Genomic DNA, 57,671 nt, shown 5'->3' with positions numbered 1-57,671 from the left:
TGTAGGCGGCGTCCGGATCGTAGGTCTGCGACTGCGACGCCGGATTGAAGATGCGGTACGGCGGCTGGGCGTCCGCGCCGGTCGAAGCCACCCACTGCCAGTTGCCGTTGTTCGAGGCCTGGTCGTAGTCGTTCAGCTGCAAGGCGAAATAGGCTTCGCCCTCGCGCCAGTCGACGCCCAGCGTCTTGACCAGGAAGGAACCCGCAACCAGGCGCGCGCGGTTGTGCATGGCGCCGGTGGTGTTCAGCTGCGTCATCGCCGCGTCGACGATCGGGTAGCCGGTGGCGGCGTTCTTCCACGCTGCCAGGCGCTGCTCGCCCAGCTTGCCCTTGACCCAATCCAGCTGCGCGTATTTTTCCAGGTAGGGTCCGTCGGCGACGCGCGGCACGTGGTACAGCAGCTGCGAAAAGTACTCGCGCCAGCACACTTCGCGGATCCAGCCGCCCACGCTGGCGTTGTGGGTGTCCTTGCGCTTGCCGAGTTCGCGGAAGATCGCGCGGATCGACATGGTGCCGAAGCGCAGGTGGATGTCCAGGCCCGAGGTGCCGGCCACCGCCAGCGTATTGCGCCGGGCCATGTAGTCGTCGACCTTGCCGGTGAACTCGTCGAACACGCGGCGCGCGCCGCTGGCGCCGGGATACAGGCTCAGGGCTTCCAGGTCGATCTCGTCGAAGCCGAGCTTGTCCAGTGAAATGTTCGACGGGCCCTGCACCGACGCGTCGAAACGCGCCTTCAGGGGCGCCGGGTCGTAGTCGCTCAATATGTTGCGGTCCTGGCCGAGCCGCTGCAGCCAGGCGTTGTAGTACGGCGTGAAGCGGGTATAGGGCGTGCCCGCCTTGCTCAGCACTTCCTCCTTGTGCAGCAGCACCTGGTCCTTCGACAGCACCAGTTCGCGCCCGTCGCGCGCCAGGGCTTCGGCGATCGCCGCGTCGCGCCGCCGTGCCGACGGCTCGTAGTCGTCGTTGGCGAATACCCGGCCGGCGTCGTGGCGGCGCGCCAGTGCCGGAATGAGCTCGGCCGGATCGCCTTCCAGCGCCAGCAGCTTGCCGCCCAGTTTGGCAATGTCGGCGCCGGCTTCGGCCACGCTGGCATGGATGAAGGCGACGCGCCGGTCGTGGCGCGGCAGCGCGTCGAGGATGGTGCGGTCGTACACGAATACGCAGACGACCCGGTCGGACGCGGACAGCGCCGCGTGCAGGGCCACGTTGTCGTGCGCGCGCAGGTCGCGGCGCATCCAGAAAATCGATCGTCGTTCGGTCATGCCGGCGCATCCCGCGGAGTTGAGGTCATGGCATTCTAGGCAAGCATGCGCCGGGCCGGCGCACCGCTGCGGCCAGCAGGAATGCGCGCGGCCGCGTTACCATGGCGGGTTCCGTCACCCCGTCAAATGACTGCAGCATGTCCCCTCCCCTCCGCCGCAAGCGCAGCGCGCGCTTCACCGAGATCGCGCTCGAAGCGAACGTCAGCGTGTCCACCGTGGACCGCGTCCTCAACGAGCGCGGCAGCGTATCCGACGACGCGCGCCGGCGCGTCATCGAGGCCGCGCGCACGCTGGCGATCCCGCGCGTGCTGCCCGAGACGCGCCACGGCCTGGTGCACATCGACATCCTGGTCAGCGACCACGGCACGCCCTTCGTGCAGCGGCTGGAGCAGGCGGTGCGCCAGGCCGTGGCCCTGCTGCCGGGCCACATCGTGGTGCACCAGCAGATGATCGGGCTGGAGGACGAGGACGCGTTCGAGCGCGCCATCCTGGCCCCGCCCTACGCGCGCGCCGGCCTGGTCGCGCTGGCGCCGCGCACGCCGCGCATCCTGGCGGCGCTGGCCGCGGCGATCGGGCGCGGCGAAGCCTTGTCGACCATGGTCAACGACTTGCCGGAGCTGCCGCCGCACCACTTCGCCGGCATCGACAACGTGCGCGCCGGGCGCACCGCCGGCTACTGGCTGGGACGCCTGGCGCGGCGCCGGGGCAGCGTGCTGGTCCTGCCCGGCCTGCGCACGGTGCCCGCGCACGAAGACCGCATGCGCGGCTGCGCCGACGCGCTGCGCGAATTTTTTCCCACCATGCAGGTGCTGGTGTCGCCGGAAACGCGCGAGGATCCCGACCTGTGCTACCGCTACGTGAGCAGCGCGCTGAAGGGCGAGATGCCGGGCCAGCGCGCGCCGCTGGTGGGCGTCTACGACACCGCCTACGGCTCGACCGGCATCGAGCCGGCGCTGCGCGGCGCCGGCATGGCGGGCAAGGTCGCCTGGATCGGGCACGAGATGCTCGACCGCCACCGCCAGTACCTGGCCGAGCGCTCGCTCGACATGGTGATCGACCAGAACCCGGACGGCCAGGTACGCTCGGCGCTGCAGCACGTGCTGTTCCGCTGCGGCCTGATCGACAGCGCGCCGCGCCCCGGCCTGCACGCCTTCGAGCTGTTCACGCTGCCGAACATGCGCATGGAGCCCTACCTGGACCCTTGACGATTTATCGTCAAATATCAGGATGCCAACGCAAGCGTGCGCGGGTATGATCCCGTTGTGCGCCGCAACACCAACCAGGCGCCTGCCGGCCCGTCCCATCGCGACGCAGCGCCGGCATCCCGACCGACGGCCATTCTGGCCGCCCAGGCACGGCGCCGCCCCAACCGGCGCCGGCCGTTTTCCCGATCGTACGCGCCGGCGTCGCCGACGCCGCGTACGGCGCTGCAAGCCACGCCATGACAGCAGCCATCCGGCCGGCGCGGCCTTGCATTGCCTGTTTTATTTTTAGGAGGATATCGTTCATGTCTTCACCCTCAGCTCCGGGCGCCGCGACGACGGCGCCCGCCACCCGGGAACAGCGTTTCGTCGCCAGGGTCGCCATCGTCGCCACCATGGGTGCGCTGGCCTTCGGCTACGATACCGGCGTCATCTCGGGCGCCCTGCCCTTCATGAGCGCACCCGTGGCGCACCACGGCCTCGGCCTGACCCCGCTCACCGAAGGCATCGTCACCTCGGCGCTGGTGTTCGGCGCCGCCTTCGGCTCGCTGGCGGCCGGCACGCTGGCCGACCGCTTCGGACGCCGCGTCACCCTGATCGGCCTGTCGCTGGTATTCCTGCTGGGCGTGCTCGGCACCGCGCTGGCGCCGTCGGTGACGGTCATGGCGGTGATGCGCTTCGTGCTCGGCCTGGCCGTCGGCGGCGCCTCGGCCACGGTGCCGGTGTTCATCGCCGAAATGGCCGGCCCAAGCCGGCGCGCACGGCTGGTCAGCCAGAACGAACTGATGATCGTCGGCGGCCAGCTGGCGGCCTACGTGCTGAACGCCCTGCTGGCGCACTATTCGACGTCGCCACACGTGTGGCGCACCATGCTGGCGATCGCCGCGCTGCCCGCCGTCCTGCTGGGCATCGGCATGCTGTTCGTGCCGGCCTCGCCGCGCTGGCTGGCCAGCCGCAAGCGCCTGCCCGAAGCGCGCGCCGTGCTGCGCAAGATCCGCTCCAGCGAACGGCAAGTGGAGGCCGAGATGGCCGAGATGACCCGGCTGAACGCCGCCGAACACCACCAGGCCGGCTGGGCGGCGGTGTTCGCCACGCCCTGGATCCGCAAGCTGCTGTGGATCGGCATCGGCCTCGGTTTCATGGCCCAGTTCACCGGCGTCAACGCCTTCATGTACTTCACGCCGATCATCCTGCAGTCGACCGGCTTGGGCACCGGCGCCGCCCTCACCGCGACCATCGGCAACGGCGTGGTGGCGCTGCTGGCCACCTTCATCGGCATCTGGCTGATCGGCCGGCACGGACGCCGTCCGATGCTGCTGGCCGGCCTTTGCTGCGTCATCCTCAGCCAGGCGCTGCTGGGCGCCACGCTGCTGTGGATGCCGGACGGAGTGCTTAAGAGTTACGTGGCGCTGGCCTGCATCCTGTTCTTCCTGCTGTTCATGCAGATGCTGATCGCGCCGGTGTACTGGCTGCTGATGTCGGAACTGTTCCCGCTGCGCCTGCGCGGCGTACTGACCGGCACCGCGGTGGCCTGCCAGTGGCTGTTCAACGGCGTGGTGGCGCTGCTGTTCCCGCTGGCGCTGGCGCAGTTCGGCAGTGCGACCTTCTTCGTGTTCGCCGCGGTGAACGTGGCGTCGCTGGCCTTCGTCGCCGCCTGCGTGCCCGAGACCAGGGGCAAGTCGCTGGAACAGCTGGAAAGCTACCTGGAAAGGACGCTGGGCGGCAGCGCCGTGCATGCCGGCCCGGAGCGGCGCGCGCTGGCGCGCGGCGCCTGAACGCTGCGCAAAGCGCCGCGCCGCCGCCGCTTCCCCGGACGCGTGCAGGCCAGCGGCGCCGCAGCGCTCAGGTTTTTGCGGGAAGCGCGTCGGGGTGGCCGGGATCGCCGTCCCAGCCGCCGCCGAGCGCCTTGTACAGCGACACCGTCGCCTGCAGGCGCTTCAGCTTCAGCATGCCCATGTCGTTCTGCACGTCCGACAGCGCGCGCTGCGTGTCGAGCACCGTCATCAAGTCCTCGGCGCCTGATTTGTAACGGATTTCTGACAGGTCGTAGGCCTGGCGCGCCTGCTCCAGTTCGGCCATCTTGAGGCGCTGCTGGTCGTCCAGGCTGCGGATCTGGCCGAGCGCCGTGTCCACCTCCGCCAACGCGGACAGCACGGTGGCGCGATACGCATCGATCAGTTCCTGCTTGCGGGCGATGGCGCGCTCGCGCTCGCGCTTCAGGCGCCCGCCATCGAAGATCGGCGCCACCAGCGAGGCGCCGACATTGGCCAGCACGTTCGGCGCATTCAGCAGCGACATCAGGGCGCTGCTCTGCGCGCCCAGCGCCCCGGTGAGGCTGATGCTGGGGAACAGGTTGGCGCGCGCGACGGCGACGTCGGCATCGGCGGCGGCCAGGCTGGCCTCGGCGCGGCGGATGTCGGGCCGGCGCACCAGCAGCTCGGACGGCAAGCCCGGCGCCACCTGCGGCAAGACGATCGTATCCAGCCCCAGCGGGCCGACGGAAAACGTCTGCGGCGTCTTGCCGAGCAGGATGGCCAGCGCCGCCTGCGCCTCGCGCTCCTGCTGCGCCAGGTCGGGTAGATCGGCGCGTTGGCGCGCCACGGCGGAACGCTGGCGCGCCAAGTCCAGCGACGAGGCCGCGCCCGCGCTCTTCTGCGCCTCCACCAGGGTCAGCACATGCTCGGCATTCGCGACGTGCTCGCGCGCCACGGCCAGCCGGTCGTGCAGCGACAACACCTGCAGGTAGGTCGAGACGATGCCGCTGGTGACCGTCAACGCGACGGTCTGGCGGTCGAAGCGGTTGGCCTCGAGCGACGCCTGCGCGGACGCCGCGCTCGCCCGGTTCTTGCCCCAGAAATCGACTTCGTAGGAGACCTGCAGCGTGCCGTCGGCGGACGTGCTGGTGCTGCCGCTGCGGATCGGCACGGCGCGGTTGGCGCCGCCGTAGAAGTTCACGGCGGGCAGCAGCGCCACGCCGGCGATGCGCGCCCCGGCCTCCGCCTGTTTCACGCGTGCGAGCGCACCCGCGAGTTCCAGGTTGCCGGCCTGGCCCTCGTCGACCAGCCGCGTCAGTTCGGGGCTGCCGAAGCGCTGCCACCAATCCTTGTCGGGCCACTCCTGGGGGCTCGACGTTCCCGCGGCCGTCCAGCCGGCCGGCAGGTCGACCTTGGGCGGCGCCGCCGCGGTGGGGGCGCGGCTGGCGCATCCGGCCAGCACGGCGCATGCCAGCGCAGAGAGGAGAAACGATGCCGCCGGTTTGCCCAGGCGCCGCGGTGTGAAGACGTGTCGCGTCATCGGCATGCCTCAGGAGCCCGCCGGCGCGGGCGACCTGGTGCCGGCATCCGACACGGCCGGTGCCGGCGCCGCCAGCGCGGCGGGCACCGGGCCGACCAGCACCCTGTCGCCCGCGCTCAAGCCGGAAAGTACCTGCGCCTGCTGCGCGTTGCGCACGCCGAGCTTGACCTTGCGGGCGCTGACGTGGCGGCCGTCGTCGAGCACGTTGACGTCGTACAGGCCATCCTTGTCCGGCGCGCCGAGGCCCTGCGCCGGCAACAGCAGCGCGTCGCGCGCCTGCGCGACCACGAACTGCACCTGCACGCTCATGCCGCTCATGAGCGCGTGATCCCGGTTCTTCACTTCGAACAGCACGATATAAAAGGCTTGCTTGCCCTGCTCGCCGGTGCCGTCGGCCGGAATCGGCACCACCTGGCGCAGCTTGCCTGTCCAGTGTTTTCCGGGATAACCGGGCGTGGTGAAACGCGCCGCCATGCCGGGGCGCAGGCGCGTCACGTCGTCTTCCGCGACGCGCGCGGCCACCGTCATGTCGGACAGGTCGGCAATCCGCAGCAGCGCCACGGCAGGCTGCGCGGCACTGACCAGTTGGCCCGGACGCGCCGCCAGCGCCACCACGGTGCCGGCGATCGGCGCCTTGACCAGCGTTTTCTGGCGCGCCTCCTCGTCGATCCTGAGGGTCGCCTCGAGTTCGTTGATCTGCGCGGTGATCGCATCCACGCGCGCACTGGCGGACGAGGCGCCCATGCGCGCCGATTCGAAGGCTTCCTCGCGGGTCGCATTCTGCGCCTTCAGCTGGGTCTGGCGCTTGAACTGCAGCTGGGCGAATTCGAGCTGCGCGTGCTGGTCGGCGAGGTCCGCCTGCAGGCGGGCCATCTGGGCGCGGTTGCTTTCGGCCTTGGTCGCCTGCAGGGCCGGCGCGATCTTCAGCAAGGGCTGGTCGGCCTCGACCGTGTCGCCGATGGCGACCAGCACCTCCTTGACCTGGCCGCCGATGTCGGCGTAGGTGTCGGCCCATTTGTGCAGCTGCAGCTTGCCGGCGGCGTCGACGGTGTCCTGGATGTCGCCCTGGTGGGCGGTGACGGTGTCGAGCTTGGGCAGCGCGGCAGGGGTTGCGGCTGCTGCTGGCGACGGCGTGGCTGCCTGCACCGAGGCGTGGTTGGCGCCCAGCGCGGCGGAGAGCGCCAGCAGGGCTGCCGCCACGCCGCGCAGACGCATGCGCTGTAGACGGCTGGCCAGCGTGGAAGTTCTGTATTGTCGATCGGCAGGCATGGGATCGGATCGGAAATATGCCGAGTATACACATATTTCGCGGGGGATCCCGGGCGGCGAGAAACCAGCGCTGCGCGCAGCGGCATCGCTGATGGCTGCCGGGTCCCGAACGCCGGAAGGCGACCTTCCGGATGTGCTGCCGACACCGGCCGAGGCCTGCTCGCTGCGGCGTTGCGTCTGCCGCAGGCGGCGCAGTGCGGATTTACGGCTTGACGAACCTGAGCGTCATGCGGTCGCTCTCGCCGATCGCCTGGTATTTTTCGCGGTCCTGGTCGCGGTTGGCCAGGGTCGGCGGCAGCGCCCACACGCCGCCCTTGTGGTCGGCCTTGTCCTTCGGGTTGGCGTTGATGTCGGATTTCGCCGCCAGCTTGAAGCCGGCGCTTTCCGCCAGCTTGATCACGTAGGACTCGTGCACATAGCCGCTCGACGTCTTCGCATCCTGCGGCATCGCTTCGGGCAAGCGGTGTTCCTCGATGCCCAGCACGCCGCCGCGCTTGAGGCTGGTGTAGGCCGCCTTGAATACGCCCTTGAGCTCTTCGTCGCCGCCGGCGTCGATCCAGTTGTGCAGGTTGCGGAAGGTGAGCACCATGTCGGCGCTGCCGGGCGCTGCGAAATTGTAGGTCGACGGCGGCTCGAACACGCCCTGCACCACCTTGCCGAAGGCCGCCGGATTGGCGTCGAGTTTCTGCTTGAAGGCCACGGTGGAGCGCTTGGCCGGGTTGAAGGCCGCTCCCGCGGCGATCAGCTTGCCGTTGTCGCGCAGGTAGGGCGCCAGGATCTCGGTGTACCAGCCGCCGCCCGGCGACAGCTCCACCACGGTCATGTCCGGCTTGATGCCGAAGAACGTCAGGGTTTCATAGGGATGGCGCCAGTTGTCGCGCGCCGCGTTGGCAGCGCTTCGGTGGCTGCCCGCAATCGCCGCGCGCAGTTGGGCATCGTCGGCAGCCTGCACCGGACCGGTCAGGCCGGTCAGGCCGCCCGCCAGCACGGCAGCGGCAAGGATACATCGTTTCATTGTGTCGTCTCCAGATCGGTGATGGCGGCGTCATGCCGCGCAACCGGGGCAATCATCGACCACGCTCTGCTTGTCGTCAAGTCAATCATTCGAAAGCCGACGCGAGAAAACAAAGCGGGGCCCGACCGGGACCCGCATGTTGATTATCCGGAGGCGGGGACGGATGTCACCCGCTGAACCCACGCCGCGCCGATGCGCATGCATTACCCCCAGCGGCCCCGGCGGTCTGGGTGTGTCAATGCGATGGAACCTGTGCTTGCGCCTCGTGCAACAGCGCGGCACGTATGACGGCCAGCACGGCCTCACGTGCGTCGTTGATGAAGAAGTGGTCGCCCTCGAACCATTCGATGCGGCACGGGCCCAGGGTCTCGCGCTGCCACTGCGTGCGCGACGCCGGTCCAGTGGCGTCGTCAGACCGCCCCGCCAGCACCGTCAGCGGTAGCGCCAGCAAGGGTGCCTCCTGGTAGCGGTAGGTCTCCACCAGCGCGAAATCGGCGCGGATGGTCGGCAGGAGCAGATCCATCAGTTCACGATGGGCCAGGATCTCGTGCGGCGTACCATTGTACTCGCGCAAGGTTTCAATCAATGCGTCTGCCGGCAGCAGGTGCAGTTGGCGCGGCGGCTTGCGATGGCGCGGCGCGGCGCACCCGGACACGATCAGGTGTTCCGGTTGCGCCAGGCCCAGGCCTTGCAAGCGCCGCGCGAGTTCGAACGCTACCATCGCCCCCAGGCTGTGGCCGAAAAAGGCGAACGGCAGCTCGTCCAGTGCCCCGACGACGGGCATCAGCGCGCGCATCAGGGATTCCATGCAGCTGAACGGCGCTTCGCCGGTGCGTGCGCCGCGCCCGGGCAACTGGACCGCGCACACTTCGATATCGAGCCCGAGCCCGGCCTGCCAAGGCAGGTAGGCGATCGCGTTGCCGCCGGCGTAGCAAAAGCAAAACAGGCGCAGGCGCGGCGTGCGCATGGGGTGACGCAGGATCCAAGGGAGGGTGTTCATGACGCTGTCCCATCGAATGAAATGCTACGGCGGCGACCCGTAAGGGTCAGCACGCCGCAGCACGAGGGTGGCAAGTAGATCACAGGGCGGTGTCGCCACGCAGTGACTGCACCGGCCACTGGCCGATGATTCTGCGTACCGGGAGATAGCAGGCCACCGACACCGTGCACAGTACCAGCACCACCGTTACCAGGATGGGGGTGGCCCCGACCTGGGGATATTGCGCGACATGCTGGCGGACATAGGAGTAGATCAGCATGCCGGCCAGGCCGCTGACGGCCAGGCCTGCCGCCACCGGTATGATGCTGTCCCGGTACACCAAGGCGAGGATGGTGCGCGGCGCCGCGCCGATGGCCATGCGGATGCCCAGCTCGTGGCGGCGCAGCTTGATGCTGTAGGCCAGCACCCCGTACACGCCCAGGCCCGCCAGGAACAGTGCTAGCACGGCCAGGAGCAACGTGATGCTGGCCGTGGTGACGTCGCGCGTCAGCAACTTACCGTAGGCTTCCTTGATCGAAGTCAGCTTGACGACGCGCAGGGTCGGGTTGACCTCGGCGATCGCCGCCACCAGCGCGGCCTTGTCCATGTCCTGGCCCGGTTTCATACGCACGACCATGTTCATGTTGGTCGGACCCGGGATGTAGAGGCGCCCGACCGGTTCGACCGTAGGCAGGAACACGTCCTTGACCACGCCGACCACACGATAGGGTTCGGTCTTCTTGTTCCAGAACAGGTTGACGCCGACGGCGCTGCCGGACGGGTTGATGGCGCGCGCCAGGGTCTCGTTGACGATGATGACCTGGGCCCTGTCATTCGACTCGGCGGCACTGAAGTCGCGTCCGTCCACCATGGGCAAGCCGATCAGCTTGAAGTAGCGCTCGTCCACCTGGTTGGTATTCGGGTTGAACTTGTCGCTCCCGCCCAGTTCGCGGTGCAGGGTACTGGCCCACACGGCCGTCGAGGTCGGGCCATCGCCGACGAAGCTGACGCCACTCACGCCCGGCCAGGCCGATAGTTTGGCGTCGATCACCATCATCTGCTGCCTCGTCTGCTCGGGGGACAGCTTCTGTTCGCCGGCCGACAGGTCGATTTCGTAGAGGCCTTGCGTGGCGAACCCGGCCGGCTGCGCCAGGACCTCGCCGGATTCCTTCAGCAGCGTAAAGTTACCGACCAGCAAGGCGGCGGCGATCGCGATCTGGCTGGCGATCAGCACCTTGCGAGTGGTCTGGGAAATCTGCATGCCGGAACCCTTGCCGCCGCTTTGCAGGAAGGCGGCCAGGGCGCGGTAGTTGACCATGCGGATGCTAAGTGCGGCGAAGACCAGCGCCAGCAACGCACCGACCAGCAGCACGAATAGCACTGCCAGCGGGTCGAGCGCCAGTTCCTGTACCCGCGGGATCTTGCCATGGGCGAAACGGCGCAGCAGCGCGAAGCCGGCGATGGCGACGACCAGCGCTACGCCGGACGCAGCCGTCATCACCAGGCAGGCTTCGGCGAACATGCTGCGGAACAGGTGGCCACGGTGGGCGCCCAGCGACGCCTGAATCGATAGCTGGCGCTGTTTCTGGGCGGTGCGGGCCAGGAACAGGTTCGACACATTGGCGCTCGCGATCAGCAGCAACGCACACACGCCGGCCAGCAGCATCAGCGCGACCGTGTTACTGTCACCGTTGATGACGCGGGCGAACGACTGCAGGCCGATGTCGACCGTCACTGTACTGAAGGCGGCGATGCCGGCGGTCTGGGCGCGGAAGCGTTCGTTCAGCGGGCCGGCCAGCGCAGCGTTGGCCTGGGCCACCGACACGCCGTCCTTCAAGCGGCCGACGATGAGGATGTTGCTGTCGAAATTCTCCCAGTCCTGTCGGGCGTGCTGGTCGCGCGGGTTCGATTCCCAAGGAATGAAGATGTCGGTGGAATGCTCGAGCGAATGCAGTTGCGGTTCGACGTAATCGTCGGCCAGCACGCCGACCACGGTGAAGCTGGCACCATCCAGCGCCACCTTTTTACCGACGATATCAGGATCGCCGCCGAAATTGGCGCGCCAGGCCTGGTGGCTGATCAGCGCGACCGGATTGGCCTTGCCGACCTCTTCGCCTTGCTGGAAGGCGCGCCCGAGTCCGACGCGGGCGCCGGTCAAGTCGAACAAGCCGGCGCTGGCGTAGGTAACGTTCAGGCGCGGTTGGGTCGGGTCACTGGTCAGGAACTTCTTCTGGAAGTCGATCAGCGCGGCGCGCTCGAACACGCCCGGCTGGTTATACAGCTGGGTGAGCGCCGGGTAGGTATGCAGGCCCTTGTAGGCCACTTCGCCCTTGTCCAGCACCACGCCCTGGGCCACATATAGACGCTCCTGCTGCGGATAAGGCAAGGGCTCGAGGAACAGCAGGCGGTTGACGCCGGCGATGCAGACCAGGGCGCCCAGCGTGATGCCGAGCGTCACCGCGACCGTCAGCAAGAAGCCGGGCGTACGCCGCAAGCTGGCCAGCGCCAGCTTGACCTCATGTAGGAATGCGCTCATGCCGCCACCTGCTCAACCCGGTCATAGGCACCCAGCTGGGAAACTTGGCTGTAGGCGATTTCCGGCTCGGCTTGCGTGCGCACCATCTTGCCGTCCATCAGGTGCAGCTTGGTGGTGGCCATGTCGGCATAGCGCTGGTCGTGGGTAACCATGCACAGGGTAGTGCCTTCGCGGTTGAGCTGGGCCAGCATCTCCATGACGATATCGCCGTTGGTCGAATCCAGGTTACCGGTCGGTTCGTCGACCAGCAGGATCGCCGGTTCGCCGACCAAGGCACGCGCGATCGCCACCCGCTGTTGCTGGCCGCCCGACAGCTGGCTGGGGCGGTGGCGCGCGCGGTGCCCCATTTCCACCTTGTCCAGCCACTTCGCGACGCGCGCATCGATCTCCGATTGGCTCAGTGTCTTGTTGCGGTAACGCAGCGGCAAGGCAATGTTGTCGTACACCGACAATTCGTCGATCAGGTTGAAGGCCTGGAACACGAAGCCGATCTTCTCGTTGCGGATGGACGCGCTCTGGGCCAGCGACATGCCGGCCACGTCCTTTCCTTCGATGAGATACTGGCCCGACGTGGGCGTGTCCAGCAAGCCCAGGATAGCCAACAGGGTCGACTTGCCGCAGCCGGAAGGTCCGGCAATGGACACGTAGTCGCCGGCCCGGATCGACAGGTCGATACCGCGCAGTGCGTGGGTCTCCATCTCGTCGGTGGCAAACATCTTGGTGATATCTTTCAGCTGAATTTTGATGTCCTGCATCATGCTCTCCATATCTTGTGCTGTTTGATCGGTGGGTTTGCTACATACGGTTGGGCAGGGACTCAGTCGGCGAGTGCGACATGCGTCTGCTTCAGGTATTTGGACATGTCCGATACGATCACCGTGTCGTTGGGCTTGACGCCAGCGACGACCTGGATATAGCGCCCGGCCTCGGTGCCGAAGCGGATCTCGGCGCGGTCGGCGCCGCCGCCGTCGGCGCTGACCCGGAATACCGGCGTGGTGGCGTTCGCACGCGCATTCACCGGGCGTTCGACATACATGACGTTATTCAGCTTGTTGGTGAAGATGGTGGCGTCGACATTCAGCTCGAGGCGCGCGCTCGGCGGCGGTGCTTCGGCAAAGGCCACTTCGACCATGACGGTGCCGTTTTCCACGGCGGGATTCACGCGTAACACTTTTCCTGGAACTTTTTCCTGGCGGGTGTCGATCAGCGCTGCCTGGCCGGGTTTGACCTGTTCGGCTGCGGCCTGCGGCACCTTGACCATGGCGATCAAGTCTTCATTGCTGCCGATCAGCGCAAGCTTCTGGCCAGGACCGAAGCTCTGACCGAGTTCCACGGACAGCCCCTGCAGCACGCCCTCCATGCCGGCACGCACGTTCAGCATCGCGTGCTGGGCCTTGACGATCTCGTAGCGGTTGGCCTGGGTGGCAATACGCTCGTTCTGGATGCGCAACACTTCCGAATGCACCAGCTTGAGCTGCTCGAGACGGCTTTTTTCCGCCTCGATGTTTTGTCCAAGCACAGTTGCACGCAGTTCGGTAGCGCGAAACGACAGTTTGGAAACCACTCCCATCTTGGCCCATTCCTCCTGCTCTTCGCGGGTGGTCTTGGCGGAAAGATAGTTGGTCTGGATTTCTTCCAGCTTGGCATTTTCGGCCAGCAGCTCGAGGGTCTGGTTGAGCTTTGTCTGACGCAGGCTGACCTGTTCCTGCACCAGCTTCTGCTGCTCGTCGAGCAGCTGCTTTTCCAGTTCCGGATTGCTCAGGCGCAGGATGATGCTGTCGGCCTTCACCACGGCGCCGGGCTTGAGCAGAATTTCCTCGACGGTACCGCTGGTCGTGGTCGTCAGCAACTTCTGCTTGTCCGAGCGCAAGGTGCCATAACCATCGACCTGCACGTTCAGTTCGCCATAGCGCACCTTGCCGAACAGGGCGCTCGAACGTGTCAATTTCTCATCGGCAGCTGAGCTGCTCAGCTGATAGCCCGTCAGCAGCAGGACCGCCGCTCCCACCCCGAACATCCCGCGCTTCGAGCGCAGGAGACTCGTCGTTGCTTTTTTCTTGATCACATCCATGATTTATCTCGACAGGCAGTATTGGAACGCTTCCCGCGCTGGCACAGCCGGCGCCCGGCGGCGCGAAGACTCGTCGGTTGCCGCGCAATCAGCGTGCGCCCTTGCTGGCCAAGTAGTTCTTAATGTCGCCCGAAGCCGCCTGGTTGAGTGGCGTACGCCATTCCGGCTGAGCATTGTCGGCATCGGTGCCCAGGTTGACGTCGGCGCCGGCATTCACCAACACCTTGACCAGTTCCAGCTTGCCGCTGCGCGCGGCGTTGATCAGCGCGGTCTCGTCACCGGGCATGACCTGGTTGACGCGGGCGCCGGCCTTCAGCAACTGGCGCGTGATCACCACGTCGCCATTGGCAGCGGCGGCAATCAGCGGAGTGCCGTCGCCGGCGACGCCCCGGTTGACGTCGGCGCCCAGGCGCAGCAGTTCGGTCACCATGGTGGCGTCGCCCAGCTTGGCGGCCGAGATCAACGCGCTGCCCTCCCCGTTCAGGGTGGCGTTAACGTCGATCCCGCTCTTGACCAGCATGGCGACCACTTCCGGACGACCCGCTTTCACTGCCTCCATCAGGATGGCCGCATCCCCCGAAGCGGAGGCGTGGGCGGCAGGCGCCAGTGCACAGGCAAGCGCCAGGGACAGCGCGACACGGCACAGTGACAGGCGTGGATCGACATTGGTTTTCATGATGTTCCTCGTAGGGTGAGCGTCCAGACACAAAGCGGAAAGGCAGGGGTGCCGATAATTTGCATGGATGTATTAGACCCGATCGCAACGGACGGTATAACTGTCAATGTTCGCAGGCGCAGTTCAGGCCGGCAGGGCCAGCGCGGTGAACACGGTCGCCTGGTCGGGCAGCGCGTAGTGGGCCAGGTGCACCGAGCCGGCCTCCAGGCCCGGCCCCAGTGTCCCGGTGCAGCGCAGCGCGATCGTGCACCCGGCCTGGTCGATGGCCAGGACCTCGGCCGCGTCGAAGTCGAAATACGCGCCGACACGGCCAAAGGCAGCCTTGAAAAAACTCTCCTTGGCCGAGAAGGCTAGCGTCAGCAGCCGGTCGGCGGAGCCGCCGCCGGCAAGCCCGAGCAAGTAGTCGTGCTCGTGCGGGCTGACCGCCAATGCGGCCACGGCAGCCAGCGCATCGGGGTTTGCGACGGTTTCGAGGTCGATCCCGATGCCGCCCAACCGGTCGACCGGACAGGCCACGGCGGCGGCATGGCTGGCGTTGTGGGTGATGCTGCCGGTCATGCCGGACGGCCACAGCGGCTCGCGGTGGCTGCCGCTTGCGACCGCGCAGTCCTGCAAGCCATATGGCGCCAGCGCCATGCGCGCGCACAGGCGCCCCGCCAGGAACTCGGCCTGGCGGCTTGGTACGCTGGCCCGGATCGAGGGCGGGAAGTCGATGGTGCCGCGGGCGAACAGTGCCGGCGTGAACGCCTGCGCGCAGTAGCGCCCGGTAACGTAGGCGAGGCCGGTGGCGCCGGGCAGCGGCCGGGCCGATGCCTGCATGAAGACGGAGAGGGACATAGGGGACGCAAAGGCAGGCTTGCGGTAACACGGTCAGGCCGTATTAGATACCGTCCCCTGCACTCCCCGGCACTGTAAAGCTTGACAGATGACTGTCGATTACAAAAGACGCAACATGGCAGCCTTGATGACGCAGGCAGTCTTGTTCACCGCGCCCAATTTTTCAAGCGAGTTATTAACATGAAAATTTACAGTGCGCTCGGTAATATTCATGATCTGACCGACCTCGCTCGAGGTTTTGCCGTCGGCAGTCCAGCGCAAGACTTCGACCTCGCGAGTGGTAAGCGGCGATTTCATGGCCGGTACAGTACTCGTGTGCAGCCGTCTCATGCCTTCGTGCGCCACCTGCACCAGCCATGACATGCGCATCGAGTTGGCGCCCATTTCGCTTTCGGAGATCGGTTCGCCCGAACGCGCCAGGGTCAACAGCCCCCCGATGCCCCTGGCGTCATACGAAGACTGGGCCCAGCCCACCTCCAGCCCATGCTCACGCGCCTCTTCCCAGAACGGACGGCAGTTGTCGAACACTTCCTCAGACCACATCAGCGGGAGAATCGACCGGCTGCCGTGCGCCACCGTCGGGTCGATTGCCACATAGTTCTGCGAGACGTAACGGGCTTGCCATTCAGTCGAGTAATTGTTAAGCATGAACACCTTGGGATTCGACAGCGGCAGCGGCATTCGCATGCCATAGGCGCAGTAGTCGAATCCGAGCTCGCTGGCGGCGCGCGACAGTACCTTGAAGAAGGTCGCCTCATTGGGGGCGCCCAGCAGATCATGCAAAACGGTTTGCTGCCAATCAAAAAGATTCATACCGTTTCATCTCGATGTGGTGCATGGATGGCGTCCGCGTTATCGGCCGTGCATGATGCAGCAACAGTCGCATTCAATTGGACGAAATTCAACTAAGCATCAAAGATTGCGCTATGCTATCTAGCGCGCCTCACTTACTTACATGCAACGCTGCGCTATGACGTACTGCAAGATGAACACGCTACCCATGTTTCTCACGTCCGTTGACGGTTATATCCGTCTCACCCAAGCACAACTCGTCCGTATTGAACTCGTTCACCTGTTCTCTGGCTTTGACGACCCCGACAGCGCAACCGACGACATCGTTACCGGCTACACTGAATGGGTGAGCGTCATGAACAGCAAAGGCTCGGCCATTTCGGTAGGTTGGGACTGGCAACTCCGGCGGCTTGGAGGCGTCCCTAACCTTGCTAGAATTTCTAATCCTAGAAGCAACTTGATGCTGCAAGATAGCAGCATAATTGACCTTGGTCAATTTAAAACCGAGATTATTCTAGCAAGTTTTGTTGACGCCTTAGACTGGAAAGACAATACACTTTTGCACGTCATGCTAGGCTGCACCGCCCCGGTGCATCAGCCGCACTGAACTGTCTCGCTCGGGCCACCCCACGTCGGTTTTTCCCTGTACTGGTGCCGCCGCCGGCAGCACCAGGCCCTTGTTCACGCGTCGCGGTGGCAGTGCGGGCGCGCCATGCCGACCAGCACCTTTCGTTCACCCATGTAGGGGTCGCGGCCATGGGTGTACAGCATATTATCCAATAACAACAGATCACCTCGTTCCCAGGTAAAGCGCACCTTGGTTTGCTCGTAGGCGTCGCGGATCAACGCCAGCGTTTCGGGCTCGATCGGGCTGCCGTCACCATAATAGGTATTGCGCGGCAGACGGTTCTCTCCCAGCACCGACACCAGACTGTGGCGCACAGCCTCGTCCAGGCTGCTCACGTGGAACAGGTGGGCCTGGTTGAACCACACCGGCACCTTCGAGACCGGGTGCAACGCCGTGGCCGGATTGACCTGGACCGTACGCAAGCAGTTGTCCTCGAGCCATTCGTAACCGATACCGTTGGCGTCGCAGAAACGCTCGACCTCGCCGCGGTCGCTCGTCTGGAATACTTCTGACCACGCCAGGTCCAGATCCGAATAGTTACGCACATACATCACGCCGTCGCGCTCGAAGCGCTCGCGCACCGCCGCCGGAATCAGCTGGTAGACACGGCGGCTATCCGCGATCGGAGTAGCGCCCCCGACGGTCGCCGGCTGCAGGCACAGGAAGCCGATACGCATCGCCCAACTGCGGGCATAGGCGTTCTCGTTGTGCTGAGGAATGGACTGGTCGGCATGGTACTCGGTGGCCGTGTAAATATTTCCGCGCAGTTCGGTACGCGGGGTCGAGCGGTAACTGTACTCGATCAGCGCGTCGCCGAACAGGATGGTCAGGAGGTCGCCGAACTGCTTGCTGCTGTGGACCGGCAGGCCGCGCAGCAACAGCGCACCGTGCGCGGCCACCAATGCCTCGATGCCATCGCGCCGCGCCTGCGCCCACTCGATCAGGCGCATCCCGTCCAGTCCGGGCCGCAGCATCAGGGGCATGCCGCCGAGTTCTTCCAGTGCCGCTACGCTGATATCGTTCATCGCATTCATTCTGGTTCTCCGTTGGATTGTTTGCAGGCCGGCGTCAAGCCAGGCACAAGGTTTGTTTTCCGCACAGGCGCTCGACGGGGATGCCCAGGTCTTCGCAATGGGCGACCATGCGCCCGGACTGGATGATCTGCTGCGAATCGTCGCCGTAGTCGACGCCCATGAAGTAGCTGTACCAGGACTCCATGCCGAGCGCGTACACGAGCACCTGGCGCGGACGGAAGGTGGAGACCATGCGCGCGGCCTTGTCGAAGTCCGAGCCGTTCAAGCGCCGGGATTCCTTCACGGCGCGGCTGACGGTGTCGGTGGTCAGGGCGCCGTACAGCCAGGTATAGGGCGCGCCCACGCATTCCATGCCGATCGCCAGCACGTCGAGGTCGCCCACCAGTCTCTGGATGTGCTGGTACATACGCGGCTCCAGGTTGGACGAATCGGCGCCGGCGTAGATTTTCTTGCCCTTCAGTTCGACCAGCCAGGCGGTCTTGCTGCGGATGTTGAGGTCTCCGTGCTCGCCCAGAAAAGGAATGCTGAGGATGCGCCCATCAGGCAACGGCGTCGTTTCCATGTCATCCAGTTCGCGCACCTGGAAGCCGAGCTGGCCCAGGATCAGCTTCAGCGACGGGTCGGCCAGGCTGCCGCCATTGTTCTTCGGCACCAGCACCTGGCCCACACGGTGGCGCAGCTGCAGCAGCGACTCGATGTTGACGTGGTCGGAGTGGTTATGGGTCAAGCACAGGTAGTCGATGTGTTCGGGCAGTTCTGTATAGCTGATCACCTGGTCGGCATTGCCGGCACTGCGGTTGGCGATCACGGGGTCGATCAGCACCGCGCAGCGGGCTGTCTCGATCAGGAAGCCGGCATGGCCGACGTAAGCCAGGCGCACCTCTTCGGCCGGGGCCTGGTAGGTGCGCGTCGGCGCCTCGACCGTGAACAGCTCGCGCCAGTCCAGGCCGCCTTCGGTGGGAACGCTCGTGAACATCGCCTCGGCTTCCTCGCGCGTGACCGGCTCGGTGCGGGCACGGAAGATGCGGTCCCACAGCGGGGCGTTGAACGGGGCGTGCAACTGCAGGTTGTCCGGCGCCGGCAGGCGCGGCGTGCTCAGCACGAAGGGGCGCGCTTCGGTGTCAGACAAGATCCCGAAGGACACCGACTGGATGGTCTCCTGATAGTACGGGCTCCGGTACAGCAGCCCTTCGATCAAGCGATAGGAGGGCTGATGGTACAAGTCCATGTGCAGCTCAACATACCCTTTCAGCAGTTCGGGCACCTGTTCGTACAACGGTTCGATCGACTCGCCGCTGGTATGGCTGCGCAGCAAGCTATCGAGTTGCTTGACCGCCTCGCACAGTTCGCGGCAAATACCATGCTCGTTCTCAAACTTGTCGATCAGCTTGCGCACGTCGGCCACCTGCTCGCGCGTGCAATTGACGAACTCGCCGCCGCCGGCCATGCCGGCGTCCTGGTTGGCGATGATGTGCAGCTCGTAATTGTTGACGAAGGAATTCATCAGGCGTTTGTGGGTCTTGGTCATGTACATCGCATAGGTGATGGGTGCCAGCAGGTTGGGCCAGGCATACCACTTGTTGACCAGTGGGTCGATGTAGACGTCTTCGCGCAGGTACAGTTTTTCTTGGGTCATGACGGGTTCCATATCGTTCTAGTGGGTTGCAAGGACCGTGGGCGTGGCGCGCAGCGCCAGGCCCGCCGCCATCGGGGCGAGCATTTGGTGCACGGCGGCCGGTTCCATGAAGTTATCGTGGGTAGCGCTCACGGTACGGAAGTCGACGTCGTTCTCGAACACCCGGCTCCAACCGCTGCGGTTGTCGGCGTCGGCCTGGTTCCCGCTGCTGACGAACGACGCCACGGCGCCGGCGATGCGCAGTCCCGACGGATCGGTGCAGCCGGCGCGCAGCAGGTTGACCCCGAACTTGAGCGTCACGACGACCTCGTCACGCGCATAGCTGCGCTTTTTCAGCACCAGCCCGGCAAAGTGTTCGAGCTGGTCGGCATAGCCGGCCTGGCGCCACTCCTGCGGCACTTCGGCGGCGGAGTTGATGACGTTCAGGCTGTAGCAGAAGCGGCACAGGCGCGTATAGTCGTCCTCGTCGTCGGTGCGGTCGGGATCGACGATGTTGGCGTCGAACAGCGCCACGTAGTTCACCTCATGTCCGCGCTCGATCAGGATGCGCGCCACCTGGGCAGCCAGCTTGCCGCCGCCCGAGTAGCCGGCCAGCGAATGCACCTGGAGCGCGCTGTGCGCCATGATTGCGTCCGCATAGAAGCGCGCCAGTTCGGACAGCTCGCTGAACGGAAAGTCGAGCCCGAACATGAACGGCGCCTGCAGCCCGAACACGGGGCAGGTCGCTTCCAGCCCGCGCGCCAGCACGCGGTAGCCCTCTACCCCGCCGCCGAACGGATGCAGGATGTACAACGGCTGCCCGGTCTTCGCTTCGTTCAGGCGCACGACTGCCTTGAGCGCCGCGGCGCTGGTATGGCGCGTGGCGTCGTCGAGCAACGCAGCCAAGCCGCGTACCGTGGGCTGCTCCATGAGTTCCTTCAACGAGAACTCGAATCCGGCCTCCTGCAGGCGGTAGCGCAGTTCGATCAGGGTGATCGAGTTGCCTCCGGCCTCGAAGAACGGGGTGTCGATGCCGATTTCCGGCATGCCGAGCAGGACGCACCAGACCACGGCGATGCGCGCCGCGGCCCCGCAAGGCGCGGCGCCCGTGTCCGTGGCATCCTCCGGCGCCGCAGCGGCCAGCGGAAGGGCCAGCAGCCGACGGCGGTCGACCTTGCCGCTGGTGGTGAGCGGCAGCGTGGCCACGGACACGAAGACCGAGGGCACCATGTATTCGGGCATGGTCTGGCGCAACGCGGCACGCAGCGCACCCGCCAGGTCCTGGTGCCGGCTGCCGCCGGCGACGTAAGCCGCCAGGCGCTTGTCCTTGCCCTCGCCGTGCAGCAGCACGCAGGCTTCGGTCACGATGCCGGAGCGGACCAGGTGGGCTTCGATTTCCTCGACTTCGATGCGGAAGCCGCGCAACTTCACCTGGCCGTCGCGGCGCCCGAGGAACTCCAGGCTGCCGTCGGCGCGGAACCTGGCCTGGTCCCCCGTGCGGTAGCGGCGCCTGGCGCCGCTGCCGGCAAACATCGCTGCGTTCAGGTCCGGGCGCCCCAGGTAGCCGCGCGCCAGTCCGGCGCCGCCGACATACAGCTCGCCCGCCACCCCCACGGGCGCCGGGACGCCGCAAGGATCCAGCACGTCGATGGTGGTGCCGGCGATCGGGCTGCCGATCGGCAGCGCGCGGGTGTCCGGCCAGTCGCGCGGCACCGGGAAGAAAGTGGTCACCGAGGTGTTTTCCGTCGGACCGTACAACGCCACCATCTGCACCCCGCCCATTGCCGCATACAGGCGCGCCGCCGCCCCCGGCGGGACCACGTCGCCGCCCGTCATCACCCAGCGCAGCGTGCCCGCCCCGGGCAGGTGCGAACTCCACAGGTCAAACATGCCCGAGGTCAGGAACATGGTGGTCACGCCGTGCCGTGTCATCAGCTCGTTGATGCCTTCGACGTCGAGCACCATATGCGGATAGACGACGACCTTGCCGCCGTGCAGCAGCGGTCCCCACACTTCGAAGGTGGCGGCATCGAACGACACCGACGACAGGTGCAGCATCACCGTCTCACTGTTGTACGGTACGTAGTCGCTCGGCAGCGCCAGGCGCGCCACGCCGCGGTGCTCGACCATCACGCCTTTCGGCATGCCGGTCGAGCCGGACGTGTAGATGACGTAGGCGAGGCTGCCGGCGCCGGCACACGACACAGGGTTGTCCTGCGGCTGGCCGGCCAGCAGGTCCGCATCGTCCAGGCACAACACGGTTTCCCTGTGCGCGGGCAGCGCATGGCGCAGTGCGGCGCTGGTCAGCACGATGCCGAGTGCGCTGTCTTGCAGCATGAACTCGAGGCGCTCGCGCGGATAGGCCGGGTCGAGCGGGACGTAGGCGCCGCCCGCCTTGAGGATGCCCAGCATGGCGGCGATCATCATGTTGGAACGGCGCAGGCACAGGCCGACCAGCGTGCCCTCTACCACGCCTTGCGCGCGCAGGCGGTGCGCGATGCGGTTGGCCTGCCGGTTCAGTTCCAGGTAGGTCATCGCTTCTTCGCCGCAGACGGCGGCCACCGCATCGGGCGTGCGCGCGGCCTGGGCCTCGAACAGCTCGTGGATGCAGGCATCCTGCGGATACGGCACCGGGCTGGAACGCCATGCGGCCAGCTTCCGGCGGTCGCTCTCGGTCAGCAGCGCCAGCGTGCCCAGCGGCGCTTGCGGGGCGCCGACGATCGCATCGAGCAGCACGCCGAAGCTGTCCGCCATGCGGGCGATGGTCTCGGCGTCGAACAGGCTGGCGGCGCCGTTCCACACCAAGCGCAGGGTGCCGCCGCTCTCGACCGCCGACAGTTCGAGGTCGAACTTGGTGATCACACGACCGTCGCCGATGCCGCCGATCTGCAAGTCAGCCAGGCGCAAGGAACCCTGCTCGGTGTTCTGCAGCGAGAACATGATCTGGAACAGCGGCGCATGGGCCTGGCTGCGTTCCGGCTTGAGCGCATCGACCAACTGCTCGAACGGCAGGTCCTGGTGCGCGTAGGCATCCAGGAGCATTGCCCGGCCCTCTTCCAGCAGCGCGCCGAAGCCGGCTTCCATGCGCAGGCGGCTGCGCAGCACCAGCGTATTGACGAACAGGCCCACCAGCCCGTCGACCTCGCGGTGGTTGCGGCCCGCGATGGGGCTGCCCATCACGATGTCGGTTTCGTTGCTCCAGCGCGCCAGCAAGAGCGCGAACGCACTTTGCAGCACCATGAACAGGGTCGCCTGGTGGGTACCGGCCAGCGCTTTCAGGCGCTCGAGCAGGGCGGCATCGATCACCTGGGTGTGCAGCCGGCCTTCGAACTGCTGGCGCGCGGGACGCGGATGGTCGAGCGGCAGGCTGTGCGCCTGGGGCAGGTCGGCCAGCTGGCGCTGCCAGTAAGCCAGCTGGCGCTCGAGCCGGTCCGGCTGCCAGCTGGTACGCTGCCAGTGCGCATAGTCCGCGTACTGCACCGAGATCTCGGGCAGCGGGCTGCGGCGGCCGGCGCTGAACGCCTCGTACAGGGTCCCGAATTCGTTCACGACCACGCCCATCGACCAGCCATCGGATGCAATGTGGTGCAGCGTCACGAGCAGCACGTGGCGTTGCGGACCCAGGAACAGCAGGTGGGCGCGCAGCATCAGGTCGTGCGCCAGGTCGAACGGACGCCCGGCTTCCGCGGCCGCGATCCGGCGCACCTCGGCGTCCTGCGCCGCGCCCGCCAGCGTACTCAGGTCGGTAATCGGCAGCGGCACCGGCAGCGCCGGTCCGACCCGCTGCTCGCCCTGGCCATTGACGCTGGCATAGGTGGTCCGCAGCACTTCATGGCGGCGCACGATCTCGTCGAGGGTCGCGCGCAGCGAATAGCGGTCCAGCCAGCCGTCCAGGGCCAGCGCGGTCGGCATGTTGTACTGCGTGCTGCCGCCGCCCAGCTGGTCGATGAACCAAAGGCGCTGCTGGGCGAACGACAGCGGCAGCGGTGCGGTGCGCGAGACCGGCACGATGTCGCCGTAGGGCCTGGCGTCGTTGCCGGTTGTGCTCTGCAGCAGCGCCAGCAGGGCATGGCGATTGTCGCGGATCTGGCGGCCGATTTCCTGGCTGATCACCCCCGGCGCCGATTTCGTCATCAGTTTGCCGTTCTCGACATAGATGTCGACGCCGCTCCGGTGCAAGGACAGCAAAAACTGCTTCAGTTCAGTGACTACCATTCGATTTCTTCCTTTTCATGAGATTCGCACTGGGATGCGCTTGCCGCCGCGGCCCTGGCCACGAGCAGCTCCACATGCAGCGCCAGCGCACGTACGGTGCGCAGATTGAAGACGTCCTTGATGGCCAGGCCGCAGCCGAATTCCTGGTTGACCTGGGCCAGCAGCCGGGTCGCCAGCAGCGAGTCGCCGCCGGCATCGAAGAAATCCGCGGTGGCACCGATTCGCTCGCGCTTGAGCAGGTGCGCCCACAGCGCGCACATGCGTGCCTCCATCTCGCCGGCAGGTGCGGCGAACTCCCCGGCGTCACCGGCGGCCGCCAGCGACAATGCCTTGCGGTCCAGCTTTCCGTTGGGGGTATGCGGCATGCGTTCGAGCAGGACGAACGCGGACGGCACCATGTAGTCCGGCAGCACGGCCGCAAGCTCGCGACGCAGGCGCTCGACGGTATCGGCGCCATGGCCACCCGGCGCCGGCACCACGCAGGCAACCAGGCGGCGCGTGCCCTCCGCGTCGGCCGCGATGACGGCGGCCTCGCCGACCAGGGTCGAGGCGCGCAGGCGGCTTTCGATCTCGCCCAGCTCGATGCGGTAGCCGCGGATCTTGACCTGGTCGTCCATCCGGCCGAGGAACTCGAGGCGGTCGCCGTCGAGCCGGCGCACCAGGTCGCCCGTGCGGTACAGGCGGAGGCCGGCCAGCGCGCCGGCGCCGGCACGGGTGAACTTCTCCGCGCTGAGCTCGGGACGGCCGCGGTAGCCGTCGGCCAGCGAGGGGCCGGTCAGCACCAGTTCACCGGCCACGCCGGCCCCCACCGGCACCAGCCCCGCGTCGACCACGCAATGGCCGTAGCCCGGCAGCAGGCCGGCCACCGCGACCGGCGCACCGTCGCCTACGACCGGCGCGATGTGCGACCAGATGGTCGCCTCGGTCGGCCCGTAGCAATTGAGCACGCCGCGGCCGCAACGCTGCACCAGCGCGCGCGCCAGGTCGGCCGGGAAGGCTTCGCCGCCGACCAGACCGAGCAGGCCGGGCGCACCGTCCCAGCCCGCTGCCAGCATCATCGCCCAGCTCGACGGCGTGGCCTGCAGCACGCTGATGCCCTGCCCTTCGATGGTGGCCGACAGCCAGGCGGCGTCGCGCGCCGCGTCCGGGCCGGCCAAGCAGACGCGCGCGCCGCGGGTCAGCGGTCCGAACAACTCGAAACCGGCGATGTCGAAGCTGATCGTGGTGATCGCCAGCCAGCGCGCATCGGCGTCGATGCCGGCACGGCCGCTGGCGCCGTCGATGAAGTTGGCCAGGGCGGCGCGGCTGACCATGACGCCTTTCGGCGTACCGGTGGAGCCGGAGGTGTAGATCAGGTAAGCCAGGCCAGTGCCGTCCGGCGCCGCGCGCCGGCGCGCCGGGGCCTGTTCTGCCGCGTCCATGTCCACCTCGAGCACGCGGACCGCGCCCTGCCCCGCCGCCGTCGCGGCATCGCACAGCACCAGCGCGGCGCCGCTGTCGGCCAGCATGAATTCGCGGCGCGCCTGCGGGTGGGCAGGGTCGAGCGGCAGGTAGGCGGCGCCGACCTTGAACACCGCCAGCAGGGCGGCCACCATGGCCGGGGTACGCTCCATGCACACCGCCACCACCGCGCCGGGCTGGACGCCGCAGGCGGCGATGCGGTCCGCCAGCCGTTCGGCCAGCGCATCGAGTTCGCCGTAGCCGAGCTCCTGCCGGCCCGACACCAGCGCCACCCGCCCAGGATTGCGGCGTGCCTGCGCCTCGAACATGGACAGCACGTCGGGCGCGGTGCGGGGCGCCGGCATGGCCAGCGCTGCCACCTGCGCCAGCTCTTGTTCGCCCAGCAGCGCCGCGCGGTCGACCATGCCGCCGGCATCGTTCGCCAGCGCGGCCAGGATGTTGCGATAGTAGCCGCCGATGCGATCGAGCGCCGCCGGCGGGAACAGCGCAGCGTCGGCCTTCACGCTCAAGGTGAACAGCGTGGCGCCGCCCACCGCTTTTGCGAACTCGGACGCGAAATGGTAGTTGTTCGCCTCGAAGCTGTTCTGGACGGAGGCGTCCAGCGGGGCGACCATGTTTTCGTAGACGTGGAAACTGGTGAAGTTGAACAGCGATCCGGACAGGTCGATGCGCGAATCGGACTGGATCTGCGCCAGCGGATAGTGACGGAAAGGCTGGGCCGCGGCGCCGGTTTCCTCCACCCGGCACACCAGTTCTCGCCAGCGCAGGCCATCCACGCGCAGGCGCAGCGGCAGCGAGTTGAGAAACAGCCCCAGGGTCAAGTCGGCACCGGCACGCTCGGGACGTCCGTTGGCGACCACGGAAGTGAGCACGTCGGCCTGTCCGGTCAGCATCGACAGCAGCACCAGGTGCGCCGCCTGCAGCACCGATTTCTCCTGCACGCCCAGGCTGCGCGCCACCTCCGCCAACCTGGCGGAGGTGGCGGCGCCGATCGGTACCGCGAGGGTCGCGGTGGCGCCGCGCGGACGTCCGCTCCACCACGCCGGCGGCGCGCCTTCCAGCAGCCGTGCCCAATAACCGCGTGCGCCATCGTCGGCCAGCGCCTGCTGCTCCTGCTGCACGTAATACCGGTACGGCAGTGCCTGACCCGGCTGCGGCGCGGCGCCGTCCGCAGCCAGCGCGGCGTAGCGGTTGAACAGCTCCGTGTTCAGGCTGGCGACGCTCCAGCCGTCCAGCATCGAATGATGGAAGCTGAAGATGAACTGGAACTGGCTGTCGTCGATGCGCACCAGGATGATCTTCCAGAGTGCCTGCTCGAAGCGGATCGAGCTGCGGCGCTCGCGTTCCACCAGCTCCGTGATGAAAGCCATCGCATGCGCTTCGCCGCCGGTACCGGCGTCCAGCACTTCGAGGTGCGCGTCACCATGCCGGTACACCAGTTGCAGCGGGCGTTCGCCATTGAGCGCATACACGGTGCGCAGCATGGGATGGGCCGCGACCATGCCGTCCAGTGCGGCATGGAAGGCGGGCAGCGCCAGCGGCGCGCGCACGCGCACGTTCAGCACGTCGTGATAGGTGCCGGCGTGCTCGTCGAGCTGGTGGTGCAGCACCATGCCCTGCTGCAGGCGGGTCAGCGGATACGCGTCTTCCAGCAGGTGGGCTGCGCGCAGCACCGCCAGTTCGGCGTTTTCCGCCGAGGTCAGCATCGCGAACGGCGCGAGCTCCTCCTGCGGCTGAGCCGCAGTGCCGTCGGCCGCGGCCAGCAGCGCCAGCGCACGCACGGTCTTGGCGGCGAACAGGTCGCGCACCGATACCTGGACGCCCGCCGACTTCATCGACGACACCAGGGCGATCGCCTTGATCGAATCGCCGCCGATGGCGAAGTAATTGTCCTCGGCGCCGACCTGCGCCAGGCCGAGTGCCGCCGCCCACAGCTTGCAGAGCAGGATTTCCAGCGCGCCGGCCGGCGCCACGTGGCTTGCCGCGATGCGGCTGCCGCGTTCGATCGCCGGCAACTGCTTGCGATCGAGCTTGCCGTTGGCGCTGAGCGGGAAACGCTCGAGCACCATGAAGTCGGCGGGGACCATGAACTCGGGCAGGCTGGCGCGCAGTCCCGCCTGCAGCGCGGCGCAGAATGTCGCCTCGTCCGCGGGGGCGATGCCGGCCTGGACGTAAGCCGCCAGGCGCATGTCGGCGCCCTTCCCCCAGGCCACCACGACGGCGTCGTGGACGCCGTCCAGCGCGCGCAGGCGCGACTCGATCTCGCCCAGCTCGATGCGCAGGCCGCGCAGCTTCACCTGGTGGTCGGCACGGCCCAGGTATTCCAGGTTGCCGTCCGGGAGGAAGCGCACGATATCGCCGGTCTTGTACAGGCGCGCTCCGCCAGGTCCGGCAATGAACCGCTCGGCGGTCAGGTCGGGCCGGTTCAGGTAGCCGCGCGCCAGGCCGACACCGCCGATGTGCAGCTCGCCGGCCACCCCGATCGGCGTGTCGCACAGCTTCGGGTTCAGCACCGACAGCACCGTGTTCCGGATCGGCCGGCCGATCGGCACCACCCGGTTGGGGTAGTTCGCGCGGGCGGTGTAGTGCGACACGTCGATCGATGCTTCGGTCGGACCGTACAGGTTGTGCAGCGCCGCGCCGTGGCATGCCTGGAACTGGCGCTGCAGCGCAAACGGAAGCGCCTCGCCGCTGCAGAACACCTGGCGCACCGTGGCGCAGCCGCCCCAGCGTCCACTGTCGAGCATCGCGCCCAGCATCGACGGCACGAAGTGCAGCACCGTGACCTCTTCGCGTTCGATCAGGTCCGCCAGGTAAGCCGGATCCTTGTGTCCTTCCGGCTTGGCCATCACCAGGCTGGCGCCGGCGATGAACGGCCAGGTCAGTTCCCATACCGAGACATCGAAACTGAACGGGGTCTTCTGCAGTACCCGGTCGGACGCCTCGATGCGGTAGGCGTCCTGCATCCACACGATCCGGTTGACCAGGCCGCCGTGTTCGGACATCACGCCTTTCGGCTGGCCGGTCGAGCCCGAGGTGTAGATCACGTAGGCCAGATTCGATGGCGTCAGGCCGATCGCCGCGGCGTCGATGTCGCTGTCCGGCTGACCCGCGAACTGCGCCGGGTCGTCCAGGCACAGGACCGGCCCGGCCGCCACCGGCACCACGCCCAGCAGGTGCGACTGGGTCAGGACCACGCGCGGGGCGCAATCGCGCAGCATGTAGTCGAGGCGCGCGCGCGGGTAGGCCGGGTCCAGCGGCACATAGGCCCCGCCGGCCTTGAGTATGCCGAACACGCCGGCCACCATTTCGATCGAGCGCTCGACGCACAGGCCGACCATCGTATCCGGCCCGACGCCTTCGGCGCGCAGGCGATGCGCGATGCGGTTGGCCGCGGCATTCAGTTCGCGGTAGCTCAGGCGCGTGTCGCCGCACACCAAAGCGGTCGCGTCCGGACTACATTCCGCCTTCGCTTCGAACAGCTGGTGGATGCAGGCCCGATCCGGGTACGGCTGCGCGGTCGCATTCCATGCGGCCAGCTGGCGGGCGTCGGCCGCGCCGACGATCTCCAGCTCGCCCACGGCGCGCGACGGCGCCGCCACGATGGCTTCCAGCAGCGCCGCGAAGCTGTCGGCCATGCGCGCGATGGTGGACTGATCGAACAGGCTGGCCGCATGGTTCCACACCAGCGCGATGCCGTCGGCGTTTTCGGCGGCAGACAGTTCGAGGTCGAACTTGGCCACCACGTGGCTGCCAGCCATGCCGGTGACCTGCAGGCCTGGCAGGTGCAGCTCGGCCGCTTTGTTGTTCTGCATCGAGAACATCACCTGGAACAGCGGCGCGTGCGCAAGGCTGCGCTCCGGCTTGAGCGCGTCGACCAGCTTCTCGAACGGCAGGTCCTGGTGTGCGTAGGCTTCCAGCAGGGCTTCCCGCGACCGCGCCAGCAGCACGTCGAAGCCGGCATCGAGGTCGACCTGGCTGCGCAGCACCAGGGTATTGACGAACAAGCCGACCACCCCTTCCAGGTCGTGATGGGGACGGCCCGCGACCGGGCTGCCGATCACGACATCGGTTTCGTTGCTCCAGCGCGCCAGCAGCAGCGCGAATGCGCTTTGCAGCACCATGAACAGCGTGGCGTCATGCGCTTGTGCGAGCGCCGCCAGGCGCCCATGCAGGGCGGATCCGATCGACTGCGCATGCAGGCGTCCTTCGAAGCGCTGTTCGGGCGGACGCGTACGGTCGAGCGGCAGGCTGTGCACCTGCGGCAGGCCCTGCAGGCGCGCCTGCCAGTAATCGAGTTGGCGCGCCATCGTGCCGCCGTCGAGGCGGTCGCGATGCCATTGGGCATAGTCGGCGTACTGGAGCGGCAGCGCGGTGAGCGGCATTGGCCGGCCGGCGCCGAAAGCCGCGTACAGGGCGCCGAACTCGCGCACGATGATGTCCATCGACCATCCGTCCGCCGCGATGTGGTGCAGGGTCACCAGCAACACGTGCTGCTCAGGCGCCAGCCGCACCAGGCGCGCACGCAGCATGAGGTCGCGCTGCAGGTCGAACGGCCGCGCGGCGTCGTCGGCGCCGAGCCGGCGCACGGCCGCCAGCCGCTCGTCGTTCCCAAGTCCGGACAGGTCGTCGGTCGCCAGCTCCAGCGGACGCGGCGGCGCCACCAGCTGGCAGGCGTCGTCGATGGCGTAGGTGGTGCGCAGCACTTCGTGGCGGGCCACGAGGGCGTCGAGCGCGGACTGCAGTGCCGCCCGGTCGAGCCGGCCGTCGAGGCGCAGCGCCACCGGGATATGGTACTGGCTGCTGCCGCCTTCGAGCTGGTCGATGAACCACAGGCGGCGCTGGGCGAACGACGGCGCCAGCGCCCCAGCGCGGTCGGCCAGCGGAATCGGTGCCTGGTCTCCCTCCACCGCGCCGGCACCACTGTCGATCAGTGCGGCGATGGCGGCGAGGGTCTTGTGCTCGAACACGGCACGCACCTGCAGCGTGACGCCCAGCTGGCGTCCGACCGCGCTGAGCATGCGCATCGCCAGCAGCGAGTGGCCGCCGATCTCGAAGAAGTTGGCGTCGGCGGCCACCCGGCCGAGGCCGAGCAGGCCCGCCCATATTTCCGCCAGCGCGATTTCGGTCGGCGTGGACGGCGCCGGCGCGTCATCGCGGGCCGCGCATCCGGGCTCCGGCAGCGCGCGCTTGTCCACTTTCCCGTTGGGGAGCAGCGGCAGGCAATCGAGCACCACGTAGGCCGAGGGCAGCATGTAGTCGGCCAGCTGGTCTTTCAGGAAGGCGCGCAGCGTGGCGGTCAGCGCGCCGCTGTCCGCCGCGGCCCCGGCGGCCGGCACCACGTAGGCGGCCAGGTAGCGCGCGGCGCCGCTGCCCCTGACCTGCACGACTGCATCGCGCAGCGCCGGATGGCGTATCAGGCACGCGCCGATCTCGCCCAGCTCCACGCGGAAACCGCGCACCTTGACCTGGTCGTCGGCGCGGCCGGCGAACAGCAGTTCGCCGCGCGCGTTCCAGCGCACCATGTCGCCGGTACGGTAGCGGCGCCCGCCCTCGTGCACGGCGAAGCGTTCGGCGCTGAGGGCATCCTGTCCCAGGTAGCCGCGCGCCAGCGCCGGACCCTCGATGTGCAGCTCGCCTGCGACACCGGGCGGCACCAGCGCGCCGGTCGCGTCGCGCACCGAGAAGACACGGCCGGGCAGCGCGGCGCCGAGCGGCACCGCGGCCGGGTCGCAGCCCTCCGTGACCTCGCCCAGACTGGCCGAAATCGTCGCTTCGGTCGGCCCATACGCGTTCACCAGGCGGCAGTGCTCGAACAGCCCGAGTTCTCGCCAGCGCACCAGCAGCGCGCCGGGGAAGGCTTCGCCGCCGGCGACCAGCAGGCGCAAGCTCGTTTCCCGCCACGCTCCGGCATCCGCCGCGTCGTCGGCGGCCAGCTCGTTGAGGTAGGCCGGCGGCAGGTCGGCGGCGGTGATGCCATGGCTGCGGCAGAACGCCAGGAACTGCTGAGGCAGCAGGAGTTCCCGGCCGCGCAGGCGCACGCCGGCACCCGCCTGCCAGGCGCACAGCGGCAGCTCCAGCGCCGCGTCGACGCTGGGCGTGGAAAACATCAGGATACGGTCGCTGGCGCGCAGGCCATGGAAGTGCTGGGCGGCGACGGCGTGGCCGGCGATGCTGCCATGCTCCACCATGACGCCTTTCGGGCGGCCGGTGGAGCCGGAGGTATAGATGACATAGGCCAGGTGCGACGGCGCCAGGCCGATCGCCTCCGGCGCCAGGTCGGCGCACGGCTGCCCGTGGATCGAAGCGTCTTCCAGGCACAGCACCTCGGCCGTGCTGTCGGGAAGCACGCCGCGCAGGTGCGCCTGGGTCAGTATCACGCGCGGCGCACAATCTTCCAGCATGAATGCCAGGCGCGCACGCGGGCAGGACGGGTCGAGCGGCACGAAGGCGCCGCCCGCCTTCAGGATGCCGAGCAGGCCGGCAAGCAGCGGCGTCGAGCGTTCGGCGTACAGGCCGACCAGCACGTCCGGTCCGACGCCGAGCTCGCGCAGGCGGTGCGCGATGCGGTTGGCCTGTTCGTTCAAGGCACGGTAGCTCAGGCTATCGGCGCCGCACGCGAGGGCGACGGCGTCCGGCGTGCGCGCGGCCTGCGCCTCGAACAGAGTATGCACGCACGCCTTGTCCTGGTACGGGACGCCATGCCCGCTCCAGGCAGCCAGCCGGGCGCGGTCGGCGGCGGCCAGCATCGGCAGCGTGCCGACCGGTGCCGCCGGCGCATCCGTGATCGCCTGCAGCAGCACGGAAAAGCTGTCGGCCATGCGCGCGATCGTGGCGTCGTCGAACAGGCTGTCGGCGTAGTTCCAGCTGAGGACAAGGCCCGACACCGTCTCGGCGGCGGACAATTCGAGGTCGAACTTCGTCACCACCGGGCCGCCGCCCAGCCCGGCGACCTGCAGGCCGGGCAGCTCCAGTGCCGCGGCTTCGTTGTTCTGCATCGAGAACATGACTTGGAACAGCGGTGCGTGCGCCAGGCTGCGCTCGGGGCGCAGCGCGTCGACCAGCTTCTCGAACGGCATGTCCTGGTGCGCGTAGGCGTCCAGCAGCGTCGCCTTGCCCTCGCCGAGCAGGTCCACGAAGCCGGCGTCCAGGTCCAGCCCCGTGCGCAGCACCAGCGTGTTGACGAACAGGCCGACCAGGCCTTCCAGCTCCTTGTGGCTGCGGCCGGCGATCGGGCTGCCGATGACGATATCGGTCTCGTTGCTCCAGCGCCCGAGCAGCAGCGCGAACGCGCTGTGCAAGACCATGAACAGGGTGGCCTGGTGCGCACTGCCGAGTGCCTTCAGGCGCGCCGCCAGCGGGGCGCCGATCGTCTGCAGGTGCAGGCGCCCTTCGTGGCGCTGCCGGGCGGGCCGTGGCTTGTCGAGCGGCAGGCTGTGCACCTGCGGCAGGCCGTCCAGGCGCGCCCGCCAATAGTCGAGCTGGCGCGCCAGCCGGGCACCGGTTTCCTGCGCGCGCTGCCAATGGGCGAAATCGGCGTACTGCAGCGGCAGCGGCGCCAGGGGGCTGGCCCGGCCGGCGCTGAAGGCCTGGTACAGGGCGCAAAACTCGCGCACGATCACGCCCATCGACCAGCCGTCGGCGGCGATGTGGTGCAGGGTGACCAGCAGCACGTGGCGCCCGGCCCCCAGGCGCAGCAGCCAGGCGCGCAGCACCGCGCCGGCGGCCAGGTCGAACGGTTCGGCCGCGGCGGCCGCGGCCAGCGCGCGCACGCGCTCGTCCTGGGCGCCGCCTTCGAGGTCCGCCAGGTCGTGCAGGACCAGGGCCACCGGCTTCGCAGCGGCGATTTCCTGCACGCCTTCGCCGTCGACGCTGCGGTAGACGCTGCGCAGCACTTCGTGGCGCCGCACGATCTCGTCGAGGGCGCGCTGCAGCGCATCCTGGTCGAGGCGGCCCGTCAGCGACAGCGCTGAAGGAATGTTGTACTGCCCGCCGGCCTCCATCTGTTCGATGAACCACAGGCGCTGCTGCCCATACGAAAGCGGGAAGCATGCCTGCGCAGGGCGCGGCTGGACCTGGATGGCGCCCGCGACGGCGCGGCTTTCCTTCAGCAGGCGCACCAGTTCCGGCTTGAGGGCGATGGTCCGCTGCCGGAAGGCCGCGTCCATGGCGCCAGCCGCGGCCTTGTAGGCGAGCTGTTCGCCATCCAGGTAGAAGTGCACGCCGCGGCGCGCCGCTTCGCCCATCAGTTCGACGACATTCATAAGATTCCTTCCTCGTATTCAGGCGTGCCGGAGACCGCATCGGCGCTGGTCGCGCGCAATGCGTCGACCAGCGCGGCGGTGGCCGCGATAGTGGGTGAAGCGAACAGGGTCTTGACCGAGAGTTCGACCGCGAAAGCCGAACGCAGCTCGTACACCAGCCGCGAGATCTGCAGGGAGTTGCCACCGATATGGAAGAAGTTGTCGTGCACGCCGATCGGGCCGTGGCCGAGCACCGACTGCCAGATCGCCTGCACCGCCTGCTCGGTGGCGCCGCGTGCGGCGACGAAGCCGCGCGCGGCGAATGCCGGCTCCGGCAGCTTCGCCTTGTCCACCTTGCCGTTGGCGGTGAGCGGGAAGTGCTCCAGCACCATGAACTGGGCCGGCACCATGAACGCCGGCAGGACCAGTCCGAGCGATTCCTTCAGCTCGGCCACGAGCTCGCCCTCGGCATCCGGCCCCGCCGGCGCCGCGAGCGGCACCACGTAGGCCAGCAGATACTTGTCGTTGCCGCTGCCCTTGACCTGTACCACCGCCTCGCGCACCGCATCCAGTTCGAGCAGCCTGGCTTCGATTTCGCCGCGTTCGATGCGGAAACCGCGGATCTTCACCTGCTCGTCGGCGCGGCCCAGGAACTCGAGCTGGCCATCCGCCAGGCGGCGCACCGTGTCGCCGGTACGATACAGGCGCTTGCCGGCCAGGGCGCCGGTCCCGTGCACGAAGCGCTCGGCGGTCAGGTCGTCGCGGTTGAGGTAGGCCCGTGCCAGCCCGGCACCGCCGATGTACAGCTCGCCCGCCACCAGCGGCGGGACCTGGCGCATCCGGCTGTCCAGCACGTGCAGCTCGACGTTGGCGACCGGACGGCCGATCGTGATGGCGCTGGACGGGGTCAGGCATGCGGCACTGCTGGCGATGGTGGCTTCGGTCGGGCCATAGATGTTGAAGAAGCGGCAGCGCGCCGCCCAGAACTCGACCGTCGTCTTCGGGCACACGTCGCCGCCGACGATGATGGTCTTCAGCGAGGGCACGTGCTCGCGGCGCTGCGCTTCCAGGACCGAGGTCGCGAACGCGGCGTGGGTGATCTGGTGGCGCTGCATCGCCTCCACCAGGTCGGTGTCGGGTGCCGCCAGGTAGGTAGTGGCGCCCGAGCACAGCGCCATGAACAGGTGCGCGGTACCGGCGTCGAAACTCATGGACGCGCAATGCAGTGCACGCGACTGGGGTTCGATTTCGAATAGCGGAATGTCGTGGTGGATCAGGTTGACCAGTCCCGCATGCTCGATCATGACGCCCTTGGGCAGCCCGGTCGAGCCGGAGGTGTAGATCACATAGGCCAGGTTGCGCGGCGACAGGCCCAGCGCGGCCGGTACCAGGTTGTCGCCGGCCAGCTCCGGCGCGCAGGAGGCGGTGCCGATGTCGATGCAGTCGACGTCCGCCGGCAAGCGAGCGCCGAAGTCCTGGCCAACCGTCAGCACGATGCCGATCGCGCTGTCGCGGAGGATGTGGTCGAGTCGCGCCTGCGGGTAGTTCGGATCCAGCGGCACATAGGCGGCGCCCGCCTTCAGGATGCCGAGGATGCCGGCGACCATCTCGAGCGAGCGCGTGACGCACACGCCGACCAGCGTGTCGGGACGCACGCCCTGCGCCACCAGGCGGCGCGCGACCCGGTTGGCGCGCTGGTTGAGCTCCCCGTAACTGAGGCTGCTGCCTTCGAATACCAGCGCGGTATGCTGCGGACGCACGCAGGCCTGGGTCTCGAACATCTCGTGCAGGCATTGGTCGACCGGGTAGTCGCGCGCCGACTGGTTCCACGCCAGCAGCTGCTGCGTCTCCTCGGGCAACAGCAGCGACAGCGCGCCGATCGCACCCACCTGCGGCAGTTGCTGCAGCACGTGCTCCATATGGCGCAGCAAGCGCGCGATCATGGCCGGCTCGAAGTCGCGGCGCGGGTAACGGCACTTGATGACCAGCGTGTCGCGCAGGCTCGCGCTCAGAGACAGCTTATAGCCGGTTTCCTCGAACGACGCGTATTCCTCGATGTGGAACGGCGGACGCTCGCCATCGGCGGCCGCCGCCGCATCCAGCGGATAATTCTCGAAGACGAACATGCTGTCGAACAGCGCGCTGCCGCCGGCGATCCGGCTGCATTGTGCGATCTCCGTCAGCGGCAGATGGCCGTGGCCGGTGCTCGACTGGAACGCAGTGTGCATCGATTCGAGCATCGCGCCGACCTCCATGTCGGTGTCGAACGACACCCGCACCGGGACCGTGTTGATGAACAGGCCGACCATCTCCTCGACGCCCTCCACTTCGGGCGGACGGCCCGAGATGGTGGTGCCGAACAGGACATGCTGCTCGCCGCTGTAGCGGTGCAGCAGGTACCCCCAGGCCAGCTGCAGCACCGTGTTGACCGTGGTCTGGTGGCGCCGCGCGAACCGCTGCAGGGCGGCAGTGCCCACGACATCGATTTCGACGCGCTGCTCGTCCTGGCCGGCGGCGCCGGCCTGCGCACCGTGGGCGATGCCCAGCGGCGTAGGCGCCTCGACCGGTGCCAGGTACTCGCGCCAGAAAGCGCGCGCGGCATCGCGGTCTTGCGCCTGCAGCCAGCCGATGTAGTTTTCGTATGGGCGCGCCGGCCGCTGGATGCTCGCCTCCTGGCCGCGCAGCAGTTGCCGGTAGGCCTCGAGCACGTCGCGATAGACCAGCGGAGTGCACCAGCCGTCGAGCAGCATGTGATGGTGGCTCCACAGCATCCGGTAGCGGGTCTGCCCGAGACGCAGCAGGGCGATGCGCTGCAGCGGCGCGCACGCCGGGTCGAAGCCTCGTGCGCGGTCCTCGGCCACCAGTTGCCGGAAGCGCGCCGCCTGCTCGGCGGCCGGGTAGGCGCGCCAGTCCTCTTCCCGCCACGGCAGGGCGGCATCGGCGCATACCAGCTGGTGCAGCTGTTCGCCGTGCCCGACGAAAACGGTGCGGAAAATGTCGTGGCGCGCCACGATTGCGTTCCAGGCCGCGCGGAACAGCACCGGATCGAGCTCGCCGTCGAACACCGGGCAGCACTGCGACACGTAGGCGCCGCTGTCGAGCAGGCTGTGGAACAGCATTCCCTGCTGCATCGACGTGGCCGGATACAGCCTGCTGATGCGGTAGCGTTGCTGCCACGAATCAAGTTCGGCGGCGCTGGTGCGTGCCAGCGGGAAGTCGCTCGGGGTGAACAGATCCGGCGCCGCGTCCGCGCAGTGGGCGATCACCTCTTCGAGGGACGCTTCGACCAGGTGCGCCAGGCGCTCCATGTCGGCGCGATCGAATTCGAGGGCGCTGTAGTCGAGGGTGAACGCGAGCACGCCGCCGGCGACCTTGCCGTTCAGGCCGAGGGGGCAATGGCGCAGGCGACGCGGATCGATCGCCTCGCCGGTCGGCTCCGGCGCGGCGCGCAGCGCGCTCGCGGCATTCACGGTCTGATCGAACTGGCCCAGGTAGTTGAACACCAGCTGCGCCGGATTGTCGTGCTCCAGCCGGGCCAGGGCCGGTTCGCCGGCGACGTAGCGCAACACGCCGTAGCCGCAGCCCTTGTTCGGCACTGCGCGCAGCTGCTCCTTGACCTGGCGGATCACGGCGCCGGTGTCGCGGCTGGCGCAGGCCAGCGCCAGCGGATAGGTGGTGGTGAACCAGCCCACCGTCTGGCTGGTGTCCAGCGCCTCGAACAGGTCTTCGCGGCCGTGGCCCTCCAGCATCAGGCGCACGCCGCCGGCGCCGCGCCAGTCGTACAACGCGATCGACACCGCCGCCAGCAGCAGTTCGTTGACCTGGGTGCGGTAGCGCTGTCCGCAACGCTTGAGCAGCGTTTCGGTAGCAGCCGCGGAAAGAGCGATCGGTAGGCCGCGGGTGCTGGCACGCGGCGCGCCGCCGGCCAGCGGACGGTAGCCGGGCAGCGCCGGAACCGGCTGCGCCAGCTGATCGGTCCACCAGGCCAGCTCGGACGCCAATTGCGGCGCGTGCCGCGCCACCGCCTCGCCCCAGGCCTGGTAGGACGAGGTCTTGGGCCCTAGCGCGACGCTCTTGCCGGCACTGAGCTGGCGGTAGGCCCGCTCCAGGTCCGCCAGCAGGATACGCCACGACACGCCGTCGACCACCATGTGGTGAGCGACGATGAACAGGCGCGCCGCGCCGGCATCCCCGGAAGTGAGCAGCATGGCGCGCAGCAGCGGGCCCGCGGACGGGTCGAAGCCGCGCTGCAGTTCGGCGCAGCGTGCCGCGACATGGGCGGCGCGGTCGTCCGGCGGCAGCGCTTCGACGACGATGGCGGCATCGGCCAGGCCGGCCGACGGCGGCGCATACACGCCCTGCCATTCGCCGCCATCGTCCCGGGCCACGCGCAGGCGCAGCGCATCGTGGCGCTCGTACAGCGCCGCCATCATCGCCGCCAGCATGGCGCCATCCAGATCGGCCGGCGCCTCGAGCAGGACCGACTGGTTGAAATGGGCGATATGCTCCGACATCCCGAGGAACTGGCGCTGGATCGGCAGCAGGACCTGGCTGCCGCCGACGGCTTCCTGGCTGGCCTGCTCGCGCGCGGCACCGGCCTGGGTCGCCAGTTCGGCCACGCTCTGGTGCGCGAACAGCTGGCGCGTGGTGATGCCCAGGCCGGCCTGGTTGGCGCGCGATACGACCTGGATCGACAGGATCGAGTCGCCGCCCAGCGCAAAGAAATTATCGTGCACGCCGACGCGCTCGACCTTCAGCAGCAGCTGCCAGATCTCGCACAGCATCCGTTCGGTGGGGTTGCGCGGCGCCAGGTAGCTCGGTTGCTCCGGCGCGGCGATCGGCGGCAGCGCGCGTGTATCGACCTTGCCGTTGGGCGTCAGCGGCAAGGCCGGCAGCAGTGCAAAGCCGGACGGCACCATGTAGTCCGGCAGCGCGCGTTGCAGCCGCTGCAGAACGGCGGCGATAAAGGCCGCCTGGTCGGCGCCAGGCACCGCGGCCACGATGTAGGCCAGCAGGCGCTGGTTGTCCTCGTTGCCGCCGACGAGCACCAGGGCTTCGCGCACGTCGTCCAGTGCGAGCAGCGCCGCGCGGACTTCGCCCAGTTCGATGCGGTAGCCGCGCAGCTTGACCTGGTCGTCGGTACGGCCGACGAATTCGAGCTCGCCGCCGGGCAGGTAGCGCACCAGGTCGCCGGTACGGTACAGGCGCGCGCCGGGACGGAACGGATCGTCGATGAAGCGTTCCGCGCTCAGCTCGGGCCGGCCGCAGTAACCGCGTGCCACCGGATACCCGCCGATCAGCAGTTCGCCCGGCACGCCGCGCGGCAGCAGCTGGCCGCGCCGGTCGACCACGCGGTATTCGACATGCGGGAACGGCTGGCCGATGTTGCGGTTCTCCTGTGCGGAGTGCATCCGGTGAGCGCCGGAAGCAATCGCGGTCTCGGTCGGGCCGTAGGCGTTGAAGCAGCGCTTGGTCGCGATCCAAGGCGCCAGGGCGGCCGCGCTGGCGGTGGCGCCACCGACGACGATGGTATCGAGCGACGGGAACCCGGCGGCGTCGAGGCGCGCCAGCACCGGCGCGGGCAACTGCATGTGCGTGGCGTGCCAGGCGGCGGCCAGCCCGGCCAGCGCGCCGGCGTCGCGGCGTTCGTCCTCGGTGGCGATGCACAATGCGGCGCCGGCGGTCAAGGCCATCGCCCAGTCGGCGGCAGCCACGTCGAAGGTAAAGGACACGTACTGCAGCACCACGCTGGAAGCGTCGACACCGTACGCGGCGCGCTGCGAAAGGACGCTTTGCACGAAGGCGGCGTGCTCGATCATGACGCCCTTCGGCTTGCCGGTGGAACCCGAGGTGAAGATCACGTAGGCCAGCCCGTCCGGGGTGGTGGCCGGGCCATCCAGGTCGGCGCCGTCGAGCTTGGCGAGCAGCAGGCGGCGCCATTGGCTGTCCACCAGCACGGTCGCGACACCGTCGAGCGGCAGCTCGGACATCAATGCCTGCTGGGTGACCACGATGCGTACGCCCGCCTCGTCCAGCATGTGCGCCATGCGTGCCGGCGGGCACGCCGGGTCGAGCGGCATATAGGCGGCGCCGGCCTTCAGGATGCCGAGCAAGCCGATGATCATGTCGACCGAGCGCTCGGCGCACAGGCCGACGACGTCGTCGCGTCCCGCACCCTGCATGCGCAGGTGGCGCGCCAGCTTGTTGGCCTCGGCGTTCAGTTCCGCATAGGTCATCGTCTCGCCATCGCAGGCCAGCGCCACCGCGCCGGGCGATTGCGCGGCCTGGCGTTCGAACAGCTGGTGCATGCACAGGCCCTCGTCATCGCCGCGGCGCGCCTGCCGGCCGAGCTGCAGCGCGCGGTCGGCCGGGCTCAGCATCGTCAGGCGGCGGATGTCTTCGTTCGGGGTCTCGGCGATGCTTTCGAGCAGGACCGCGAAGCTGCCGGCGATGCGCTCGATGGTCGCGCGCTCGAACAGCTGGTCCGAGAACAGCCAGGACAACCCGAGCCCGGCGGCGCTTTCGCGCACGAACAGGCTGAGGTCGAACAGGGTCTTGTTCGAGTCGAACTCGACGTTCGACACCCGCAGGCCGGGCAGGTCGAGGATCGCTTCCGCATTGTTCTGCAAGGTCAGGCTGACCTGAAACAACGGCGAATACGCCAGGCTGCGTTCGCTCTGGACCGATTTCGCCAGCGTCTCGAACGGCATTTCCTGGTGCGCGAACACCTCGATGGCATTGGCCTTGACGCGCGCCAGCAGGTCGACGAACGACAGTTCACCCGCCAGGTCGGTCCGGTATACGACGGCGTTGGCGAAGAAACCGATCACCTGCTCCAGGTCGCGGTGGGTCCGTCCGGCCACCGGGCAGCCGATCACGATGTCGTCCTCGCCGCTCCAGCGCGACAGCAGCAGTGCGAAGGCGGCCTGCATCACCATGAAGAAGGTGGCGCCGTGTGCTTCGGCCAGCTGGTTGAGGCGGCGCTGCGCCGATGGAGAGATCGTCTGGACGACGCGCTGGCCGCTGAACTGCTGCTGGGCCGGGCGTGCGTGGTCGAGCGGCAGGCCGTGCAGCTTGGGCATGCCGTCCAGCCGCTCGTGCCAGAACTTCAGCTCGGAAGCCAGGGTCTCGCCTTCCAGCCGGCCGCGCTGCCAGGCCGCGTAATCGATATAGCGCGTCCCGAGGGCCTGCATCGGGTTGGGCCCACCCGCGCTGAAGGTGCCGTACAGGGTTGCGAAGTCGCGCGCCAGGATGCCCATCGACCAGCCGTCGGAAGCGATATGGTGCAGGGTAAACACCAGCACATGTTCGTCGTCCGCCAGCGTGAGCAGCAGCACGCGCAGCATCGGGGCGCTGGACAGGTCGAACGGCTGGACGGCCTGCTGGGCGGCCACGGCCGCGACTTCGGCCTCCTGCGCTTCGCGCGTCATGCCGCGCAGGTCGCGTTCCGGCAGGGCCAGCGGCGCGGCCGGATTGACGCACTGGATCGCCGCGCCGTCGCGTTCGTGGTAACTGGTGCGCAGCGCCGCATGGCGCTCGACCAGCGCGTCCAAGGCCAGCGCCAGCGCCGCGCGTTGCAGGTGTCCCGACAGGCGCAATGCCTGCGACAGGTTGTACTGGGCGCTGCCCTCCCCGATCTGGTTGGTCAGCCAGAGACGCTCCTGGTTGAACGACAGCGGCTGCTCGGTCTCGTTCGCGACCGGCGCAATGCTGTCGCTGGCGCATGCCGCCACACCGTCGTCCTGCGCGGCGAGAAAAGCGGTCAGCGCCTCCCTGCCGGCCCGGATACGTGCCGCAGTGTCGGCATCGATGCCTTCGCGCGAACGTGTCTTCAGTTTTCCCTGGTCGAGGAAGGGGAAGATTCCCCTGGCATTCAAGTATCCAATCAGTTGTGCGGCATCCATCTCACCACTCCGTTTCGACATTGTTTTCGTTGTCATTGGCGCCTTCGCTATTGCCGGCGCGGGCCAGCGAGGCGTCGATCTGGCTGGCCATCGCTGCGATGGTCGGATTCGCCAGCAGGGCCTTGAGCGAGAATGCGACGCCAAAGCCACCCTGTACCGCATTGATCAGACGCATTGCCAGCAGCGAATGGCCGCCAACGTCGAAGAAGCTCGCAGTCGTGCTCACCTGTTCGAGGCCCAGCAGCTCGCACCAAGTCCCGGCGAGCCGGATTTCGGTGGGGCCGGACGGCGCCGCCATCACCGTCCCGCTGCCCAGCAAGCCGCCCAATGCCAGCAGGCTGCGGGCATCGATCTTGCCGTTCGGCGTGAGGGGCAGATGGTTCAACAGCGCGAAGCCTGACGGCACCATGTACTCGGGCAGCGCCTGGCGCAAGGCTTCCTGGACGGCGGCCACGTACGCCGCTTCGTCCACGGCCGGCACGGCCGGCACCAGGTAACCCAGCAGGCGCTTGCGCTCGCCCTCGCCATCCGCCAGGACGGCCGCATCGCGCACCTGCGGCAGGCGCTGCAGCGCCGCGCGCACTTCGCCCAGCTCGATGCGGTAGCCGCGCAGCTTGACCTGGTCGTCGGCGCGGCCGATGAATTCGATGTCGCCGCCTGCCAGCATCCGCACCAGGTCGCCCGTCTTGTACAGGCGCTCGCCCGGATTGAACGGATCGGCGATGAACTTCGCCGCCGTCAGCGCCGGCTGGTTCAAGTAGCCCTTGGCCACGCCGGCGCCGCCGATGTGCAGTTCCCCCGCCACGCCCGCCGGGCATGGCTGCAGGGCCGCGTTGAGCACGTACAGCCGGGTATTGTCCATCGCACGGCCGATCGGCAGTACGCGGTCGATGGCGTCGAGGTTGGCGCTGATGTCGTACATCGCGCAGCCGACCACCGTTTCGGTCGGGCCGTAGTGGTTGAACAGCTGGCTGTGCGGGCAGCGCCGCTGCAGCTCGCGCGCCAGCCCCGGGGTGAAGGCTTCGCCGCCGACCACGAACACATGGCGGCCTCGTACCGGTGCGGCGGCCGGCAGCAGCTCGAGCAGCCCGCGCACGTGCATCGGCGTCATGCGCAGCAGCGCCGGGGCGCAGTCCGGATCGGCCAGGCGGGCGGCCAGGCAGGCCAGTTCCTCGCCGGCGTCGAGCAGTTCCACGGTGCCGCCGCGCAGCAGCGGCAGGTACAGGCTGGGCACCGTGATGTCGAAGCCGTGCGAGGTCACTACCCGGGAACCGGCCAGGTGCCCGGCGTAGTAGCGGCGCGACGCGAAGGCGCAGTAGTCCATCAGCCCCAGGTGGGCGATTTCCACGCCTTTCGGGGTGCCGGTCGAACCCGAGGTGTAGATGACGTAGGCACTGTCGTGCAGCGCCGGCGCGAGACCGTGCGCCGACGGGTTGCCCTCCGGGTAGCCGTCCAGCCAGCCGGACCCGGTGCCGTCGTCCAGCATCAGCAGGTCGACGCCGCCCGGCGGCAGGCGGTCCGCCATGCCGGGCTGCACCAGCACCCACTCGATGCCGGCGTCGCGGATGATGGCGCCCAGGCGGTCACGGGTATTCTTCGGTTCGAACGGCACATACGCGGCGCCGGCCTTGAGCACGCCCAGCATGGCCACCAGCAGCTCCGGCGAACGCTCGACATGGATGCCGACGCGCTGGCCGGCGCCCACGCCCTGTTCCGCCAGGTAGTGCGCCAGGCGGTTGGCCTTGGCGTTGAGCTGCGCGTAGCTCAGGGTACGGCCGCCGTGCGCCACCGCGGTACGCGCGGGCCACTCGGCCGCCGCCTGCTCGAATTGGGCATGCACGCAACGTCCATCTTCGTAGGCTCGCGCCGTACCGTTCCACTCGACCAGCATCTGGTCGCGCTGGGCTGGCGAGAGCAGGCAGATCTCGCCGATATCGCGGGCGCCGCCGGCCATGGCCAGCAGCACGCGCTTGAGCTGGTCCAGCACGGCCGCCGCCATCGTCGCGTCCAGCACCTTGCCGCTGTAGGCGCAGCCGATGCGCAGTGCCGCACCGTCGTTGACGTTCAGGGTCACGCCGTAGCCGTTGGCAATGAAGCTGTCCAGCGTCTCGAGTGCGATGCCGGCCTGGTCGCCCTCGCCCAGCGCCGCATCGAGCGGGTAGTTCTCGAACACGACGATGCTGTCGAACAGCGTGCCGCCACCGGCGGGGCTGCAACGCGCGATCTCGGTCAGCGGCAGGAAGCCGTGCGCAGTACTGGCCTGAAAAGCGTCGTGCAGGCCGGCCAGCAGTGCATCGACCTGCCGGGTGGTGTCGAACGACACGCGCACCGGCACGGTATTGATGAACAGCCCGACCATTTCTTCCACGTCCCGCACCTCGGCCGGCCGGCCGGAAACCGTCGTGCCGAACAGGACGTGCTGCTCGCCGCTGTAGCGTTGCAGCAGGTAGCCCCACGCCAGTTGCATCATGGTATTGACGGTGGTGCGGCGTTCACGTGCGAAGCGCTGCAGGGACGCGGTCTCGGCGGCGTCGAAATGGATCCGCTGCTCGCCGTCCGCCGCGCCGGCCGCCGGCCGCGGCAGGCGCAGCGCGGTCGGTCCGTCGATCGCCGACAGGTAGCCGCGCCAGTAGTCGCGCGCGGCATCGCTGTCCTGGCGCTGCAGCCAGGCGATGTAGCTGTCGTAGGACGGCGCCGGGGCGGTGAACGGCGCCTGACCGGCCAGCAGGCGGCGGTACGCCTGCAACAGGTCGCGGTAGACCAGCGGCGTGCACCACCCGTCGAGCAGCATGTGATGGTGGGTCCACAGCAGCTGGTAGCGTTCCTCGCCCAGGCGCACCAGGGTGATGCGTTGCAGCGGCGCCTGTTCCGGATCGAAGCCGCGGCTGCGGTCTTCTTCCAGCAGCCGCGCCAGGCGCGCCGCCTGTTCGGCCGGCGCCGCATCGCGCCAGTCCTCCTCGCTCCATGGCAGTTCGACGCTGGTGCAGACCAGCTGCTGCAACTGCTCGCCCTGGCCCACGAACGCGGTACGCAGGATGTCGTAGCGCGCGGTGACGGCATCCCACGCCGCGCGGAAGCGCTGCACGTCGAGCGCGCCGGTCATGACGGGATAGGTCTGGGTCACGTAGGCACTGCTGTCGAGCAGCGTGTGGAACAGCATGCCCTGCTGCATCGAGGTGGCCGGGTACAGCTTGCCGATCCGGTAACGCCGCTGCCATGCATCGAGCTGGGCGCCGCTGACGTGCGCCAGCGGGAAGTCACTCGGGGTGTACGGGCCGGGGGCGGCGTCGGCGCAGTGCGCGATCACCGCCAGCAGGCCGGCCCGGATCAGGTGCGCCAGGCGTTCCACGTCGGCATGCTCGAATTCCAGCGCGCTGTAGTCCAGCACGAAACCGAGCTGGCCGGCCATGACCTGCCCGTTCAGGCCCAACGGGCACGGACGCAGGCGACGCGGATCGATGGCGTCGCCGGTCGGCTCCGGGGCCATGCGCAGGGGACCGGCCGCATCGATGGACTGGTCGAACTGCCCGAGATAGTTGAACACCAGCTGGGCCGGATTGGCGCGCTCGGCATCGGCCAGCGCGGGCTCGCCCGCGATATGGCGCAGTACGCCGTAGCCGAAACCTTTCTGCGGCACCGCGCGCAACTGTTCCTTGACCTGGCAGATGACGGCCCCGGTGTCCTGGCTGTCGCACGCCAGCGTCACGGGATAGGTCGTGGTGAACCAGCCGACGGTCTGGCTGGTATCGAGTGCGTCGGACAGTTCCTCGCGTCCGTGCCCTTCCAGCAACAGGCGCAGGCCGCCGGCGCCGCGCCAGTCGCGCACGCCGATCGATACGGCGGCGAGCAACAGTTCGTCGATGCGGGTACGGTAGCGCTGGCCGCAGCGCTTCAGCAGCGCCTCGGTATCGGCCGCGCCGAGTTCGATCCGCACCGTGCGGGTTGAAGCGCGCGGCGCGCCCGCCCCATGCGGGCGGTGGCAAGGCAGGGCGGGAACCGGCTGCGCCAGCTGGCCGAGCCAGTACGGCAGCTGCGCCGCGGCACGCGGCGCATGCGCAGCCACCGCAGCGCCCCAGGCCTGGTAGGACGAGGTCTTGGCGGGCAGCGCGACCGGCCGGCCGGCCGCGAGCTGTCCGAATGCCAGCGCGAGGTCGGCCAGCAGGATGCGCCAGGAGACGCCGTCCACCACCAGGTGATGGGCGACCAGGAACAGGCGCGCGGCACCCGGCCTTGCGGACGTCAGCAGCAGCGCGCGCAGCATCGGTCCGCTGGCCAGGTCGATGCTGCACTGCATCGCAGCGCAGCGTTCGGCGATACGGGTGGCGGCGCCGGCGCCGTCGGGCAGCGCCTCGCTCGTGACCGCGTCCTGCGCCAGGTGCGCGGCCGGCACCGCATAGCCGGCCTCCCAGGCGCCGGCGCCGCGCGCAACACGCAGGCGCAGCGCGTCATGGCGCTCGTGGAGCGCGGCCATCAACTGCACCAGCAGCGCGTGATCGAGCTGCGACGGCGCTTCCAGCAATACCGACTGGTTGTAATGTTCGTGGTGGGCGGACGCGTCCAGGAACTGGCGCTGGATCGGCAGCAGCACCTGGGTGCCCTGCACCGCTTCCTGCGCTTCGGCCTGGCGGGCGGCGCCCGCATGCCGCGCCAGTGCGGCCACGCTCTGGTGCGCGAACAGCTGGCGCGTGGTGATGCCCAGGCCGGCCTGGTTGGCGCGGGCGACCACCTGGATCGACAGGATCGAATCGCCGCCGAGGGCGAAAAAGTTGTCGTGCACGCCGACCCGCTCCACCTTCAGCAACCGCTGCCAGATATCGCACAGCAGCGCTTCGGTTGCATCGCGCGGCGCTTCGAAGCCGCACTGTCCCGCGACCGTGATGGCCGGCAGGGCGCGCGAGTCGATCTTGCCGTTCGGCGTGAGGGGCAGATGGTTCAACAGCGCGAAGCCTGACGGCACCATGTACTCGGGCAGCGCCTGGCGCAAGGTTTCCTGGACGGCGGCCACATACGCCGCTTCGTCCACGGCCGGCGCGGCCGGCACCAGGTAACCCAGCAGGCGCTTGCGCTCGCCCTCGCCATCCACCAGGACGGCCGCATCGCGCACCTGCGGCAGGCGCTGCAGCGCCGCGCGCACTTCGCCCAGCTCGATGCGGTAGCCGCGCAGCTTGACCTGGTCGTCGGCGCGGCCGATGAATACGATGTCGCCGCCTGCCAGCATCCGCACCAGGTCGCCCGTCTTGTACAGGCGCTCGCCCGGATTGAACGGATCGGCGATGAACTTCGCCGCCGTCAGCGCCGGCTGGTTCAAGTAGCCCTTGGCCACGCCGGCGCCGCCGATGTGCAGTTCCCCCGCCACGCCCGCCGGGCATGGCTGCAGGGCCGCGTTGAGCACGTACAGCCGGGTATTGTCCATCGCACGGCCGATCGGCAGTACGCGGTCGATGGCGTCGAGGTTGGCGCTGATATCGTACATCGCGCAGCCGACCACCGTTTCGGTCGGGCCGTAGTGGTTGAACAGCTGGCTGTGCGGGCAGCGCCGCTGCAGCTCGCGCGCCAGCCCCGGGGTGAAGGCTTCGCCGCCGACCACGAACACATGGCGGCCTCGTACCGGTGTGGCGGCCGGCAGCAGCTCGAGCAGCCCGCGCACGTGCATCGGCGTCATGCGCAGCAGCGCCGGGGCGCAGTCCGGATCGGCCAGGCGAGCGGCCAGGCAGGCCAGTTCCTCGCCGGCGTCGAGCAGTTCCACGGTGCCGCCGCGCAGCAGCGGCAGGTACAGGCTGGGCACCGTGATGTCGAAGCCGTGCGAGGTCACTACCCGGGAACCGGCCAGGTGCCCGGCGTAGTAGCGGCGCGACGCGAAGGCGCAGTAGTCCATCAGCCCCAGGTGGGCGATTTCCACGCCTTTCGGGGTGCCGGTCGAACCCGAGGTGTAGATGACGTAGGCACTGTCGTGCAGCGCCGGCGCGAGACCGTCCGCCGACGGGTTGCCCTCCGGGTAGCCGTCCAGCCAGCCGGACCCGGTGCCGTCGTCCAGCATCAGCAGGTCGACGCCGCCCGGCGGCAGGCGGTCCGCCATGCCGGGCTGCACCAGCACCCACTCGATGCCGGCGTCGCGGATGATGGCGCCCAGGCGGTCACGGGTATTCTTCGGTTCGAACGGCACATAGGCGGCGCCGGCCTTGAGCACGCCCAGCATGGCCACCAGCAGCTCCGGCGAACGCTCGACATGGATGCCGACGCGCTGGCCGGCGCCCACGCCCTGTTCCGCCAGGTAGTGCGCCAGGCGGTTGGCCTTGGCGTTGAGCTGCGCGTAGCTCAGGGTGCGGCCGCCGTGCACCACCGCGGTACGCGCGGGCCACTCGGCCGCCGCCTGCTCGAATTGGGCCGCCACCGTATGGTCGCGGCCCGTGACATCGTCGGCGCCGCGCGCGTCGCGCAGCCACCGCTCCCGGCCCGCCTGGTCCAGCAGCGGCAGCTCGGCCACGGGCGTGGCCGGCGCGTCGGCGATCGCCTGCAGCATGTGGCCGAAGGCGGCGGCAAGACGCTCGATGGTCGCGGGCAGGAACAGGCTTTCCTTGTAAGTCCAGTTCAGGAACAGCCCGCGCGGCGATTCGCCGATCGTCAGGTCGAGGTCGAAGCGGATGAATTCCTCGTCGGCGGACAGCGTCTCCACGGCCATGCCGGGCAGCTCGAAAGGCGCCACTTCATGGTTCTGCAGGAGAAACTTGACCTGGCATACCGGGTTGTAGGAGAGGTCGCGTTCCGGACGCAGCTCGTCGACCAGCAGCTCGAACGGTACGTCCTGGTTGCCATAGGCGTCGAGCGCATAGTCGCGGGCCTGGCGCAGCAGCTCGACATAGCTCGGGTTACCGGACAAGATGCTGCGAAACACCAGCGTATTGACGAAGAATCCGATCAGGGGCTCGAATTCGCTGCGGGTCCGGCCCGCAACCGGTACCGCCAGCACGATGTCCTGCTCGCCGCTCCAGCGCGACAGCAAGGCTGAAAACGCGCTTTGCAGGACCATGAACAGGGTCGCGTCATGCCGGCGCGCCAGCGCCGAGAGATGCGTGGCCAGCGCCGCCGGCACCCGGGTCCGATGGCTGAGCGCGCGGAATTCCTGGCGCGCGGTGCGCGGCTTGTCAAGCGGGAGCGCATGCACTTTCGGGCAGCCGTCCAGAGCATGCTTCCAGTGCGCCAGCTGGCGCTCCACCTGTTCGGTATGGGCGCCGCTGCGCTGCCATGCCGCGTAGTCGAGGTACTGGACCGGCAGCGCGCCAGCCTCCGGGATGCTTCCGCCGCCCAAGGCTGCGTAGATCGTGCCGAATTCCTTGACCAGCACGCCAACCGACCAGCCGTCGGCCGCGATATGGTGCATGTTCAGCAGCAGCACGCCTTCGTCGTCGGCGGTGCGCAGGAAGGCCGCGCGCAACATCAGGTCGGCGGCCAGGTCGAACGGACGCGACACGTCCGCCGCCAGTGCGGCGCGCACCGCCGCTTCGCGCGCCGCCGGTTCGTGGTTGCGCAGGTCATGGCAGGCGAGCGTGAAATCGGCCTGCTCCAGCACGCGCTGGCGTGGTCCGTCCGGGCTGTCCTGGTACACGGTGCGCAGCACCTCGTGGCGTGCGATCACGCTGGCCAGCGCCTGCTCGGCCAGGGTTTCGCTGAAGTCGCCGCGGATGCGGAACGCCCCCGGCATGTTGTAATGGGCGCTGCCGCCTTCCATGCGGTCGATGAACCATACGCGCTGCTGCGCATACGACAGCGGATGGCTGCCGTCGCCGCGCGCCACCGGTTCGACGCGCGCCGCGGAAAGGCTGCGCGCGGCGGGCTGCTGGCCCGCAAGCCAGGCGGTCAGTTCGTCCTTGCGGGCGCGGATCGCGGCCAGCACGTCGGGAGTCAGCACGCCCGGCTGGGCGGACACGCGCAGTGTCTCGTCTTCCAGCCTGAAACCGATGCTTTGGCCGATGCACCAGTCGATGAAATCGCTGAGGTTTTCTGTTCTCATAACACCACTTCCTGCTCGTTGTCCCGCGAGCGCGCCTGCATGCGCCCGAATCTCTCCGCCTCTTCCATCTGCCGGGCCTGCCGGTCGATCCGGTCCGCGAGCTTCGCCAGCGTGGGCAGCTCGAACACTTCACGAATCGACAGGTCGACCCCGAAGCGTTCCCGGATCTCCGCGGCCAGGCGCATCAGCAGCAGCGAATGCCCGCCCAGCTCGAAGAAGTTGGCTTCCGCCCCGACCAGGGCCGGATCGACCTTGAGCAGCGCGGTCCAGACTTCCGCCAGCGCGCGTTCGGTCGGCGTGGACGGCGCCACCCGCGCCACGGCGGCCTCGGTGGCCACACCCGGCGCCGGCAGCGCATTGCGGTCCAGCTTGCCGTTGGCGGTTTGCGGCAGCGCGTCCATGACGACGATCTCGGACGGCACCATGTAGCCGGGCAGTACCTGCGCCAGCTGCGTACGCAAGGCGGCGCCGTCGAGGCTGCGGCCGGCCACGTACGCCACCACGCGCTGGTCGTCGGCACCGAAATCGCGCACCAGCGCCGCCGCCGCCGTCACCCCGCTGCATGCCATCAGCTGCGCCTCGATCTCGCCGAGTTCGATGCGGAAGCCACGCAGCTTGACCTGGTGGTCGATGCGGCCGAGGAACTGCAGCCTGCCGTCGGCGCGGTAGCGCACCAGATCGCCGGTACGGTAGGCACGCACGGCGGGCTGGGCGGGGTCTGGCTGGAATTCCACGAAACGCTCCGCGGTGAGCTCCGTGCGCCGCAGGTAGCCGCGCGCCACGCCCGCCCCGCTGATCAGGAGTTCGCCGGGCACGCCGAGCGGCGCCAGCTCGAGGAAGCGGTCGACCACGTGCAGGCGGTAGTGCGCCAGCGCGATGCCGAGCGGGACCTCGTCCATGCCCGCACCGATCGTCTGGCTGCTGGCCCATACCGTCGCTTCCGTCGGTCCGTACATGTTGTGCAGGCTGGCGGCGGTGGCTTGCGCCAGTTGGCCGGCGAGGGCCGCGCTGCAGGCTTCGCCGCCCACGAGCATCGTGTGCAGGCCCGCCAGTGCGGCGCGGTCGGCCTCGTCCGCAAGCAGCATCGCGGCGCGCGAGGGGGTGCACTGCAGATGGGTCACGCCGTGGCGGGCGATCAGCTCGCCCACCGCCGGCGCTGGACCGCGCGGGCGCGCCCCGATGCTGTCCTTCAGCGCCGCCAGTTTCGGCAGGCTGGCCAGCACGGTGTCGGCGGGCACGCCGAAATCGACCAGGCAGGCAATCTCGTCCACACCGATGGCGGTCAGTTCGTCGATGATGGCGGCGCAGCGTTCCGATGACCCGAACAGGGCTGCGCTCTTGAAGTAGCGGTTGACTGCCAGCTCGAGGATGGCATCGGTATCCATGCGGTCGCCGCCCTCCACTTCCGCGCGCATGCCATTGATCAGGGCGAGCGAAGTGGCGAGGTAATCCTTGAACGGCTGCCTGACCTCGGCCATCGCCTGCTCGTCGCTGTCCGCGATGAAGGTGTGCAGCATCAGGCTGACCTTGCCCTTGCCCGGATGGCCGGCGGCACGCCATGCCTGCCGGTACTCGCCGATCTTCTCGGCCAGCTCGCCCATGGTCTGTCCCAGCAGGTGGGTCAGCACATTGGCGCCGCGCGCACCGGCGCTGCGGAAGGTATCCGGGTGGCCCGCCGCGGTGATCCAGATCGGCGGCATCGCCTGTACCGGTGCCGGATACAGCTTGACGTCGATCGCGGCGCCGGCGCCGTTCACGCGCCGTACCGGCCGGCCGCTCCAGAACGCGCTGAAGGTATCGACGCCGTCGAACAGTACCTGGTGGCGCGTCTTGAAGCGGTCCGGCGCCAGCACGAAGTCGTTCGGATTCCAGCCCGATGCGAAGGCAAGGCCCACGCGGCCGTTCGACAGATTGTCGACCACCGACCAGTCTTCCGCCACCTTCAGCGGGTCGTTGAGCGGCAGCACGCAACTGCCGGCGCGCACCTGCACGCGGCGGGTGACCGCCGCCACGGCCGCGCCGGTCACGGCAGGGTTGGGGAACACGCCGCCGAACGCGGCGAAGTGGCGTTCCGGCGTCCATACCGCGGCGAAGCCGTTATCGTCCGCGAACTTCGCGCCTTCCAGCAGCAGCCGGTACAGATCGGCACCGTCGGCGCCCGCGCTGCTGGCGAAATAGAACAGGCTGAAATCCAGGGCCGAGCCGGCCTGGCCGCTGTGCTCGGGGGCGATCACGAGGCGGGCGCCGGAAGTCAGCGCCCCGAAGATCTCGAGCACCGAGATGTCGAACGAGACCGCCGTCAGGCCCAGCCACACCGCCCCGGCGCCGCCCGTCAGCGACGCCGCCGCGTCGAGCAGGTGGACCACGTTGCGGTGCTCGATCATGACGCCCTTCGGCCGCCCGGTCGATCCGGAGGTGTAGATGACGTAGGCAAGCGCGGCGCCGGGCAGCCCCGGCAGCGGCGCGAGGTCGGTGCCGTCGGTGCGGTCCAGCATGCGTTGGATGGCGTCCTGGTCGAGGCAGAGCGCGGCGCCGGCCGCCAGCCCGAGCATGCCCGCCAGGTGCGATTCGGTCACTACCAGCGTGGCACCGCTGTCTTCCAGCATGTAGCGCAGGCGCGCGGCCGGATAGCCGGGGTCGAGCGGCAAGTAGGCGGCGCCGGCCTTGAGCACCGCGAGCAGTGCCGTCACCATGCCGATCGAGCGCTCGACGCAGACCCCGACCGGCATGTCGGCGCCGGCGCCGCGTGCGCGCAGGTGGCGCGCCAGGCGGTTCGCCCGCCGGTTCAGTTCCGCATAGGTCACGCTGTCCGCGCCGCATTCGACCGCGAGCGCCTCGGGCTGCGCCGCGGCTTGCTGTTCGAACAGGCGGTGCAGCGTGAGGCCGTCCGGCAGCGTGGCGCCGGCCGCCGGCGCGGCCAGCAGCGCGCGCAGTTCGGCCTCGCCGCTCATGCGCAGCCGTGCCACCGGTGCGTGCGGGTCGCCGGTCACGGCGTCGACCGTGGCCAGCAGGTGGCCGAGCAGGCGTTCGATGGTCGCGGCGTCGAACAGGTCGGCGTTGTAGTCGATGCGCAGGTCGAGCGCGCCACCGGCCGGAACCGCACCGATGCCGAGATCGAACTTGGCGGCGGCGGCAGCCGGCGCGAGCGGGCGCAACGTCAGGCCCGGCAGCGCGAGCGTGCCGGCCGGGACGCTGTTCAGGGCGAACATCACCTGGAACAGGGGCGCGTGGGCGCGGCTGCGTACCGGGTTCAGGCGCTCGACAAGCAGCTCGAACGGCACGTCCTGGTGTTCCTGGGCGTCGAGGTTAATGTCGCGCACCCGTTCCAGGTGCGTGGCGAAGGACGCGTCGGCGTCGACTTCTGTGCGCAGCACCAAGGTGTTGGCAAAGAAGCCGACCAGCGTTTCCAGCTCGGCGCGGCCGCGGTTCGCCACCGGCGTGCCGATCACGACATCGCTGCTGCGGCAGTAGCGCGCCAGCACCACGCTCAGCACGGCATGCAGGGCCATGAACAGGGTCGCGCCATGGCCGGCGGCGAGCGTGCCCAGGGCGGCCAGCTGCTCCTGCCCGATGCGGCCGGCGACGCTGGCGCCACGGTTGCTCTGCTGCGCCGAGCGCGGGGTATCGAGCGGGAAGTCGTGGACCTGCGGCAGCGCGTGCAGGTGCCGCTCCCAGTAGGCGAGATGGCGTTCGAGCGCGTCGCCGGTCAGGCTGTCGCGCTGCCAGGCGGCGTAGTCGGCATAGGCGAGCGGCAGCGGCGCCAGCGCGGCGTCTTCGCCGCCCGAGAACTGGCGGTACAGGCGGACGAATTCGTCCACCAGGATCGCCAGCGACCAGCCGTCGGCGGCAATGTGATGCACGTTGATCATCAGCACGCCGCTGTCGGCCCCGGTGCGCACGCACACGACGCGCAGCATCAGGTCCCGGGCGAGGTCGAATACATGGACGGCTTCGGCGGCAATGGCGGCCGCCAGGGCCGGCGCACGGGCGGCGGCGTCGAGCCGCCCCAGGTCATGCCGCACCAGTTCCAGCGTCCACTCGTCGCGCACCACCTGGCACGGGACGCCGCCGGCTTCGGCGAACACGGTGCGCAGCGGCTCGTGGCGCGCCACCAGCACGTCGAACGCCGCCTGCGCCGTGTCTTCGTCGAAGGCACCTTCGAACTCGAAGGCGTTGAACAGGTTGTACTGCGGGCTGCCGCCGTCCACCTGATCGACCAGCCACAGGCGCTGCTGGCCGAACGACAGCGGCAGCGCCTCGCCGTTGCGCAAGCGCGGTACCGGCGCGCCCCCCTCCCCGGCGGTGGGCGCCGCCTCCAGGAAGGCCACCAGTTGCTGCTTGTTCTGCTTCAGCAGCGCCAGCAGCGCGGCGGACGGCTCATCGTCGAAATACACTTCGAGGCCGCCTGCGCGCACCTCGAGTTCGACGCCCTCGGCACGGCAGCGCCCAATCAATTCCTGCATGTCCATTTCAGCTCCCATCGGTTCATAATGTGACTTTGTTTTTCTTTGCTGCTTCTTCGAAAACCGGAAACTCGACCGCCCCGGTGGCAGAGTTGATGACGCCGCGACGGTTATTCACGGGCATCCCGCGCACGAAGGCGCCACCGTAGCGCCCCCCGGCATCGAAGATTCCCCAGATGAACGACCATTCGGACAGCTCGCCGTGCGCGTCCGGCGCGACCACCGTGTCGGCGCTGCAATACTCCTGGGCCAGCCAATCCTCGGCGCCGCGCTTGCGCTCGACCACCGCTGCCCATTCGTCGCTGCCGCAGAACTTGCCCACATGGACATCGCGCCCTTGCAGCGAATGCGATTTCTTGATCACGAAGTCGTCCTTGTGCGCCAGCAGCAGCGCGCCCAGGTCCCATGCGCGGCCGCGCCACTGCGCCGAGGCGGCGCCCATGCGGGCGGTGAAGGGAATGTGTCGCTCGACGAGTGCACGTTCGCCAGCATCGAGGTGCGGCGCCAGCGCCGGCTCGTGCAGCAGCGCCATCAGCGCCTTGTTGCCGAACAGCGTGTACAAGGGGCTGTCCGGCATCACCACGCGGCCGGCCAGGTGGGCGCTCACCAGGCGCAGCTCTATGGCCGGTTTGACGGTAGCGCCCTCGGGCGAGAGCAGCAGGACCGCATCCACGCGTTCGCCAGCATGGCTGACCGTGCCGTTGCCGTCGAATTCCACCCGGGACGGGTCGGTGCAGATCATCATCCGGCCGCGCGGCCAGTGCGCGGGACGCATGCGTTCGAACGTGCCGGCGAACGGCGCCAGCCGTGCCTCCTGTTCTTCCTGCTCGGCTCCGATCACCAGCAACAGGATGTTGCCGTTGCCGCCGCCGGGCTGCTGGCGCGCGATGGCGTCGAACAAACCGGCGAACATGGTGTCGACCATGTTGCGGTAATCCAGGGCCCAGCGCGCGGTGGTGGCGCCGCTGGCCAGGATCTCGCGGAACTGGGGCTCGATCCAGCTAAGCTGCCAGCCGCCGATGGTCGACCCCGCGTTCACCTCGATCAGCTTGAGCTGGCCGTTCGAATACAGGACATCGTGGCGGTTGAGCATCTGGCGCGGATCGGCCTGGGTACGCAGCAGGATCTCATGGATCACGGCCGGCTCGTTCAGGTAACGCGCGAATGCATCGGCGTCGGTACCGAACATGATCCGGACCGCCTTCAGGTACAGGGCCGGCAGGCGCACGATCAGGTGTTCGAACTCGGCCACCCGTTCGGCCGAAATGATGACCGGCCACGGCGATACGGCGTACGGATAGTCGCGCATGCATTCGGCCACCGCTGGACGGTCCAGTTCCAGGCGCAGCCTGCGCAGCGCGGGGTTTGCGTCCCATTCGTGGCCAAGCTGCTGGAAGCGCGCCGAATAGAATCGGTTGTTCGCAAAGCGGTCCGTCGTTTCCATCCAATCCCTTTCGTCTCATGAATCGATTGTTCTTTGGCATCAATCGTCAGGGGATTGTAGGTAGTGCTCCGGTGTTTGATAGCTGCTGCTGTTGACAGGTGGGTCGACAGAAAAAAGGCCGCGTGCCCCGCAGAGCGCGGGACGGCGCGGCCGACCTGTCGACCATTACAGGGTGATCTGGCGTGCCCTCCCCGCGCCTGCGCGGCGCACGCCCGCCGCCAGGCGCGCAGTCTCGATGCGCGCGGCCGCGGCGCGGATCGAATTGGCGGCAAAGAAGCTCTTGTAATCCATGCGCAGGCCGAACTCGCGCTCGATCCGCACGAACAACTGGGTCGCCATCAGCGAATGGCCGCCGATCTTGAAGAAATCGTCCTGCACGCCAATGCTTTCGCGCCGGAACACCGACTGCCAGATCGACAGCAACTGCGCTTCCAAGGCGGTCTCGGGCGCGCTCGGCGCAGCGGCCGGGCGCGGCACGACCGGCGGCAGCCGCTTGGGGTCGAGCTTGCCATTCTCGTTGCGCGGCAGCGCGTCGAGGAACATGTACTCGGACGGCAGCATGTAGTCCGGCAGGCGTTGCGCGAGAAACGCCGCCATACTATCCACCGTCGCCGCGCCGTCCTGCGCCGCCACCACATAGGCCACGATCGCCGTCTCGCCCAGCGCGTCGCGCCAGGTCGACAGCGCGCACTGCGCGACCGCGGGATGCAGGATAAGGCACACCTGGATTTCCGACAGCTCCACCCGGAAGCCCCGGATCTTGATCTGCCGGTCGGTGCGGCCATGGCATTCCACCACCCCGTCGCGCCGGTAGCGACCGCGGTCGCCGGTGAGATAGACGATGTCGGCCGGGTCGCCGCCGTACGGATTAGGCACGAACTTGGCGGTATTCAACGCGGCGTCCTCATGGTAGCCGAGCGACATGTAGCGGCTGCGCGCGGCGATCTGGCCGAGCTCGCCGACACCGCAGGGCGTCATCGTGTCGTTAAGGACCAGCAGCTGGACGTGGCGGATACCGATGCCGGCCGGGATCACGTCGGTGCAGTAGGCTTGCGCATCCTGGTAGGCGTCGACGTCATGGTAGCTGATGGCGCGCCCGGTCTCGGTCGAGCCATAGATGTTAATCACCCGCATGTTGGGGGCGGCCTTGCAGAACTGTCGCACGTGCCCCGTGGTGATGATCTCGCCGACGAAGAAGGCGATCCGCAGTGTCCCGACCGGGCGCTCACACACGCTGCACAGGAAAGTGCCCAGGCTCGGGGTCAGGTGCAGTACCGTGATGCGGTGCTCGAGCAGCCAATCGTTCAGGTGCGAGAACGCCAGGTCGGCTTCCTCCGGCACGTACAGCGCAGCGCCCATGCACAGCGGCGTAAACATGTCGCGGTGCAGCGGGTCGTGGACGAGGCCGGACAGCATGCCGAAGCGGTCGTCCGGCGTCAGCCCGAAGCGCGCCGCCATCCACGGCATGAAGGTGGTCAGCGATCCGTGGCGGCCGCGGATCGCCTTCGGCGCCCCCTCGGTGCCGGAGGTGAAGGCGATGTAGGCCAGGTCGTCCGGGCCGCTCGCCACCGTTTCGAACGCCGGTCCGGACCCGTCGTCGAGCAGGGCGCGGTCGGCCGCCACTTCCAGCCGCGCGCAGCCGGACGCATCGAGGTGGCCGGCGATCACCGGGTCGAGCCGCGCCGATTGCGCCAGGGTGACGACGCAGCACGGCGGCACCGCCTCGATCTGCTGGAGCACGCGCAGCGGCGGCACCGCCTGCGACAGCATCATGAAGGCCGCACCGGCCTTCAGGATGGCCAGGGTCGCGATCACCAGTGCGTCATGGCGTTCGGTCATGATCCCGACCACGTCGCCGGGACGCACGCCGAGCGCCTGCAGCCGCGTCGCATACACGCCGGTGATGCGATCCAGTTCGCCGTAGGTCCAGGTGCGGCCCGAGCATGCCATCGCCAGGCGCGCTGGCCAGCGCGCGGCAACCTGGCCGAAATTGTGCTGCACCGACCCGATCCAATCGGTCTCGATCATCGGCAGGGTCGGGTCAGGCAAGGTGGCGCCGGCCAGCATCGGCGGCGCCTGCACCCCGGCCGCGCCGGCCCTGAGCAGGTAGTGGCCGCACAGGCGGGCACCGTCGGCCGCCACCTGGTCGAGCAGGTAGACATACTGTTCGAGCAGCAGTTCGACATCGCGCGCCGCCAGCAGCTTTTCGTTGAAGCTGCAGTACAGCTTGATACCGTCGTCGTCGCCGTCGCTCACGTACAGGCTCAGGTTGAATTTGCTGCCCAGCGCGCCCACCATGTCCGACGCCTCGTTCAGCAGGCGCCGTCCGTCGCGCGCGTCCGGCAGGCTGAGCATGTTCAGGAAGACCTGGAACAGCGGCGTGCTGGCTGGGTTGCGCGCCGTACCGCTCAATGCCAGGATGCGTTCGAACGGCAGGTCCTGGCACGACAGCACCTCGGCGGCGTTGGCCACCTGCGCCTCGAGAAAGGCGTCGAACGGCTGCCGCAGGTCGATCCGGCTGCGCAGCGGCAGGTTGTTCAGGAACATGCCGAGCACGCCTTCCGAACCGGCGATATGGCGGCCGCTGACAGGAATGCCGATGTTCAGGTCGGCTTCGGCACAAACGCGGCCGAGCAGCAGTGCCAGCGCCGCGTGCATCACGTTGAACAGCGAACCGCGTGCCTGGCCGGCAAGCGCTCGCAGGCCGGCGCGGGTCGAAGCGCC

23 protein-coding genes (2 of these 23 cut by a window edge) are annotated in these 57,671 nt (G+C 68.5%); 3 read left to right on the top strand and 20 right to left on the bottom strand.

Annotated features, from left to right (window positions below):
- On the bottom strand, window positions 1-1,261 hold the 5' portion of the coding sequence (locus HH212_RS17155) for a cryptochrome/photolyase family protein (RefSeq protein WP_170203573.1). Its footprint begins 170 nt before the window's first position; only the first 1,261 of its 1,431 coding nucleotides appear in the window; its start codon is at window positions 1,259-1,261; the stop codon falls past the left edge of the window.
- A 137-nt stretch (window positions 1,262-1,398) separates the two neighbouring features.
- On the opposite strand from HH212_RS17155, the gene HH212_RS17150 reads away from it, so the two are divergent.
- Entirely contained in the window at window positions 1,399-2,466 is a 1,068-nt protein-coding gene (locus tag HH212_RS17150) for a LacI family DNA-binding transcriptional regulator (protein WP_170203572.1), read from the top strand.
- A gap of 302 nt (window positions 2,467-2,768) precedes the next feature.
- The gene (locus tag HH212_RS17145) at window positions 2,769-4,238 is read left to right on the top strand and encodes a sugar porter family MFS transporter (RefSeq protein ID WP_170203571.1); all 1,470 of its coding nucleotides are present in this window, start codon (window positions 2,769-2,771) and stop codon (window positions 4,236-4,238) included.
- 67 nt (window positions 4,239-4,305) lie between these two features.
- Here HH212_RS17145 and HH212_RS17140 read toward each other — a convergent pair whose 3' ends face one another.
- From HH212_RS17140 to HH212_RS17095, 10 genes are all read right to left on the bottom strand, one after another.
- A complete protein-coding gene (locus HH212_RS17140; protein WP_170203569.1) occupies window positions 4,306-5,757 on the bottom strand; it encodes an efflux transporter outer membrane subunit in 1,452 nt (483 codons plus the stop codon).
- 9 nt (window positions 5,758-5,766) lie between these two features.
- Window positions 5,767-7,026 (bottom strand): efflux RND transporter periplasmic adaptor subunit, encoded by a 1,260-nt coding sequence (locus tag HH212_RS17135; protein ID WP_229217320.1) that lies wholly within the window; start codon window positions 7,024-7,026, stop codon window positions 5,767-5,769.
- Between the two features lie 202 nt (window positions 7,027-7,228).
- The gene (locus HH212_RS17130; protein ID WP_170203568.1) at window positions 7,229-8,041 is read right to left on the bottom strand and encodes a class I SAM-dependent methyltransferase; all 813 of its coding nucleotides are present in this window, start codon (window positions 8,039-8,041) and stop codon (window positions 7,229-7,231) included.
- 235 nt (window positions 8,042-8,276) lie between these two features.
- Entirely contained in the window at window positions 8,277-9,041 is a 765-nt protein-coding gene (locus HH212_RS17125) for a thioesterase II family protein (protein WP_170203567.1), read from the bottom strand.
- A 79-nt stretch (window positions 9,042-9,120) separates the two neighbouring features.
- Complete coding sequence (locus HH212_RS17120; RefSeq protein WP_170203566.1) at window positions 9,121-11,556, bottom strand: ABC transporter permease; 2,436 nt, start codon at window positions 11,554-11,556, stop codon at window positions 9,121-9,123.
- Entirely contained in the window at window positions 11,553-12,314 is a 762-nt protein-coding gene (locus HH212_RS17115) for an ABC transporter ATP-binding protein (RefSeq protein WP_229217319.1), read from the bottom strand. The genes HH212_RS17120 and HH212_RS17115 overlap by 4 nt, the downstream gene beginning before the upstream one ends.
- A gap of 59 nt (window positions 12,315-12,373) precedes the next feature.
- Window positions 12,374-13,627, bottom strand: coding sequence for an efflux RND transporter periplasmic adaptor subunit (locus HH212_RS17110; protein ID WP_170203564.1), 1,254 nt, complete (start codon window positions 13,625-13,627; stop codon window positions 12,374-12,376).
- Window positions 13,628-13,715: 88 nt separating this feature from the next.
- Window positions 13,716-14,303, bottom strand: a complete 588-nt coding sequence (locus HH212_RS17105; protein ID WP_170203562.1) for an ankyrin repeat domain-containing protein — start codon at window positions 14,301-14,303, stop codon at window positions 13,716-13,718.
- A 123-nt stretch (window positions 14,304-14,426) separates the two neighbouring features.
- Entirely contained in the window at window positions 14,427-15,140 is a 714-nt protein-coding gene (locus HH212_RS17100) for a 4'-phosphopantetheinyl transferase family protein (RefSeq protein WP_170203561.1), read from the bottom strand.
- A gap of 99 nt (window positions 15,141-15,239) precedes the next feature.
- On the bottom strand, window positions 15,240-15,953 hold the full coding sequence (locus HH212_RS17095) for an autoinducer binding domain-containing protein (protein WP_170203559.1): 714 nt from the start codon (window positions 15,951-15,953) through the stop codon (window positions 15,240-15,242).
- A 172-nt stretch (window positions 15,954-16,125) separates the two neighbouring features.
- Here HH212_RS17095 and HH212_RS17090 point away from each other — a divergent pair, with 172 nt between their 5' ends.
- Window positions 16,126-16,539, top strand: coding sequence for a DUF4902 domain-containing protein (locus tag HH212_RS17090; RefSeq protein ID WP_170203557.1), 414 nt, complete (start codon window positions 16,126-16,128; stop codon window positions 16,537-16,539).
- Between the two features lie 74 nt (window positions 16,540-16,613).
- Here the strand turns inward: HH212_RS17090 and HH212_RS17085 are convergent, their stop codons facing one another.
- The 9 genes from HH212_RS17085 to HH212_RS17045 form a co-directional block, all read right to left on the bottom strand.
- Window positions 16,614-17,594, bottom strand: a complete 981-nt coding sequence (locus tag HH212_RS17085) for a TauD/TfdA family dioxygenase (RefSeq protein ID WP_170203556.1) — start codon at window positions 17,592-17,594, stop codon at window positions 16,614-16,616.
- Window positions 17,595-17,628: 34 nt separating this feature from the next.
- Window positions 17,629-19,230, bottom strand: a complete 1,602-nt coding sequence (locus HH212_RS17080) for an MBL fold metallo-hydrolase (protein ID WP_170203555.1) — start codon at window positions 19,228-19,230, stop codon at window positions 17,629-17,631.
- A gap of 18 nt (window positions 19,231-19,248) precedes the next feature.
- Window positions 19,249-23,424 carry a non-ribosomal peptide synthetase gene (locus HH212_RS17075; protein WP_170203554.1) on the bottom strand — a complete coding sequence of 1,392 codons (4,176 nt, stop codon included), beginning with the start codon at window positions 23,422-23,424 and terminating at the stop codon, window positions 19,249-19,251.
- Window positions 23,418-33,149: a non-ribosomal peptide synthetase gene (locus HH212_RS17070; protein WP_170203553.1), complete on the bottom strand. Its 9,732-nt coding sequence runs from the start codon at window positions 33,147-33,149 to the stop codon at window positions 23,418-23,420. Before HH212_RS17070 ends, HH212_RS17075 begins: the two co-directional genes overlap by 7 nt.
- Window positions 33,146-41,032 (bottom strand): non-ribosomal peptide synthetase, encoded by a 7,887-nt coding sequence (locus HH212_RS17065; RefSeq protein ID WP_170203551.1) that lies wholly within the window; start codon window positions 41,030-41,032, stop codon window positions 33,146-33,148. The genes HH212_RS17070 and HH212_RS17065 overlap by 4 nt, the downstream gene beginning before the upstream one ends.
- Window position 41,033: 1 nt before the next feature.
- Window positions 41,034-49,040: a non-ribosomal peptide synthetase gene (locus HH212_RS17060; protein ID WP_170203550.1), complete on the bottom strand. Its 8,007-nt coding sequence runs from the start codon at window positions 49,038-49,040 to the stop codon at window positions 41,034-41,036.
- Window positions 49,037-53,503: a MupA/Atu3671 family FMN-dependent luciferase-like monooxygenase gene (locus HH212_RS17055; protein ID WP_170203549.1), complete on the bottom strand. Its 4,467-nt coding sequence runs from the start codon at window positions 53,501-53,503 to the stop codon at window positions 49,037-49,039. The genes HH212_RS17060 and HH212_RS17055 overlap by 4 nt, the downstream gene beginning before the upstream one ends.
- Window positions 53,504-53,525: 22 nt before the next feature.
- The gene (locus HH212_RS17050; RefSeq protein ID WP_170203548.1) at window positions 53,526-54,947 is read right to left on the bottom strand and encodes a hypothetical protein; all 1,422 of its coding nucleotides are present in this window, start codon (window positions 54,945-54,947) and stop codon (window positions 53,526-53,528) included.
- 165 nt (window positions 54,948-55,112) lie between these two features.
- On the bottom strand, window positions 55,113-57,671 hold the end of the coding sequence (locus HH212_RS17045; RefSeq protein WP_170203545.1) for a non-ribosomal peptide synthetase. The gene runs 6,942 nt beyond the window's last position; only the last 2,559 of its 9,501 coding nucleotides appear in the window; its start codon lies off the right edge, out of view; the stop codon is at window positions 55,113-55,115.

The organism is Massilia forsythiae (genome assembly GCF_012849555.1).
Lineage (GTDB): Bacteria > Pseudomonadota > Gammaproteobacteria > Burkholderiales > Burkholderiaceae_D > Telluria > Telluria forsythiae.
This window is presented reverse-complemented; position numbering and strand designations above follow the sequence as displayed.

What these genes read in the sequence shown, in the direction of transcription:
- HH212_RS17050 (WP_170203548.1), bottom strand. Translation starts at nt 54,947, where the DNA reads ATGGAAACGACGGACCGCTTTGCGAACAACCGATTCTATTCGGCGCGC.
- HH212_RS17115 (WP_229217319.1), bottom strand. Translation starts at nt 12,314, where the DNA reads ATGATGCAGGACATCAAAATTCAGCTGAAAGATATCACCAAGATGTTT.
- HH212_RS17120 (WP_170203566.1), bottom strand. Translation starts at nt 11,556, where the DNA reads ATGAGCGCATTCCTACATGAGGTCAAGCTGGCGCTGGCCAGCTTGCGG.
- HH212_RS17110 (WP_170203564.1), bottom strand. Translation starts at nt 13,627, where the DNA reads ATGGATGTGATCAAGAAAAAAGCAACGACGAGTCTCCTGCGCTCGAAG.
- HH212_RS17070 (WP_170203553.1), bottom strand. Translation starts at nt 33,149, where the DNA reads ATGAATGTCGTCGAACTGATGGGCGAAGCGGCGCGCCGCGGCGTGCAC.
- HH212_RS17150 (WP_170203572.1), top strand. Translation starts at nt 1,399, where the DNA reads ATGTCCCCTCCCCTCCGCCGCAAGCGCAGCGCGCGCTTCACCGAGATC.
- HH212_RS17090 (WP_170203557.1), top strand. Translation starts at nt 16,126, where the DNA reads ATGAACACGCTACCCATGTTTCTCACGTCCGTTGACGGTTATATCCGT.
- HH212_RS17125 (WP_170203567.1), bottom strand. Translation starts at nt 9,041, where the DNA reads ATGAACACCCTCCCTTGGATCCTGCGTCACCCCATGCGCACGCCGCGC.
- HH212_RS17105 (WP_170203562.1), bottom strand. Translation starts at nt 14,303, where the DNA reads ATGAAAACCAATGTCGATCCACGCCTGTCACTGTGCCGTGTCGCGCTG.
- HH212_RS17075 (WP_170203554.1), bottom strand. Translation starts at nt 23,424, where the DNA reads ATGGTAGTCACTGAACTGAAGCAGTTTTTGCTGTCCTTGCACCGGAGC.
- HH212_RS17065 (WP_170203551.1), bottom strand. Translation starts at nt 41,032, where the DNA reads ATGGATGCCGCACAACTGATTGGATACTTGAATGCCAGGGGAATCTTC.
- HH212_RS17135 (WP_229217320.1), bottom strand. Translation starts at nt 7,026, where the DNA reads ATGCCTGCCGATCGACAATACAGAACTTCCACGCTGGCCAGCCGTCTA.
- HH212_RS17085 (WP_170203556.1), bottom strand. Translation starts at nt 17,594, where the DNA reads ATGAATGCGATGAACGATATCAGCGTAGCGGCACTGGAAGAACTCGGC.
- HH212_RS17060 (WP_170203550.1), bottom strand. Translation starts at nt 49,040, where the DNA reads ATGAGAACAGAAAACCTCAGCGATTTCATCGACTGGTGCATCGGCCAA.
- HH212_RS17095 (WP_170203559.1), bottom strand. Translation starts at nt 15,953, where the DNA reads ATGAATCTTTTTGATTGGCAGCAAACCGTTTTGCATGATCTGCTGGGC.
- HH212_RS17145 (WP_170203571.1), top strand. Translation starts at nt 2,769, where the DNA reads ATGTCTTCACCCTCAGCTCCGGGCGCCGCGACGACGGCGCCCGCCACC.
- HH212_RS17055 (WP_170203549.1), bottom strand. Translation starts at nt 53,503, where the DNA reads ATGCAGGAATTGATTGGGCGCTGCCGTGCCGAGGGCGTCGAACTCGAG.
- HH212_RS17100 (WP_170203561.1), bottom strand. Translation starts at nt 15,140, where the DNA reads ATGTCCCTCTCCGTCTTCATGCAGGCATCGGCCCGGCCGCTGCCCGGC.
- HH212_RS17130 (WP_170203568.1), bottom strand. Translation starts at nt 8,041, where the DNA reads ATGAAACGATGTATCCTTGCCGCTGCCGTGCTGGCGGGCGGCCTGACC.
- HH212_RS17080 (WP_170203555.1), bottom strand. Translation starts at nt 19,230, where the DNA reads ATGACCCAAGAAAAACTGTACCTGCGCGAAGACGTCTACATCGACCCA.
- HH212_RS17140 (WP_170203569.1), bottom strand. Translation starts at nt 5,757, where the DNA reads ATGACGCGACACGTCTTCACACCGCGGCGCCTGGGCAAACCGGCGGCA.